Here is a 46,948-nt window from a genome sequence, read left to right on the forward strand (position 1 = left end):
GCCAGGATGTATGCGCGGTCGAACTGCAGTTCCGGGTGGAACTCGTCGCCGAACTTGTAGCCCGGGCCGCCGGCGCCGGTGCCCGTGGGGTCGCCGCCCTGGATCATGAATCCGTCGATGACGCGGTGGAAGACGGCGCCGTCGTAGAACGGTCCGGAGTCGGTGCCACCGGCGTTGGCGGTGCTGTAGTCCTTCGAACCGTCGGCCAGGCCGACGAAGTTCTCGACGGTCTTGGGCGCGTGGTTGCCGAACAGCGCGATCTTGATGTCGCCGCGGTTGGTGTGCAGCGTTGCGGTTGCGGTCTGATGAGGTGAAGTCACACCACCATGTTGCCATTGTGGGGTTCCGTGTGGTTCCGCCGCGGTGACTCGAGTACTTCGGATCGGTTCGTGCTCCCGGTTCTTGTGACAAAGTGGGGACATGACACGAGCGACGGAGTCCCTCACGAATCTGCTTCCGACCGAACGCGCCGAGACCCTGCAGGAGCAGGTGTCCGAACGAGTCGAGACCGCTCTGGCCCACGTCGAGGATTCGGCTTCCCGCGTCAAGGAATCCGAGGCTGTCGATCAGGCGCGTCGCTACGCACGCTCGGCGGCACTCGCCACGGCTCGCGGCGCCGGCCGGCTCAGTCTGTTCCTCGGCCGTCAGGGGGCCTCGCTGGCCAAGAAGGGTTACGAACGCGCCCGGACGGTGCCGGTGAAGAAGGTCGCGCAGGATGTCGTTCGTCCCTTGACCTCGGCCGTGGCACCGGTCGAGGAGAAGAAGTCGCGAAAGGGCCGTCGCATCGCGATCGTCGTCCTCGTGGGTGCCGCTGTCGCCGGGGGCGCGGTGTTCGTCAAGAGCCGCCGCCGCGAGCAGCCGCGCGTCGCGTCCGCTCCCCCGAACCTGCGCGACCTCGACAACGCGGACACGCAGCAGCCCACGCCGCCTACGGCGACGAAGCCCCTCACCGCAACCGACCCGTCACTCCCCGGCCAGTAGCGCGCGTCTCCGGCATCTGCGAATCCTTTCGTTTCACGGCTTGTACCAGGGGTATCCCGCAGGCAGATGCGCACCAGCGCGAGGATCCGTTCCGAGGAGCAGACATGACCGCCAGACGTATCGTCCACCGCATCGCCGTCGTCACGTTTCCGATCGCCGCCACGGCGGCTCTGCTGACGGCCGGCCCCGCCGGCGCCGACCCGCCGCACCCGTTCGGCGGACCGGCCCTGACCATCGGATGTCCGAACCAGGGCAGCCTGATGTCGTTGACGGCGCTCACCGGACAGTCCGGGCCGGAGGCGTCACCGCCCATCGCCGACGGCGACATCCGTTTCGAGTCGCGCCCCGCCGCGCCACCGATCCCGGCGGCCGCGCAGGTCACCGTGGCCTGGGTCAACACCGACAGCGGACGTTCGGGGATCGTGAACCTCGGCGGCGTCTACCCCTTCCTGTCCGCGACGGTGAACACCGGCGTCGGGAACGTGGTGGCGACGGCGTTCGGATCGATCAACTTCGGCAGCAGCCCGATCTGCCAGGCGAACCCGGCCATCGGCACGTTCATTGCGTGAGTTCGGCCGTGTTGCAGCCGAACCGGCGCCGATAGTCGGCGGGCGCGACGCCGACGACCCGGTTGAAGTGGTGGCGCAGAAGCGCGTCGGACCCGAATCCGCTGCGTCTCGAGATCGCCTCGAGACCGAGGTCGGTGGCCTCGAGTAGCTGCCGCGCGTAGAGGACCCGCTGCGTCGTCAGCCACTTCACCGGGGTGGTGCCCGTCTCGGCCGCGAACTTGCGGGCGAACGTGCGCGTCGACATGGACGAGCGGGCCGCGAGCTCGTCGATCGTGTGCGGCAACTCGAGGTTTTCGCTCATCCACGCCATCGTCTCGCTCAGGCTGTCCGACGTGCACGCGACCACCGGCTGCTCGATGAACTGGCGCTGCCCTCCGTCGCGCTGGGGCGGCACGACCATCCTGCGGGCGATCGTGTTGGCGACGGTGGAACCGAGCTCCCGGCGCACCACGTGCAGGCACGCGTCGATGCCTGCCGCGGTGCCCGCACTGGTGACGAGGTTGCCCTCGTCGACGAACAGGACGTCGGGGTCGACGGTCGCGGTCGGGAACCGGGTGGCCAGTTCCTCGACGTACTCCCAGTGGGTGGTGCACTTGCGCCCGTCCAGGAGCCCCGCCTCGCCGAGCAGGAAGACACCCGAGCACAGACTGAGGACGATGGCACCGGCATCCGCGGCGCCGCGCACCGCGTCGAGCACCTCCACCGGGAAGTCGGACTGCGCCCCGGGCGGCGGCACCACGACGAGATCGGCGTCGCACAGGGAATCCAGTCCGTAGTCGGCGGACAGCGTGAGTCCGGGCGTGATCGACGCGAGTGGTTCGCCGGGACGGATCCCGCAGATCCGGAAGTCGAACGGCGGAACCCCGTGTGCGGTGCGGTCGATTCCGAACACTTCACAGACCACCCCGAACTCGAACATCGAGACACGGTCGAGGAGGAGCGTTGCGACCTTGGAGATCATGACCCCAGTCTAAGTGGCGATATCTTGCCGGACCATGTCAAAACGGCCAATCATTCGCGGACCGGCCCGCAGATCGACACGAGCGCGCGCGCCAGCGTGGCCTGATGCAGTGGGTCGAGACGCTGTTCGGCAGCCACCGCGACCGCCGCGTCCACGAGAGCGGGCACGCAGCCCGGACCGGCGAGCACGGCCTCCTGTGCCCGCAGCTGCAGCAGAATATCCGTGTTCTGGCGGTCGATCACCGGACGGACCTGCGTCAGGTCGGGCCGGACGGTCGGCGCCGCGCCGGGTGCGACGCTCCACCAGCCGAAGAGGGCGCGCTGCACCACCTTGTTGGCCTCGATCTGGTCCCGGAAGATCTGCTGCACCCGCCCCGCACTCAGACCCTCGTCGGCCGCCTGCGTGGCCACCGCACCCAGGACCTGGGCCTCGCGCGCGGGATCGTCGATCGGCGACGGCGTGCCCCACTTGGCCGCCGCCACCGCGTCTGCCGTGGCGAGGCGCAGCGAGACCGCCCGGGCGATCGGTTCCAGGGGACGGGTCTGCGCACCCGCGGGCACGGCACCGCCTACCGCCGACATCGCGAGCATCACCGCGGCGACGACCGCGCGGCGGGCGACTGCGGGCCGGACCGTGGTCATGGTGCGAGTGTAGGGCCGGTCAGTCGTCCAGCCCGGCGACTCCGCGTTTCCAGTACCCGGTGAACAGCGAATCCATCCGGTCCCGGCTCCACGCGCGCAGAGGCTTGATGTCATTCGCCTCGCCTGCCGCGAACAGGAAGCAGCGGCCGTCGGGCAGCGCGAGCGACTGCACCGTCGACGCCAGGGCGGACTCGCTGCCGTCGCGCACGAGCCACGTCACGTCCACGTTCTCGCGCACGGCCAGCGGGTAGCCGTGCTCGACGTCGTCATCGGTTTCGATCACCACGTGCGCCGAGACGTCGGCCGGGGACTCGTCGAGCCACCGCGCGACCGCCGGTAGTGCGGTGGAATCGACCGCGAACACGTAGTGGTTGAAGTTGTGGGCGAAGGCCTTGGCGCCGGGCGGTCCGGCGATGGTCACCTCGTCGCCGATCGCGACCGTCGTCGCCCAGGAGGACGCGAGCCCGCCGTCGTGCAGCACGAAGTCCAGGTCGAGTTCGCGGGCGTCGGCGTCGTAGCGGCGGACGGTGTATTTCCGCGTGGTCGGGAGCGGTCGCGGCCAGTCGAGCATCATCGCGTCGTTCACCACGGGCACGCGGCGGGTGCCGTCCGGATCGGGGAACACGATCTTGACGTGATCGTCGGCCTGATAGGTGTGGAATCCGTCGAGTCCGGGGCCGCCGATAGTCAGACGCACCATGCGGGGTGTGACGTACTCGCGTGCACGGACCGTGACCATGCGGACTCCGATCGGGTATCCGATTCGTGCGGTTCCCTCACCGTTGCGGTGGTGGGATGCGACGCGGCTGCGCGGGTCGAGGCGTTCACGGGCTCCGGGATCGAGTGCGGTCATGAAGTAAGGGTAACCTCACCCCGCTCTGGTCCGCACAGCAGTGTGCCCCGGACTCTTCCGAATCCGGGGCACACTGTTCTGTATTCGTACTTGTGGAGCCTAGGAGATTCGAACTCCTGACATCTGCCTTGCAAAGGCAGCGCTCTACCAACTGAGCTAAGGCCCCGTTACCTCGTGCCACACCTCGTTGCCGCGGAGCAACTTGGACAGTCCGATCGCCACCAGCACTCCGGCTCCTACAAACAGGAGGACCTTCATGCGAATGACCTTTCACCGGCACCAGGAGTGGGCCTAGGAGGACTTGAACCTCCGACCTCTTCGTTATCAGCGAAGCGCTCTAACCGCCTGAGCTATAGGCCCCTGAAGTCTGGAAACTCATCTCGCGCAGTTCCCTGAACCGAGTCGGAAGATTACCCCACCGGACCGGCAACTACCAAAACCGGTCCGGCGAGACGCTCTTTTCCCAGCTCAGCCCCCGTCGTTTTCCGCGTTCAGTCCCGGTCGGCGAGCGTCACTTCGACACCCCCGACGAGGTCGGAACACAGGTTGTAGATGAAGGCGCCGATCGTCGCCAGCGCGGTGAACAGCACCATGTTCGCGAGACCGATGACGGCGGCGTATCCGAAGACCTGACCGGCCGTCACGAGCCCGTCAGAGCTCGACTCCGCGACGATATCGGTGAACGCGTTGTTCAGCCGGTCCCACACGCCCATCCCGTCCAGGACGATGTACAGCAGACCGACGGCCACCATCCACACGAAGAACAGCGACACCGAGATGACGGACGAGATCTTCAGCGTCGACCACGGATCGATCTTGCGGACCTGCACCGTCGCCCGGAGCGCCTCGCCCTCCTCGACCCGCTGCGGGGCCACGGCGATCTTCGGCTGCTGACCCGTGGCCGCCGCCCCCGGCAAGGGGTGCTTGGCCTCGGACAGGTCCGGCATGTCCTTGGGTAGCACGTCCCGGTTGATGTGCCGGGTGGGTCCGTCGATCGCGGACGCCTTCGCCTTCGCGGCCTCCCGCTGCGTCACGGCACCGGCCGCGGCTGCGCCGGATACCGCACCGACCGCTGCGGTGGCCGCGGTCGAGGACGGTGTGCGATCGGAACCCTGCTTGGGTGCGGGCTGGCCCTTCGCCGGCGCCGACGGGTTCTGTGCGGGCGCCTTCTGGGTGGGCACGGCCTGGGTGGGCGCACCCGCGTTCTGCGCGCCCTGGGGTCGCTGACCCTGCGCCTGGGGCTGCTGCGTCTTCTGCGTCGGAGCGGTCTGCGGCTTCTGGACGTCCTGGCCGCCGGGAGCCTTCGCTGCCGCGGCACCCGCCGCAGCCGCTGTGCCCGCGCCGTTGGACGCGTTCGGCTGACCCTCCGGGCGCGGAGCCTGCTTGGCACCGGACCCGCCCTGCACGGGCCGCTTCAGGTTGGTCTGCGGCTCCCGCTGCATTCCGCGCTGCCACGGCGGAGCCTGATTTCCCCGAATGGACTGCACACCCTCGGTGGGAGCACCACCCGCGGGAGCCCGGTTGCCGGGCGCCTGCTGCGGCGGGCCCTGATGCCCGGGAGCCTGCTGATTCGGAGCGTGACCCTGCTGCGGCGGCACGGACCGTCCCTGCGGGGTCTGCGTCCGCGGACCCTGATGCTGGGGCGTCGACGGAGACCGGGCCGGATCGGCCGGAGCCTGCCGATCCGGTCTCGCGTCGGGAGCGCCGCCCGGCCGGGCAGCCGGCCCCGCCTGAGCGGGACCACGACCGGCGGACGCCTGCGGCCCCTGCGGCGCGGAACCCTGCTGCGGGTTCGGTCGCGCCGACCCGTTCTCGGGAGTGCGGGAGGCCTGCTGCTCGGTTTTCGCCTGATTGGCGGAACCCGGGTTCTGCCGGTCACTGCCTGGCTGGTTGGGAGTGCTCACTAGGACTCCTTAGCTCCTTTGCCGCTGCTCTCGGCGTTGTCGTCGGGTTCGTCGGGTTCGTCGGCATTGCGCGCGATCGCGAGCAGGGTGTCGCCTTCCCCGAGGTTCATCAAACGAACGCCCTTGGTCTGCCGACCGGCCTTGCGGACCTGCTTGGCGGCGGTGCGGATGACGCCACCGCCCGACGTGATCGCGTAGAGCTCGTCGTCGTCGTTCACGATGAGCGCTCCGACCAGGGTGCCACGTTTCTTGTCGTATTGAATCGTGAGTACACCCTTTCCGCCGCGACCCTGGACCGGGTAATCCTCCATACCGGTGCGCTTCGAGTAGCCACCCGACGTCGCCACCAGCAGATAGGTGCCTTCGCGCACGACATTCAGCGACAGCAGTTCGTCGTCGCCGTTGAATCGCATGCCCTGGACACCGGACGTGGCGCGGCCCATCGGACGCAGCGCCTCGTCGGTGGCGGAGAAGCGGATCGACTGTCCCTGCGCGGAGACGAGCAGCAGGTCGTCGTCGGAGGAGCAGAGCACCGCGCCGACCAATTCGTCCTCGCCGCGCAGGTTGATGGCGACGATGCCGCCGCTGCGGTTCGAGTCGAAATCGGTGAGCTTGGACTTCTTCACCAGACCGTTGCGGGTGGCGAGAACCAGGTAGGGGGCGTCCTCGTACGTCTTGATCTGGATGACGCTCTGGATGCGCTCGTCGGGCTGGAACGCGAGCAGGTTGGCCACGTGCTGTCCGCGGGCCGTGCGGCTCGCCTCCGGCAGCTCGTACGCCTTGGCCCGGTACACGCGGCCCTTCGTGGTGAAGAACAGCAGCCAGTCGTGGGTGGAGCTGACGAAGAAGTGCGAGACGATGTCGTCCTGCTTCAGCCCGGCGCCCTGCACGCCCTTGCCGCCGCGCTTCTGCGAGCGGTACAGGTCGGTCTTGGTGCGCTTGGCGTAGCCGGTCTCGGTGATCGTGACGACGACGTCCTCGCGGGCGATCAGATCCTCGTCGGCCACGTCGCCATCGGCGGCGATGATGCGGGTGCGGCGGTCGTCGCCGTGCTTGTCGACGATCTCCTTGAGCTCGTCGCGGACGATCCGGCGCTGACGCTCGGGCTTCTCGAGGATGTCCTTGAGGTCGGCGATCTCCAGCTCGATCTCGGCGAGTTCGTCGATGATCTTCTGACGCTCGAGGGCGGCGAGGCGACGCAGCTGCATCGCGAGGATCGCGTCGGCCTGGATCTCGTCGACGGTGAGGAGCTCGATCAGCCCGGCCCGCGCGATGTCGACGGTCTGCGACGCCCGGATCAGCGCGATGACCTCGTCGAGGGCGTCGAGGGCCTTCACCAGTCCGCGCAGGATGTGAGCGCGTTCCTCGGCCTTGCGGAGCAGGTACTCGGTGCGCCTGCGGATGACCTCGACCTGGTGGGCGACGTACAGCCGGATCATCTGGTCGAGGCGCAGGGTGCGCGGCACGCCGTCGACGATGGACAGCATGTTGCAGCCGAAGCTGGTCTGCAGCTGGGTGTGCTTGTACAGGTTGTTGAGCACGACCTTCGCGACCGCGTCACGCTTGACGGTCACGACGATGCGCATACCCGCGCGGTCCGAGGACTCGTCGTGGATGTCGGAGATGCCGGCGATCTTCGCGTCGCGCACCTGCTCGGCGATCGACGTGATCAGGTTGTCCGGGTTCACCTGGTACGGCAGCTCGGTGATGACGATCGTGGTGCGCCCCTTGGCGTCCTCCTCGATCTCCACCACACCGCGCATGCGGACCGAACCGCGTCCGGTGGTGTAGGCGTCGTGGATGCCCTGGCCGCCGACGATCAGGCCGTGCGTCGGGAAGTCGGGTCCCTTGACGCGTTCCATGACCGCGGTGAGGGTGGACTCCTCGTCGGCTTCCCAGTTCTCGAGCGCCCAGTAGATGGCCTCGGCGACCTCCCGCAGGTTGTGCGGCGGGATGTTGGTGGCCATACCGACGGCGATGCCGCCGGAACCATTGATCAACAGGTTGGGGATACGGCTGGGGAGAACTGACGGTTCCTGTGTACGACCGTCGTAGTTCGGGGTGAAATCGACCGTCTCGTGGTCGATCTCACGCAGCATTTCCATGGCCAGCGGAGTGAGCCGGCACTCGGTGTATCGCATCGCGGCGGCGCCGTCGTTGCCGCGGGAACCGAAGTTGCCCTGGCCGTCGACGAGCGGGTATCGCAGCGACCACGGCTGCGCCATGCGGACGAGCGTGTCGTAGATCGAGGCGTCACCGTGGGGGTGGTAGTTACCCATCGTCTCGGCGACCGGTCGCGCAGACTTCACATAACCGCGATCGGGCCGGTAACCGTTGTCGTACATCGCGTACAGAACGCGGCGGTGCACCGGCTTGAGGCCGTCGCGCACGTCGGGCAGCGCCCGGCCCACGATCACGCTCATCGCGTAATCGATGTAGCTGCTCTGCATCTCCTGCTGAATGTCGACGGGCTCGATGCGGTCGTGCCCCGGTCCCTCCGGCGGCAACGTTGTGTCAGTCATGAGCTCCTTCTTCTACTCGGCTTGACGTCTCCTCGCGGACTCGCGGTCCTGCACGACGTCGCGCAACCACCCGAGTCTATAGGTGCAGGTCAGCTGTGAGGGTGAAGGACTCGGGTGCGCTCATGAATCGGTGCCGCAGGAGTCGTCCGTTCTACTGGAGTTCGAGCTCCCTGCCCTGGGTTTCGGCGGCGAGGGATTCGGCGGCGAGCATGTCGGCCTCGAGTTCGAGCTCGGCGGCGACGCGGTCGGGCGCCATCAGCAGGGCGGTGATCGGGATCGTGACGACGAGCATGCCCAGCACGAAGACGGGGAACAGGATCGAGAACACTTCGAGCCCGTCCGGGCGCGCCACGGACGGGTCGACGGTGACGCTCAGCCCGAACACCCCGGTGTAGTGCATGGCCACCAGTCCGGCCGCCACGATCACCGACGCCACGAGTCGCAGCGTGCGGGACTCGAGGGCCGAGATCGACCACATGATTCCGGCGCCGACGACCAGGCCGATCACGGCCGACGCCGCCGTCAGCACGATGTCGGAGTCCACCGAACCCTGGATCTCGAGGGAGGCGACGATCGCGAGGTCCATTCCGGTGAAGCCGACGCCGAGGAGTACCGCACCGCCTGCGAGGCGGCCGATCTCCACCGATGCGCTCGGCAGCCGGTGTTTCGTGGGCGGCGGGCTGATGATCAGCAACGCCACCGCGGCGGCCGCGACGGGCACCACGAACGAGACCGCGATCCACAGGACGTCGTAGCGCACCACACTGCCGTAGACCTCGAACCCGACCATCGCGATGTAGTGCGGCAGCCAGGCGCCGATGCCGCCGATGGACAGCGCACCCCACGCCAGCCAGAGGTACCGCTGCCTCGGATTCGGCGCGGTCACCGCCTTGCGGGCGCTGGCGATACCGACGAAGACGCCGATGAACGCCGTGACCGCGGCGAGGGCGACGATCCACGTGCCCATGGAGAAGTGCTGCAAGTCGTCCGACATGTTTCGAATCCTCAGTACGCGGCCGTGTGGAGCTTGGTCAGTGCGTATTCGGTGATCGCGACCAGTGCGCGTTTCGCCGATTCCCGGTCACGCGCGTCGATCGGGATGATCGGCACCTCCTCGGAGATCGCGAGGGCCGCACGGATGTCCTCGATGGGGTAGCGCGGGGCGTCGTCGAATTCGTTGATCGCGACGAGGAACGGCAGCTGCCGGGCCTCGAAGAAGTCGACGGCCGCGAAACTCTCGTCCAGCCGGCGGGTGTCGATCAGGACGATCGCCCCGATCGCACCGCGGATCAGGTCGTCCCACATGAACCAGAACCGGTGCTGACCGGGGGTTCCGAACAGGTACAGCACCAGGTCGTCGGCCAGGCTGATGCGACCGAAGTCCATGGCGACGGTGGTCGTGCCCTTCTGCGGTGTCGCAGCCAGGTTGTCGACGCCGTCGCTGGCGTTGGTCACGAGCGCCTCGGTGCGCAGCGGGACGATCTCGGAGACCGCCCCGACCAGCGTGGTCTTGCCGACGCCGAACCCGCCGGCGATCACGATCTTGGTCGAGGTCACCCGATTGCGGGGATCAGATTTCGCGAAGTCCACTGAGGACCCTTTCGATGAGTTCACGACGTTCGGAGTCGGTCGAGTCTTCCTTCAGGGTGGCCAGGATCTGCAGATGACCGGCCTCGACCAGGTCGGCGACCAGGACGCGTGCCACCCCGAGGGGGACGCCCACCCGGGCGGCGATCTCGGCCACCGAAGGCGACTGCTGACACAACGCGACGATCGCCGCGTTGACGTCGTCGAGTTCCCACTGCCGGTCCACCGACTGCGGCAGTGCCTGAATCAACGCTTCGAGCGCGAGCTCGACCGCAGGCCGGGTCCGGCCCGACGTCAGCGAGTACGGGCGCACGATGTTCGGGCCCGGCTGCTCCGAGTGGTGGTCGTTCATGGGCATGGGCTGGTCAGAGACCCTGCGGGGTGCGGGCCGTGGCCTGCACCGATGCGCCGACGCGGTCGACCAGGATCGCCATCTCGTAGCCGACCTGCCCGATGTCGCACTCGGCGTCCGTGAGGGTCGCGAGGTGCGAGCCGTCGCCGACGCTCATGAGCAGTAGGTACCCGTGCTGCATCTCGACCACCGACTGCAACACTCCGCCGCCTTCGAACAACCGGGACACACCGGCCGACAGGCTGGCCAGCCCCGAGGTGACCGCGGCCAACTGCTCGGCCCGGTCGATGGGGAGATGGGCGCTGGCTGCCATCAGGAGACCGTCCGCGGATACGAGCACGGCGTGGGAGACACCGGGCACGTCACTGGCGAAGTTCGACACCAACCAGTCGAGCGGTCGCGTGACGTCGGATCCATGAGCGGTGTTCATCGGTCTCCTTCAATGCTGTTACGTTCCGCGAGCCTCGTGGCCCTGCCGTTTCGGACGCCCTGCTGGTGACGACTGAGATTCGCGCGAATTGTCTCAGGGTCACGCACCCGGCGCAGTGTCCCCGTATTGTGCGCGCCTTCGACCGTGCCGGGCACCAGCCGGTCGCCGGGACGCCGCTTCGGCAGTCCGATCTCCGGGTCGACCTCGACGGGAGTCTCGCTGATCCGTTCCGCGGCCGACCATCCGGCGTCGCCGGCGGAATGCCAGACGCCGGGTGCGCCTTCGGCGCCGGTCGGATCGGTCAGCCAGTCGGACACCATGTCGGAGAAGATCGGGGTGCCGCCGCCGGGGCGCGGTGTGGCCTCGGACGGTGGCGGATCGATCCGCGACTGGAAGAACGACGCGGTCTTCGCCGAGTTGGTGCGGTAGCGGTGTCGCACCGGTGCCTGGTCGTCGCCGTTCGACGACGGGGGCGCCGGCTGCTCCGCGGTCCGCGCCTCGATGCGGTTCTCGCTGCGGGGTGCGTGCGGTGCGTGCTGCGGCTGCGATTGCGCCGGTGCCGTCTCCGGGGTCGTCGCCTGCGGCCGCCGCACGGGCAGCTTCGGCATCGCCCCGGATCCACGGACGTTGACGGTGTCCTGAGACTGCGCGGCCGGTGCCCCGGCCGACGATCCCGCGCCGGCCGCGATGCCACTGGCACCGGGCTGACGTCGGGGCAGGCTCGTGCCCGACGCCGTCGTCACCGCACCCGCAGGTGCCGGGCTCGGCGCGGGCGGAGGAGTGGACGGGGTGCGGGTCGGCAGTCCGTTGCGGGTTGCCGGCTGCTGTCCGTTGTCCTTGCGCGGTGCCGGGGCCGCGGGTGCCGGAATGGCGGTCCGGACCGGTGCCGCGGGGATCTTCCGTTGCGGTCCCGTGTCCTGCCGGGCGGCCTGCGACACGATCAGCGCATTCGGGATGTGAATGCTCACGGTCACGCCCGGGTTGCGGGCGGTGTCGAACGTCGACCGCAGGCGCACGGTCAGGCCGTGACGCTTCGCGAGCCGGCTCACGACGAACAGACCCATGTGGCGGGCGGTCTCGGGACCGACCTCACCACCCGATGCCAGCCGCTCGTTGACGGCGCGCATGTCGTCGGCCGGGATACCGATACCGCGGTCCGCGATCTCGAGCAGCACCCCGCCGTCCACGGCGCGAGCAAAACTGAACGTTACGACCGTGTCGGGCGGCGAAGCGCGCAGCGAGTTGTCGACGAGTTCGGCGAGCAGGTGCACGACGTCCGTGACGACGGTGCCGCTGAGCGCGCCCTCGGGGGTCGCACCCATCTGCACACGCTGGTAGTCCTCGACCTCGGAGATCGCGGCACGCAGCACGTCGCCGAGCGGGATCGGCGCCGCCTGCGAACGACGCACGCGGGTGCCGGCCAGAATCAGCAGGTTCTCACCGTTCCGACGCATACGCGCGGCCAGGTGGTCGAGCCGGAACAGGCTCTCGAGTCGCTTCGGATCCTTCTCCTCGAACTCGAGATTCTCGATCAGGCCGAGCTGCTGGTCGACGAGCGACTTGCTTCGGCGCGCGAGCGTTTCGAACATGTCGTTGATCTGCAGGCGCAGTTGTGCCTGCTCACCGGCGAGCTTGAGTGCCTGCCCGTGGATGTCGTCCACGGCGCGGGCGAGCTGGCCGATCTCCTCGGAGGAGTGCACGGCCACCGGCTCGAACGACAGTGCCCGCGGATCGTCACTGGCCTTGATCTGCTCGATCGCCTCCGGAAGGTCGCGGCGGGCGGCCTTCAGCGCGCCGTACCGCAGGCGGCGGATCGGACCGATCAGCGACCGCGACACGAGGAGCGCGAGGACGAGCGCGGCGAGCAGGGTTCCGAGGACGATCGCCGTGTCACGCAGCGCGGCGGACCGGGTCTCGGCCGCGCGGACCTGCACGGTGGACGCGATGTCCTTCGCCGCTTCGCTGGTCAGCTCCTGGTAGACGTCACGGCTCGCGATGAGCGAGGAGCGCAGCTGCAGGATGGGCAGCATCCCGCCGCGCGCCGCGTCCGCCAAACCCTGGTCGATGAGGGCGTTGCGGTCGTTGATGTTGTTTCGCAGCGTCTCGAGACGGGCATCACCCTTGGGGTAGTACCGGTCGAGGACGTCGAGGAGGCTCGATTCGGCGCCGGCGGCCGCGACGACGGCCGAGGTGGGGATGTCGCCCGTGCGGGCCTTCTCCCGTCCGTCGGGACCGGCGTAGACGTCCTTCACGATCACGAGGCCCATGGCCTGTTCGAACAGACGACGCTGCGCCTGCCACGCGTTGGTCAGCTGGTAGCCCTTGTCGACGACTTCGCTGTCTTCGATGGGACGCACGATGTCGTCCACTTCGCGGATGAAGTCCGCGGCGAACGCGCGCTGGCGTTCCGCGAGGAGGTCGGTGGCGACGCCCGGGGAATCCATCAGATTCAGGAGGGCGCGGCCGTCCGAGACGGTCTGGTTGATGGAACTCGCGACGGCGGGATCCAGTTCGGGGTTCCGAGCCTGTTCGGACACATCGTTCATCAGGGCTTCCGCGTCCTCGCGGTCCTGCTTGGTGAGGGTGCCCGAGGCGTAACCACTGGTCACGGTACCCATCGAGGCCTCGAGGGCCACGATGTCCGGGACGACGACGATCTGGTCGGCCGCCTCGGTGAAGTGGACGGCGTTACTCAGCTCGCCCTGCACACGGAGCCCGCCGAGCACCATGGCGACGGTGACGGGAACTGCGAGAACCGCGGTGACCTTCCACCGCAGGCCCCAGCCCTCGATATCCCAGAACTTTGCCCGGGGCGGCGAATCGTCGCTCATCCCACGCTTCCTTTCCAACCACTCATAGCTTGTCGCTCTGTGCTCGTGACCGCGTCTGCGGCGGGACAGTCGTACCGGTCCGGACGACACGCGTCGACAGAGGAAAGTGATCGATCAGTTGCGCTGTGCGCAGCGCTGCCCGACGCACCGATTTCCGAATGTAACGAGTTCATCACATCCCCATGGGGAACGTTCTTACCACAGAAATTCCCCGATCCTTACTTCCAAGTAACATGCGCACCACCGATCCCAGACGTTGCCGTCGCGGGTGGATCAGCGGACCAGGCTACACAGAATCGCGGTTCACAGTCGAGGACGGATTTCTGCGCGACCCGGTCCCGCAACCGGCCCAGACGGGTGCAGCCACCGGGGTCTTCCGACCGCCGGTGGCTGCATGACATCCGTAATCTCTTGTGCCGGATACCTAGACGTCGAGGAAGCGGACGTCCTTGGCGTTACGGGTGATGAAGCTTCGCCGGGCCTCGACGTCCTCACCCATGAGAACGCTGAACAGCTCGTCGGCTGCGGCTGCGTCGTCGAGCGTCACCAGACGCAGGACGCGCACCGTCGGATCCATCGTGGTCTCCCACAGTTCCTTGGCGTTCATCTCGCCGAGACCTTTGTAACGCTGGATGCCGTCGTCCTTGTTGATCTTCTTGCCGGACTCGAGGCCGGCCTTGACCAGGACGTCGCGCTCGCGGTCGGAGTACGCGAACTCCGGCTCGCTGCGCTGCCACTTCAACTTGTACAGCGGGGGCTGCGCCAGGTAGACGTGGCCGTGCTCGACGAGGGGCCGCATGAAGCGGAACAGCAGCGTGAGCAGCAGCGTTGCAATGTGCTGACCGTCGACGTCGGCGTCGGCCATCAGCACGATCTTGTGGTACCGCAGCTTCGCGATGTCGAATTCGTCGTGGATGCCCGTGCCGAACGCGGTGATGATCGACTGGACTTCCGTGTTCTTCAGCACACGGTCGATGCGTGCCTTCTCGACGTTGATGATCTTTCCGCGCAGCGGCAGGATCGCCTGGTACATCGAGTCGCGGCCGGACTTGGCCGAGCCGCCTGCGGAGTCGCCCTCCACGATGTAGATCTCGGACTTGCTCGGATCGTTGGACCGGCAGTCGGCGAGCTTGCCCGGCAGGCCGCCGAGGTCGGTGGCGCTCTTGCGGCGCACCAGTTCGCGGGCCTTGCGGGCGGCGACGCGGGCCTGTGCCGACGACACCGCCTTGTTCACGATGGTCTTCGCGTCGGCCGGGTTTGCTTCGAACCAGTGCGACAGGTGCTCGTTGCTCGCCTTCTGGACGAACGACCGGACCTCGGTGTTACCGAGCTTCGTCTTCGTCTGACCCTCGAACTGCGGTTCACCAACCTTCACGGAGATGATCGCCGCGAGACCCTCACGAATGTCGTCACCCGTGAGCTTCGGGTCCTTCTCCTTGAGGAGCTTCTTGTCGAGCGCGTACTTGTTGACCGTCGCCGTCAGAGCGGAACGGAAGCCCTCTTCGTGGGTGCCGCCCTCGTGCGTGTTGATGGTGTTCGCGAACGTGTGGACCGACTCCGAGTAGCCGGAGTTCCACTGCATCGCGATCTCGAGTTCGTGGCCGGTGCCCTTCGCGGTGAATCCGACGACGGAGTTGTGGATCGGCTGCTTCGTGCGGTTGATGTGCCGCACGTAGTCCTCGAGGCCGCCCGGGTAGTGGTAGACGCGGGTCTTCACCTTGTGCACGGCAGGCGCATGCGCCTCGGCGGACTCGTCCTCGGCGGTCTTCGGCGCGTCGGCGACCTGGCTGACGACCTCTTCGGTGACCTCGGCGTCGCTGACGCGCTCGTCGGTGAGGGTGATCGTCAGGCCCTTGTTGAGGAAGGCCATCTCCTGGAGGCGGCGCGCGACCGTCTCGAAGCTGTAGACCGTGGTCTCGAAGATGTTCGGGTCGGCCCAGAACGTGACCGTGGTGCCCGTCTCCTTGGTGGCCTCGCCCTTGACGAGTTCGCCCGGCTTCGAGTCGGTGTACGTCTGGTTCCACTGGAAGCCGTCACGCTTGATGTCGACGTCGAGCCGGGTGGACAGCGCGTTGACGACGGAGATACCGACACCGTGCAGACCGCCGGACACGGCGTAGGAGTCGGAGTCGAACTTGCCGCCGGCGTGGAGCTGGGTGAGGACGACCTCGACGGTGGGGACACCGGAGGCGTGCATCCCGACGGGGATGCCTCGACCGTCGTCGACGACCTGGACGCCACCGTCTTCGAGCAGGGTGATCTCGACCTTGGTGGCGTGGCCGGCCATGGCCTCGTCGACGGAGTTGTCGACGACTTCCCAGATCAAGTGGTGGAGACCGCGTTCACCGGTGGAACCGATGTACATACCCGGTCGCTTACGAACAGCTTCGAGTCCCTCGAGGACGGTGATGGAAGAAGCGCCGTAGTCCTTGCTGGAGGTGCTTTTGTCTGACTTCTGGGCAGCCACGGGTGGGTAGCTCTCCTTCTCCGTCCAATGCCCGACGCAGGCGCCCACCGCCCTGGTCGGGCACGCGGGAGACGAGAATCGGGAATCTTGCCGCTAGTTACCTCGGCCATCTTACTGGTACGTCAGCGCCAGGAGCGGGCTATGACACCCCTGAGCGCCCCGTAGACGAATTTTCAGGGCGTCTCGGGAGTGAAAACCTAGGCAGAAGCGCTCTCGGACGGGCCGTCGGGGAGATCCGCCCACCGCCGGTCCTCGACGTCGAGCACGAACTCCGCGGCGAGTTGCGCGATGTCCTCGGCGTGCGAGATCGGCGACCAGTGCCCGGCGTCGACCTCTCGACGCCGCAGGTCGGGCGCCCATTTCTCGGTGTCCTCGTAGCCGACGGGCCGCACCGCCTTGTCGTTCTTGTTCAGGATCAGCTGGACGGGGACGTCGGTGTGCCGCTCGCGCGGCCTCAGCAAACTCGTCCGGATGTTGGCGCGGTACAACTTGAGACCGTTCACCATGTCGTCCGCCAGCGTCGGCGCCGGACGCACCAGCGCGGGGTCGAGGCGGTCGAAGAACTTCAGGAACGCCGGCCAGTGCCGGGAGAACCACAGCCGCAGCGGCAGCGTCGCCAGGCCCGGGATCTGGAACAGCACGGTGTAGCCGGACGCGACGGCCTGCGCGAGCGGCCCGCCGAAGCTCCGGTCCGAGATGCGACGGCGCATCCACTTGCCGAGGTGATCGAGGTTGGGCCCGGAGACCGAGGTGAACGACGCGATCCGTGCGCGGGCTCCCGGTTCGCAGACCGCCTCCCACGCCTCCACCGATCCCCAGTCGTGGGCCAGCACGTGCACCGGCCGGCCCGGGCTGACGGCGTCGATCACCGCGAACAGGTCGCCGGCCAGGGCGGGCAGTCGGTAGTCCTCGACCCGGGTGGGCACGGTGCTCCGGCCTGCGCCGCGGCTGTCGTAGCTGACCACCCGGAACCGTTCCGTCAGGAACGGCACCACCCGGTTCCACAGGTCGTGGGTGTCGGGCCAGCCGTGCACCAGCACGATCGTCTCGCCGTCGGGGTTGCCCTCCTCGAACACGGCGAGTTCGACGGAACCGTTGGTGATCCGCCGGGCGGTACCGGATGTGGATGGAGTCATGGTGGGGTCCTCTGGTCGTGCGGGTTCGGGTACGGGATCGACGGTGGGAACTACAGATCGAGGACGAGACGGCCGCTGTCGGCGCGGGACACGCAGATCAGCATCTCGTTCTCCTGCTCGGCGTCGGTGAGCCGCGTCTCGCGGTGATCCGGGGTTCCGGACAGCACCTTCACCCGGCAGGTGCCGCAGAATCCCTGCTGGCACGAGTACCCCACTCCGGGCATCGTCTTCTTGATCACCGTCAGTGCGGATTCGTCGGCGGGGACGGTGAGCACCTCACCGGTGCTGAGAAGCTGCACTTCGAATTCGGTGCCGTCGAGCACCGGCGGTGCCCCGAAGCGTTCGAAATGCAATGCGGTGGCGGGGCTTCCGGGGAACGCGCGGCGTACCGACTCCAGCATCGGTGTCGGTCCGCAGCAGTAGACGGCGCCGCCCGGCGCGGCACGCTCCAGCAACTCCCCGGCGGTCGGCAGACCGAACTCGTCGTCGGGTCGGATGAAAACCCGTGACCGATCGAATGTTTCGATCTCGTCGAGGAACGGCATCGACTCCCGCGACCGGCCGGAGTACACGAACTGCCAGTCCATTCCGAGGTCGCGCGCCGCCCGGACCATCGCCAGGATCGGCGTGATACCGATTCCGCCGGCGACGAAGAGCGCACTCCCCTCGCCGACGAAGGGAAACCCGTTGCGGGGCCCGCGCACCGTCACCGGGGTGCCGGGTTCGAGCGCGTGCATCTCGAGGGATCCCCCACCGCCCTCGGGGATCCGGCGGACGGCAACACTGTAGCCCGTGCGGTCGGACGGGTCCCCGCACAGCGAGTACTGACGTCGCAGCCCGGACGGCAGGTGGAAGTCGAGGTGCGAACCCGGCTGCCACGCAGGCAGTTCCGCACCGTCCTCGGCTTCGAACCGCAACTGGACGACGTTCTCGTCCCGTGCGACGACGTCGCGTTGGGAGACAAGCAGTTTCATCGCCACGTCCGGGTTGTGACCGGCGACGCCCGGGTTGTATTCGTATGCGGTGAGAACGCGGAGGTACTTGGCGGCCACGGCCTCGGTGATCCGCATGGCGCGGTCGGGGCGCGGTCGCCCCTTGATGTCCAGGGGAGCGTCGTAGCGGGGCAGGCCCTGCCCGGTGAGCACCTCCCGCACCTGCGACAGCTTCATCGTTCGGCCGCCTGAGCCGCGGGCGAGGAGGCCAGGTACTTCACGGCCTGCGCCGTCGAACCCTCGTTGCTCGGGTGGTACGAACGCGTGAAGTACGTCGACATCCGCTTGCCGAGTTCCCGGGCCGTCGGGAGGGTGCCGCGCTTGCCTGCCGCGAAGAAATCGGTCAGGTGCGGCTTACGCCGGTGCGCCGACCACTGGGCGAGCTCCGGATCGTTGCGCATGAGGAAACGGGTGCCGCGCACCCACAGCCACACGATCACCGGGGTGACGATCACCTGGGTGCGGATCCGCCGGGACTCACGCTTGTCGAAGTACCGCATGACGTCGTATGCGACGGAGCGGTGCTCCACCTCCTCGGCGCCGTGCCAGCGCAGCAGATCGAGCATCGTCGGATGCATGCCGGAGCGGTCGAGTCCCTCGGCGTTGAGCACCCAGTCGCCGAGGAACGCGGTGATGTGCTCGATCGCGGCGATGACCGCCAGCCGCTCGATCAGGTAGTTCTTCTCGCGCAGACCGGTGAGCGGTCGCGGGCCGAGGATCTTGGAGAACGTCCATTCCATCTGCTCGGTGAAGGGTGTCGGGTCGAGACCCTTCTCCTTCAGGTGCACCAGAACGCCGGTGTGGGCGTTGGCGTGCATCGCCTCCTGGCCGATGAACCCGACGACGTCGTCGCGGAGCTGCTCGTCCTCGATCAGCGGCAGTGCCTCTTTGAACGTCTCGACGAACCACTCCTCGCCCGCGGGCAGGAGGAGGTGCAGGACGTTGAGGACGTGCGTGCTGAACGGGTCGCCCGGGATCCAGTGCATGGGGAGGTTCGACCAGTCGAACTCCACGTTCCTGGCCTGCAACAGGATGTGGTCCGGTTCGGGGATCGCGTTCCGGGGTGCAGTCGGGGCGGACATCTCGTTACTCCTTCGTGCCGGCGGCTGCGCCACGACGGAGGCCTGTGGCACAGTTCACTCGAAAACCTGGAGTAACTGTAACACCGGGTAATAGACAAAACCAGGAACCGAACGTCCGCTCCGGCCTATCCGTACGTGTCCCGGGGGCCGCGCCCCCGGATGTGCCGTTCCCCTTTTCGCCAGCTCGGAGCGGTCGGACCGGTGATCCGCAACGACTTCACGACGCCGTCGCCGACGGCCGCGGCGATCTTCGCGAGAATCTGCGACTGCATCATCCGAAGCTGCGTCGCCCAGGCCGTCGACTCCGCGGAGACGCTCAGGATCCCGTCCCGCAGCCCCGTCGGTTCGGCGTGCGCGGCGATGTCCTCACCGACCACCTGCACCCACCGACCGAGGACCGTCCCCTCGGACACCTTGGGCGACCAGCCGCGCTGTTTCGCGATCGCGTTGGTCAGTGCACCGAACGGCTGCGGATCGCGGTCGTCCGGTCCCGGACCCGACCATCCGCGTCGACGCCGGGCGCGCAGGGCCCGGACACCGGTTCCGGATCGGCGGCCCTGACCGACGGATTTTCCGCTCGCCTTCGCCGCGGCACGCGCCTCTTCGAGGGCGCGGCGGGCGAGGTCGATTCCCTTCACCTCCGGTTCGGGGGCCGCAGCCGGTGCGGTGGGTTCGAGATCATCCGTCACTGCGGTCCTCCGGCTCTTCCACGATGTGCGATATCCGTCCTCGGTCGGTGTCGCGGGCCTCCACACCGAATCGGACGGCGTCGAGTTCCTCCGGAACATCTTCCGGCACGGCGGCTGTGATCAGCACCTGTTCCGCGTCCAACGCGACCTTGGCGAGTGCGCGCCGTCGACGACGGTCGAGTTCGGCAAACACGTCGTCGAGCATGAGGACGGGATCGCTGCCGTCCGAGCGCAGCAGGACAAATCCCGCCAGCCGCAACGAGAGCGCGAACGACCACGACTCACCGTGACTCGCGAATCCCTTCGCCGGGGTGTCGCCGAGGTGCAGTTCGAGATCGTCACGATGCGGTCCGACGAGACACACACCGCGCTCGATTTCCTTGGAGCGCATCACGGACAGCTCCTGGAGGAATCGCTCCTCGAGAAACGCGATGTCACCCGCCTCGGGCACTCGAGCCGGTTCGGTGAACTCCGGTGGCAGCGAGGAGCCCAGACTCGAGCGGTAGCGGATGCTCGCGGGCCTCGATTCCGGCGCCAGCGATTGGTACGACTCGGCCAGGTGGGGAGCGAGATCGTGGACGAGGTGGAGCCGCCCGGCGAGCAGCTCTGCGCCGTGTGTGGCGAGATGACCGTCCCAGACCTCCAGCGTGGCAAGGGCACTCGCGCCGTCTTCGCTCGGCCGGCCGCTGCCGCGGGACACCCGTCGCAACGCGCCGCCCGCGGTCTTGAGCAGCGCCGACCGCTGCCGCAGCACCCGGTCGTAATCGGCGCGTACCGCCGCCATCCGCGGAATACGGGCCGTGAGGAGTTCGTCGAGGTAGCGTCGCCGATCCCCCGGGTCACCGCGGACCAGCGACAGATCCTCCGGCGCGAACAGCACCGTCTGCAGAATCCCGAGAATCTCTCGCGGCCGCCGGGTGGGTGACTGGTTGATTCGTGCCCGGTTGGACTTGCCCTCGTTCAACTCGAGATCGACGGTCAGTTCCCGGCCGGCGTTGACGACGGTCGCCCCGGCGAACGCCTGACCGGTACCCGTCCGGATCAGCGGGGCGTCCGAGCTGACCCGATGAGACGACAGGGTCGACAGGTAGCCGAGCGCCTCGAGCACGTTCGTCTTGCCGTGACCGTTGGGTCCGACGAAGACGGTGCAGCCCGGACGCAGGGTGAGACCGAGAGCGTCCCAGGAACGGAAGTCTCTGAGCGAGAGTGCGCGAACGAACACCTACGTTCCAGAACCGGCTTCTGCCTCGCCTGCCGCCGTCTTCACGGCGTGACCACCGAACTGGTTGCGCAGCGCCGAGACGGCCTTCATCGCGGGGGAATCGTCCTGACGGGACGCGAACCGCGCGAACAACGCGGCCGAGATCACCGGTGCGGGCACGGCATGGTCGATCGCCTCGAGTACGGTCCAACGACCCTCACCGGAATCTTCTGTGTAACCGGAGATCTCGGCGAAATCGGGATCCTCACCCAATGCCTTGACGAGCAGCTCCAGCAGCCACGACCGGACCACTGTGCCCTTGGTCCACGCGCGCAGCACACCGTGGACGTCCGTGACGAGGTCTTCCGCCTCGAGCAGCTCGTAACCCTCGGCGTACGCCTGCATCAGTCCGTATTCGATGCCGTTGTGGATCATCTTCGCGTAGTGGCCTGCACCGACCGGGCCGGCGTGGACGAAGCCGTCCGCGCGCTCACCCTCGGGGCGCAGAGCGTCGAAGATGGGCAGCGCCCGCTCGACGTCCGCCTCCGATCCGCCGACCATCAGGCCGTAGCCGTTCTCGAGTCCCCAGACCCCGCCGGACACACCGCAGTCGAGGTAGCCGATGCCGCGGGAACCCAGCATCTCACCGTGGACTTTGTCGTCGGTGTATCTCGAGTTGCCGCCGTCGATCACCAGGTCGCCGGTCTCGAGCACCGACGACAGCTCGGTCACCGTGTCCTGGGTGATCTTTCCCGCCGGAACCATCACCCACACGACTCGGGGAGACTCGAGTCGTGTCGCGAGTTCCGCGAGCGACGCCACATCCGTGACCTCGGGGCGGGGGTCGTAACCGACCACCTCATGCCCGTGCGCGCGCAACCGCTCGCGCATGTTGAATCCCATCTTTCCGAGCCCGACCAACCCGATCTGCATCGTGATCTCCGTCCACTCGTGAGATTTCGTTCGGCAGTGCTGGTTTCGCTTTCGCGAAACCGTCAGCCCGGGAGACGCACCGGCATCAGCAGGTACGTGTACGCGCTCTCCGGCGCCGCGAAGTTGCCGGAATCGTCGGGCTCGATCTCGTCCTCGGTGGCCGGGCGCAGCACGGCGGGGCGGCTGGGGGTCGTGAAACCGAACAGCACCTGCTCGCTGTGCAGCGAGGACAGTCCGTCGATCAGGTAGCCGGGGTTGAAGGCGATCGTGAGCGGCTCACCCTGGAAGACCGCGTTCAAGCCTTCCTCTGCGCGACCCGCATCGTCGCCACCCGCGGAGAGGAGAAGTCCCTCGGTGGAGAACTGCAGGCGGACCTGCGCGCCGCGCTCGGCGACGAGGGCAACACGCTTGATCGCCTCGACGAGCGGAGCGATTTCGACGGTGGCCAGTGCCGTGTGCTCGGACGGCAGCAGCTGCCGGAACTTCGGGAATTCGGCGTCCAGCAACCGGGTGGTGGTGCGGCGGCCGTCGTTGACGATGCCGAGGAGCCCGTCGTTGCCGACCGCGGAACCCGAACCGAGCGCCAGCTCGACCGGCGAAGTGGCATCTCCTGCAAGCGTTTTCGCCGATTCGGAGAGCGTCTTTGCGGGGATGAGGACGGCCGCGGTGGTGTCGGGGTTCGCCGGCGACCACTCGAGTTCACGGACTGCGAGACGGAACCGGTCGGTGGCGGCGAGCACGATCGCGTTGCGTTCGATCTCGACGCGGATGCCGGTGAGCATCGGCAGGGTGTCGTCCTTGCCCGCCGCGACAGCCACCTGACTGATCGCTTCGGAGAACACGTCGGCGGGAATCGAGCCGGTCTGCTGCGGCAGCTGCGGAAGCTGGGGATAGTCCTCGACCGGCATCGTGGGCAGGGAGAACTTGGCGCTTCCGCACGTGATCAGCACGCGGGTGCCTTCGAGGGTCACGTCTACCGGCTTGTTGGGAAGCGACTTCGTGATGTCGGCGAGAAGCTTGCCGGAGACGAGGACCTGACCGGCGCTTCCGACCTCGGCTGCGACCCTGACCTGGGCCGACACCTCGTAGTCGAATCCGGAAACCGTCAACCCTTGCTCGGTCGCGTCCAGGAGAACACCGCCGAGAACGGGGACAGGAGGCCGCGACGGCAGACTGCGAGCGACCCATGCCACTGAATCAGCGAATTCTTCCCGGGAGACACGAAACTTCAGGCTTCCAAGCTCCATCGCCGGGTTGTTCCTCTCGGTAGGCACGGTTGTTCGCCACGGTCGGGCCGTGACCACAGCACTGCAGTCTTTCACAGAGCGGCGATGCATAACCGTATGCCCTCGAGGACGAAGTTGAAAGCGGAACCGTCGCGTCCTCGAGTCGCCGACCGAGGCCTGTGAACCGACGCTGTCCCCAACCCTGTTTTCAAAGAGGTTTTTATAAGAATTAATGAGAAGTACTATTAGGTCCTGTGGAATCTGTGGACGAAGGCGTGTAGCCGCTGGTCCGTCCGCGTCGTCGTGTGGGGAATTCTCGAGGACAAACTCGAGGACCAATCCGGCACCCATGTGGACTACTCGAGGTTGTTCAAAGTTCTGCACGTTCTGTCCACAGAGATTCCACCTCATCCCCACACTTATCCACAGGTGTGCATGCTTTATCCCAGGTCCCGGCGTCGGCGTGTTGCATCGGCGTGTCGTGTCGGCGAGGGTTCGCGCAAGCCTCGAGTAGACCCTCGAGCGGTACCTCGAGGACCCGCTCGAGCCAACCCTCGAGGACCGGCTCGAGGAGCCCCTCGAGTTGCCCGCGAGACTGCGGTTCCCCCGAAACGACCTGTGCCCCCGGTAGGCGAGCTACCAGGGGCACAGGGGAGGCAGGTGTCGGTGACTACCTCTTGGAGCGCTGCTTGATCCGGGCGGTCAGCTCCTGGACCTGGTCGTAGACCTTCCGCCGCTCCGTCATCTCCTTGCGAATCTTCTTGTCCGCGTACATGACGGTGGTGTGGTCGCGGCCGAAAGTCTGCCCGATCTTCGGCAGGGACAGATCGGTGAGCTCGCGGCACAGGTACATGGAGATCTGGCGGGCGGACGCCAGCGGACGTGCCTTACCGGGGCCACAGAGGTCGTCGATGGACATGTTGAAGTACTCCGCGGTGACCGCCATGATCGTCGCCGCATTGATCTCGAGACTCGACGAGTCCGGCATCAGGTCGCGCAGCACCACCTCGGCGAGCGTGAGGTCCAGGGGTTGCCTGTTCAGCGACGCAAACGCCGTCACACGAATGAGGGCACCCTCGAGTTCCCGGATGTTGCGTTCGATCCGGGAGGCGATCAACTCGAGGACGTCGTCGGGCACCTCGAGCCGGTCCATCCGGGCCTTCTTGCTGAGGATCGCGATGCGGGTCTCGAGTTCAGGTGGCTGAACGTCGGTGATCAGGCCCCATTCGAACCTGGTACGCAGTCGTTCCTCGAGTGTCGCCAGCTGCTTCGGCGGCCGGTCGGACGAGACGACGATCTGCTTGTTCGCGTTGTGCAGGGTGTTGAAGGTGTGGAAGAACTCCTCCTGGATACCTTCCTTGCCCTCGATGAACTGGATGTCGTCGACCAGCAGCACGTCGGTCTCGCGGTAGCGGCGCTTGAACGCCACCTTGCGGTCGTCGCGGAGGCTGTTGATGAAGTCGTTGGTGAATTCCTCGGTGGAGACGTACTTCACCCGCATCCCCGGGAACAGCCGCTGGGCGTAGTGGCCGGCGGCGTGCAGGAGGTGCGTCTTGCCGAGGCCGGACGCACCCCACACGAACAACGGGTTGTACGCGCGTGCCGGCGCCTCGGCGATGGCGACCGCCGCGGCGTGGGCGAACCGGTTGGACGAGCCGATCACGAACGTGTCGAATGTGTACTTCGCGTTGAGGCTGTTCCCCCCGGTCGCCGACGGTGCCGGGCCGGACGGGGGCTTCGTGAAGTACGACGGCCAGGATTCGTGGACGCTGGCGAGGGCCTCGCGGTCGTCGTCGACTTCCTCGAAGTCCGTCGTGTCGGAGTAGGGCTGATCCTCTCCGGAACCGAACCGGCGCCTGCGGAACGACCCGGAACTGGTGACGGAGGGCTCGAGGTGGCGAGGCGTGTGGAGAGGTTCCGGCTCGGGCCGGTGGTCCCGGCTCGGCGGATCGGATTCGGGCTCGTCGTCGACCGGGGCCGCGATACGCACACCGAGGCCTTCGACCTGCTCACCGAGATGCCGGCCGAGGGCGTGGAGGATCGGTTCACGGAGATCCCGTTCGATCGCCTCCTGCGCGAAGGGCGACGGAACGGACAGGAGCGCGAAGCCCTGTGCGAGCGTCAGCGGTTTGACGAGCGCCAACCACGCCTTCTGTCCCCTCGTCAGCGGCGGCAGATCGCCGCCGGGCGAATCGGATGTGAGGTCTGCGACGACGTCGATCCAGATCCGTGCGAGCGCATTCGGATCGTCGTTCACGTGGTTCCTCCCCAGTGTGTTCGCGGACTCGGCGCCAGCGGTGCCGAGTCGTGTGTCGGTGCCGTCGTCGAGGTGGAATCGGTAACTTCCCCGACCTGAGGATGGACCCCGTACGGACCTACGAATATGCCATCTGAACTGTGTTTCCACACAATTATCCACAGATGTGGACAAAGTGCAGACGCCCCCTGTCGAGACGCCGTTGCATGGAGAGGAGTCCAGATCCGGCGCGCTGACCTGCGCTTATGCATGCGAAACCTGGATGAGCGGGTTCACGGACCCGGGAAGTGAAGGGTGTCAACAACCCTCGTGGCGATCCGAAGCGGCACACCATCTGTGCCCTGTGGATGAATTGTGGTGAATATGCAGATGAGAACGGTGAAGTCGAGAGCCGGGCACTCGATCAGGGTTCATCGGCGAGACCATGCATAGACGCTAGCAACAGTGTCGGCAACCTCACAGCGGTTTGGCACATTGGAAGTTGGGGTGCAAGCATTTGTCGATCCTCGGCGTGTCGGTCAACCGATTCGCGGGGGAATCGCAGGTGAGCGAGTTTGACCTGACCGTGAGTGGTAAGTACTCTCGAACAGTCACCCTGTGGTGAGGTGGCGGTTTCGTGCTGGCTCGAGTCCAGTTTCGAGGTCGTTCCATCCCCACCCTGTGGATGAACACCTGAGTTTTCGCCAATGTTAGATCCATGACGCCGGGAGGCGTCGATGAACTTCGAGGAGTGTTGACCGTGGCCAAGGGCAAGCGGACGTTCCAGCCGAACAACCGACGCCGCGCGCGCGTTCACGGCTTCCGTCTTCGTATGCGGACCCGTGCGGGTCGTGCAATCGTTTCGGCGCGTCGCCGTAAGGGCCGCGAATCTCTCACCGCCTGATCCCGACACTGGGTTCGGGAGCTCGGGGTGTTGCCTGAGCCGCACCGATTGCGTCGTCATTCAGATTTTTCGTTGACTGTGCGACGTGGTCGTCGGATGGGAAGACGCGACCTGGTTGTGCACGCATTCGACCGTGCGCAGGCAGATGAGCTGGTGAGTAGCGGCGGTCCGCGATTCGGACTGGTTGTGAGTAAGGCTGTCGGGCCGGCGGTGATTCGACATCGAGTCGCACGCCGGCTTCGTCATATCTGCATCGACCTCGTGGACGTGGTTCCACGGGGCACCGATGTGGTGATTCGGGCTCTTCCGGGAGCTGCGACTGCAAGTAGCCGGGACCTGGAGAAGCAACTTCGTGCAGGTCTCCTTCGATTGGACCTTCTTGCGCCCGTGAGTACCTCCGCATGAAAAGCGCACTCCACGAGTCGCGCGCCGACACGGCCGAGGCCACCTCCTCGGCCTCTTCCGCGTGGAAGTCGGTCCGTGCGTTACCAGCGCGCACTCTCATTTTCTTCATCGAGCTCTACCGGACGTATGTGTCGCCCCTGAGGATGCCGACCTGCCGGTTCATGCCGACCTGTAGCGAGTACGCGGTGGAATCCCTGCGTACCCACGGGGCGATCAAAGGCCTTTTTTTGACGGTGGTTCGGTTGGCGAAGTGTGCCCCCTGGCACCCTGGTGGGTGGGACCCGGTCCCTGCCCGTCGCGACCGTCATGCGGGTGGCCGTCGTTGCTGTCCGGCGAACGTGGACGAACAGAGGAGTACATAGAGCCGTGCTCGACTTCATTTACTATCCGGTGTCCGGGATCCTGTGGGTCTGGCACAAGATATTCGGTGCCATTCCCTTCCTCGGGCCGGACAGCGGTGTCACATGGGCACTTTCCGTGGTGTTCCTCGTGTTCACGCTGCGTGCCGTGCTGTACAAGCCGTTCGTGAAGCAGGTTCGCACGACGCGCCAGATGCAGGAACTTCAGCCGCAGATCAAGGCTCTGCAGAAGAAGTACTCCGGCGACCGCCAGCGTCAGGCCGTCGAGATGCAGAAGCTCCAGAAGGAGCACGGGTTCAACCCCATCATGGGCTGCCTCCCGGTTCTCGCGCAGGCTCCGGTCTTCATCGGCCTGTTTCACGTGCTTCGCTCGTTCAACCGCACCGGCACCGGATTCGGGCAGCTCGGCATGTCGGTCGAGGCGAACGCGAACACGCCGAACTACTTCTTCAGCGTCGAGGACGTGCAGTCCTTCCTGAGTGCTCGACTGTTCGGCGCTCCCATCTCGGCCTGGATCACCATGCCGAAGGAACAGCTCGACGCGTTTGCTGCCTACGGCCCGATCCCCACCGTGCTGAACATCGCCGTTGTCGCAGTTCCGCTGATGGTCATCGCCAGCATCGCGACCCACTTCAACTCGCGCGCTTCTGTGGCTCGGCAGAGCCCCGAGGCCGCCGCCAACCCGCAGTCCGCGATCATGAACAAGCTTGCGCTGTGGGTCTTCCCGCTCGGTGTGCTCGTCGGTGGTCCGTTCCTCCCCATCGCGATCCTCCTGTACTGGGTGAGTAACAACATCTGGACGTACGCGCAGCAGCACATCGTCTTCCGTCGCATCGACCAAGAAGAGGAAGAGAAGAAGCAGGCTGCCATCGCACGCCGGGCGGACAACGCTCCGAAGCCCGGTGCACGTCCCGATCTCACCAAGAAAAAGAAGAAGTCCGCGACCGCAACGGACGGTTCTTCCTCAGCGGACGAGCCGGAGATCGTCGAGGGCGTCGTCGAAGACAGCGCCTCCGATCAGGTGAGTGGTGACGGTTCGGCTGCGGGTACGTCGAAGCCGAAGCCCGGTGCCCGCCCCCAGTCCAACCGCGGAAAGTCCCCCAAGCGCAAGCGGCGCTGATTCAGAAAAGAGAACGAGCATGGCTAGTGAGCCTGACATCGCAGTGGACGGAGATGAGACAGACGTGACTGCAACGACGCAGAACCCGGACACCGAGGTGGATTCCGATTCTGACGACTACCTGATCGAGGAAGGGGAAATCGCTGGCGACTACCTGGAGCAGCTGCTCGACGTACTCGACTTCGACGGCGATATCGACCTGGACGTCGAGGGTGACCGTGCTGTTGTCAGCATCGACGGTGGAGACGATCTCACCAAGTTGGTCGGGCGCAAGGGTGAGGTGCTGGACGCACTCCAGGAACTGACTCGCCTCGCCGTGCAGCAGGCGACGGGCGAACGTAGTCGCCTGATGCTCGACATCGCCGGATGGCGTGCCGGCCGTCGCGCCGAACTGACCGAGCTGGGTTCCTCGGCTGCCCGCCGCGTACTCGAGAGCGGTGAACGCGAGGAGCTCGCTCCGATGACGCCGTTCGAGCGCAAGATCGTTCACGACGCGGTCGCGAAGGTCGATGGCGTGTCGAGCGAGAGCGAAGGCGCCGAGCCTTCACGTCGCGTGGTCGTCATCAAGGACTGATCCACAGAAGCATCACCAAGGCGGGGCTCCCGGATCCATCTCCGGGAGCCCCGCCTTTTCGCTGTCCGTATGTCGCGATCCGTCACTTTGGCTTCGTTTCGTTTCACGTGAAACACGCACCCCTCCCCTCCCCCACCGAGAGGTCGGGTGTCCGCGGCGAGATTTCGTGCGCCACCGTCGCGTGACTGCGCTGTCTCAGGACTTCGTGGACAGTGCGGGCGGGCAACTACGCCCCCGGTCCGCCGACCTTCGCCCCCGATCGTGCCGTCTACCTTCGCCTTGTTCACCGTCTGGATGAGGGTTTCCAGGATGGACCAGAGCACCCGCAGCTCGGTCTCGATCGCGGCGTGCGCGCGAGCGCTTCGACGAGATGACTCTTCCCCGTCTCGGACGTCCCGGAGGCGGCCGAGTCCACCCGGTGATGCGCCCCATCGATCAGCGGCGGGAAGCGGAAATCGCTGACGATATCCCCCGCAAGTAGGTGGGGTCGCCGGCATCGTCTGGAACTCTTTCAACAACCCTCGGCGGCCCAGGCCGAGTGGACTCGAGCCCGGGTCTTATGTGCGGGGTCAAGATTGGGATGCCGCACCTCGCTCAGTTTTGAGGGGGCCGCCCGCACGTGAATCCGTCGGGGCGCTGTGGGCGAAGCGATCGGCTTACTCTCCTGCCGCCGACGACTGCTGGGATCGTGGAGAAGGGTGCGGGGTCCATCGAAGCTCTCCTCTGCTCATCCGGCGATGGTGAGCGGAACGATCCGCAAGTGTCCGCGATGTCTCGAGACATACCACTCACGCGTCAGTGGTTCGGTGCGATGAGTTTCGATGCTTCTCGAAGTCCACATCATTGAAGCGATCGAAGCGGTGCCGTCGACTGGATGGAGTGAACGATGAGCGAGGACGAACGACAGATCCGGGATCTGATCGACCGTTGGGCTGAGGCTGTGCACAGTGGCGACATGGCCGGGGTTCTCGCGGACCACTCCGACGACATCGTGATGTTCGACGTGCCACCGCCATACGAGGGCGCTCGTGGAATCGATGCGTATCGCGAGACATGGCCGCCGTTCTTCGAATGGCAGTCGCAGGGTGCCAGGTTCGAGATGCTGTCATTGGATGTGACGGCCGGCGAGGATGTTGCGTTCGCGCATGCGCTCCTCCGCTGTGGAATGGAAGCGGAGCTCGCCGACAATCCGGAGAACCGGCTCCGCCTCACAGTGGGGTTGCGAAAGGAAGACGGTCGTTGGCTCGTCGCTCACGAGCACCACTCCTTCCCGGACACCACGGTCTGACCATCGCGTATGTGGAGTCCACGGGCCGTCCATTTCGGACGTTTTCGAAGGAATTTAGGTTGTAGTTTCACCCACCCAACCACACCCGGGAGTTTCGTCACTGTGATGATTGAAAACTCGGGCTTCGTCGGAGTGAAGCTGTCGAGAGCTAGCGTCGAGTAGGCGTGGATGGCTTCGCCTTAGTTGGGAGGTCGGCCATTCGCTGGACCTTTGCGTATGCCGAGTTGGGACGGCGGCCGGGTAATGCACGGACGGGGTCGGTTCTGTTCCACGTGAAACACAGGACAGTTGTTCCACGTGAAACTGCCCGCGCCGAATGCGATCAGACGGACCAACGTCCCGGGCGCGCACCGGCGCAGAACAATCTCGGGCCGGGACACGGCCGGCCCCAGATAGACCCCTTGCGATCCGTCGCCTGTTCCACGTGAAACATGCGCGCGTCGATCGCCCCGCTGTTGTTGATCCGCAGAACCAGATGACGCGATGTGCGCGAGATCCATCGCAGAGAGGGTTCACCGGCGAGGCGACGGCGGACCGCCGAGTCGAACGGGCGCTTCACCGACAGTGCACACCCAACCCCTCCCCGCCCCCACCGGAAGGGGGTGCGGCTCGACACTGTTCCGGCGTTGCGCGTTCGAGTTAAGGGACATAGTCGTGACGGAGGGCGGATAATAGAGAAGCTGTGTTTGTTGATTTCGCGTTATTCGCGGGAGGATGTTTCACGTGGAACCGAATGGTGGAGAGCCGGCCGAATGGGACGAACAAGCGGCGGCACGCCAGGTGTTCGGTGAACGATTCGATATCGCGGAGCGCTACTACAAGTCGCTGGCGACCGACGGTGTCGAGCGGGGGTTGATCGGGCCCCGGGAGGTTCCGCGACTCTGGGAACGCCATCTCCTCAACTGTGCCGTCGTCGGTGAACTGATCGCCGAGGGTGAGTCGGTCGTCGATGTCGGCAGTGGTGCCGGGTTGCCCGGTATCCCACTCGCGATCGCCCGACCCGATCTCCGGATCACGTTGGTGGAGCCGCTGCTGCGACGGTCGGTGTACCTCGCCGAGTTCGTCGAGTCGAACGGTCTGGACGTGCTGGTGGTCCGGGGCCGGGCCGAGGAGTCGGGTGTGGTGAAGGAAGCCGGCGGCGCAGACGTCGTGACGTCCCGCGCGGTGGCGCCGTTGGAGAAGTTGGCCAAGTGGTCGCTGCCGCTTATCCACGAGCATGGGAGAATGCTCGCATTGAAAGGTTCGAGCGCCGCCGAAGAGATTTCCCGTGATCGCGCTTCCCTGACTCGGTTGGGTGCTGGCAAGCTGGATATCGTGGAATGCGGAGTGGGCCTGCTTCCTGTCCCCACCGTTGTCGTTCGGGCAGAACGTGTACCGAAACGCCGTCAGCGTCGATGACGATGTCCACGGTGACTAGGGAGTGAATATGTCGAGTAACGAGCGATTCCCAATTGAAGGAGTAGTCAATGTCGGGTGGGCCTGAATCCGCCGTTTCACGTGAAACAGTTTCACGTGAAACCGACCATCAATCCGACCAGGCGACGAGCTCCGGGAACGGAGACGACGGATTCACGGCCCCCTACAACGGAATCTCCGTCGAGGAGACTCCGATCGGTGCCGCCGCGCACCGCGCGAGTCAGGTGCTGCACCCCCACTCGGTGAGTCTGCCGAAGCCGCCCGAACGGCGGATCCTCACGATCGCCAATCAGAAGGGCGGCGTCGGCAAGACGACGAGTGCGGTCAACCTCGCCTCCGCCCTCGCGGTTCAGGGACTCACCGTTCTGGTCATCGACCTCGACCCGCAGGGCAACGCCAGCACGGCGTTGGGCGTCGCCCACCACTCCGGTGTGCCGTCCAGCTATGAGCTTCTCCTCGGTGAGGTGACGGCTGCGGAGGCGATCCAGAAGAGTCCGCACAACGACCGGCTGTTCTGCATTCCGGCCACGATCGACCTCGCCGGCGCCGAGATCGAATTGGTCTCCATGGTCGCCCGCGAGGGACGGCTCAAGGGCGCGCTCTCGGAGAAGGCTCTCGGCGAGGTGGATGCCGACTTCATCCTGATCGACTGCCCGCCCTCGCTCGGACTGCTCACGGTGAACGCGATGGTCGCGGCCAAGGAAGTTCTGATCCCGATCCAGTGCGAGTACTACGCCCTCGAGGGTGTGGGACAGCTGCTGCGGAATATCGAACTGGTGCAGGCACATCTCAACCCGGATCTCCACGTGTCGACGGTCCTTCTCACGATGTACGACGGGCGCACCAAGTTGGCCGACCAGGTGGCCGAAGAGGTCCGCACCCACTTCGGTGACGCCGTCCTCCGTGCCGTCATTCCCCGCAGCGTGAAGGTGTCCGAAGCGCCCGGGTACGGCATGACCGTGCTCGATTACGACCCCGGCTCGCGGGGTGCCATGAGTTACCTCGACGCGGGACGTGAACTCGCAGCACGCACCGCACACATCACGAAGCAGGAGCAGCGATGAGTCAGACGCGTAAGGGTGGACTTGGCCGTGGACTGGCCGCGCTCATTCCTACGGGACCGACCACGACGGGACCGGGGCTGGGCAACGCCGCCGCGGACGTCGTGATCGGCGCGGACCGACGCACCGTACTGACCGCTCCCGCGCCGAACTCGTCGGACTCTGCGACGGACGAGAAGACCGCTCCCGCGTCCACGGGAAACAATGGAGGGAGCAACGGCGCCGACGGCGAATCCGGGAACGGTGCTCAACCCCTCCCCTCCCCCACCGGGGCGGTGTACCGGGAGATCGCCCCCGACCTGATCGAGCGGAACCCCAAGCAGCCGCGTCAGGTGTTCGACGACGACGCTCTCGCCGAACTCGTCCACTCGATCCGTGAGTTCGGGTTGATGCAGCCGATCGTGGTGCGTCCGCTCGACGACGGCAAGTTCCAGCTCGTCATGGGCGAGCGTCGGTGGCGTGCCAGCCAGGAAGCCGAGCTGGAGACGATCCCGGCGATCGTTCGCGAGACCGGCGACGACGCCATGCTTCGCGACGCGCTCCTGGAGAACATCCACCGCGTGCAGCTGAACCCGCTCGAAGAGGCCGCGGCGTACCAGCAGTTGCTCGAAGAGTTCGAGGTGACCCACGAGGAACTGGCGGCGAAGATCGGTCGCTCGCGTCCCGTGGTGACGAACATGATCCGACTGTTGAAATTGCCGATTCCCGTGCAGCGCCGCGTCGCGGCGGGTGTGCTGTCGGCCGGGCACGCTCGCGCCCTGTTGTCGCTCGAGGCCGGAGCCGACGCGCAGGAGGTGATGGCGGCACGCATCGTCGCGGAGGGCATGTCTGTTCGCGCGACGGAGGAGGCGGTGACGCTCGCCAACCGCAGCGACGACCAGGCGGCGCAGCCCGCCCAGCGCCGCAAGCCGATCCAGATGCCGGGCCTGCAGGACGTCGCCGAGCGGCTGTCGGATTCGTTCGACACGAGGGTCACGGTCAGCCTCGGCAAGCGCAAGGGCAAGATTGTGGTCGAGTTCGGTTCGGTGGACGATCTTCAGAGGATCGTTGGGATGATGGAGGCACAGAAGGCCGATTCATGAGCGCCTGAGAGAGGTAGAAGTACCCGCGGGTGATCCGTCACTGTGACAGTGGCCGCTGACGGACCGACTCCAGCAGAACTATCGGGGGCGAAAAACGTTGAATACCAGAGGATGTCGAATGATCTGCGGTAGTGACATATGGAGGCTGAGCTAGCCAGTGTCGACTCACGTCACATCGCTCACTCTCGACGGCTTGGACAAGCTCTCCGCCCACGCTCGTCGCTGTGTCTTCTGGGAAATGGATCCCGCGGCGATCCACAGTTCGCGCGGATTCTGCGATCAGGAGTTCGAGAAGGAAGCCTGGCTCTCCATGGTCATGCTCGAATGGGGATCGTGCGGACAGGTGGCCGTCATGGACGGCAAGCCGGTCGGCAGCGCCCTCTACGCTCCCCCGCGGACCGTGCCGCGCGCGCAGCTTCTCCCGACCGCTCCGGTCGGTGCCGACGCCGTCCTCCTCACCAGCCTTCGGCTCGAGCCGGCCGGTGAAGAACAGAATCTGGGAACCACGTTGATCCAAGCCGTGGTGGCCGATCTGGTGCGCCGCGGTGTTCGCGCGCTCGAGGCGTTCGGTATCCGCAACACCGACGGAACCGGGCCGATCGACACACACGGGATGGCGTCAGCCACAGCGGCCCGCGAGTGCTCCCCCGAGGAGTGCATGATCCCCGCCGAATTCCTCGAGGACAACGGCTTCGAAATCGTCGCGCCCCATCATCGGTTCCCGCGCCTACGGCTCGAGCTGAATCGGGATCACGGGTGGAAGGAAGACGTCGAGGCTGCCCTGGAGCGTCTCATCCACACCGCGACGGTGAGCATGGTCGACATCGGGGAGCGCACACCCGTCGGTGCGCACTGAGCGTTCGGGAACGAGACGTCAGGAACGTTCGGAGGAAGACAGCTCTTCGGCGAGCAACTCGGCGAACGTGAACGTTCCGGTCGGCTGATCGTCCTGACCGAGCAGGTACAGACGCTTCACGGAGATGAGGATCGCTTCGGCGATGGCGTCGCGCGCCCGCGGGTTGGAGAGCACCGCGGCGTCGAGGTCGTTGGTGAGGTACCCGAGGTCGATCTGCACGGTCGGCATGTTCGTCAGGCGCAGCAGGTCCCAGGTGCGACCGTGGGTCCGGCAGTCCTGCAACGGCGTGCGCGCCACGATCTCCCGCTGAATGAATCCGGTGAGAACCTGACCGATCATCGACGTAGAACCGTGCGAGTTACCGAAGTGGAAGCTCGCGACACCGTTGGCGGACGGGCTGGTGTTGCCATCGCAGCGCAGCGAGATCATCAGGTCGGCATCGAAGGCGTTCGACGTGGATGCGCGTTCGATGTCCGTGGGATTGGCGTGGTGCGGGCGGGACAGGAACGTCTCCATGCCCGTGGCGGCCATGCGGCCCTCGAGGCGGCTGGCGAGGTCCCACAGGATGTCGGACTCCGAGATCGTGCCATACGCGGACCGGACGATGGTGCCGTAGGTGTCGCCGCCGAGGCCCGGATCGATGACGATCCGCTTGCCGCTCAGCTGGGGTCCCGAGCTGCGAACCATTTCCTCTTCGCTCATCGCGTGCGGTGAACCACCGGTGACGCGGGTGCCGAGCAACTCGAGCGACCGCAGGGTTGCCGGACCGCAGATGCCGTCGGCGGCGATCCCGATCTCCCGCTGGAACGAGGACAGCGAATCGTGGGTCTGCGGTCCGAAGAAGCCGTCGACGCGTCCGACGTAGAAGCCGAGATCCTGCAGGCGGGTCTGCAGGGTGGCGACATCGTCGCCGTAGAGCGGTGCGGACAGCTGGTAGATCAGCGTGCGCGCGCCCAGGCGGTACGACGCCTCTTTCATGGACCGGTAGGTGGCAGGACCCACGATTCCGTCGACGAGAAGCCCACGCTGCTGCTGGAAGGCCCGTACGGCGCTGTCCAGGTGATGATCGAACACGGCGTCGGGGGCGATCCAGTGCGAACCGTTGGTGCCTTCGCGCCGGGTGTCCGCGATGCCGTTGTGCAGGAAACCGAGACCGGCCAGAGTGCCCCGAATCTCAGCAACGGCCGGACCATGGTCGCCGTGACGGAGTCGGTGCATGTTTCAGGGCCTCTCAGTCCGAATCAACGAGTACATACGAGTCTCGGTACAAACAAAACGATCGATGTGTTCCGGTCGGTCTAGCTGATGCGACTGGAGCACATCGATCGATTGTCTCAGAGATTCCCACAAAATCGGGAATCGTGCCGGGTGTTCGGGTGTCGATCAGAGAACGTCGGCGAGCTCTTTCAGCAGCGCAGCCTTGCCCTTGGTGCCGACGATCGTGTTGATCGGCTTTCCGTCCTTGAACAGGATCAGCGTGGGAATCGACATGACCTGGAAGTCGCGGGCAGCGCCCGGGTTCGCGTCGATGTCGAGCTTCGCGATGGTCAGCTTGTCGCTGTGCTCACCGGCGATCTCCTCCAGGACGGGGGCGATCATCTTGCACGGGCCGCACCAGGTGGCCCAGAAGTCGACGAGGACAGGCTTGTCACTGGAAATGACGTCTTGCTGGAACGAATCATCGGTGATGGTGACGGTATTCGACACGGGGATTTCCCTTACTCGAGGTGGGTGTGTGTGGGTGAGGTCAGGCGTCGACCGGCGAGCCGGCGGCGGCGACAGTGTTGGCAGTGATGTCGCCGCGCTCTGCCAGCCAGCGCTCGGCATCCATCGCCGCGGAGCAACCGGTGCCGGCGGCGGTGACCGCCTGCTGGTAGATGTGATCGACCAGGTCGCCGGCGGCGAAGACACCGTCCACGGAGGTGGCGGTGGTCGGCGTCTTGACGATCACGTAGCCGGCGTCGTCGAGGTCGACCTGTCCCTTGACGAGCTCGCTGCGCGGGTCGTGACCGATGGCGACGAACATGCCGGTGACGTCCAGCGTGGAGGTCTCACCGGTGACGGTGTCGCGGATCACGAGGCCGGTGACGCTGTTCTCGCCCAGCACCTCGACGGGCGCCGCGTTGGTCACGAACCGGATCTTCGCGTTCGCCTTGGCGCGCTCGAGCATGATGCGGGACGCACGGAACTCCTCGCGTCGGTGCACCACGGTGACGCTGCGGGCGAAGCGGGTGAGGAAGGTGGCCTCCTCCATGGCGGAGTCGCCGCCGCCGACCACGACGATGTCCTGATCCTTGAAGAAGAATCCGTCGCACGTGGCGCAGGCGCTGACGCCGCGGCCGAGCAACTTCTCTTCACCCGGAATCCCCAGGTAACGGGCTGCGGCGCCCATTGCCAGCACCACCGCGTGCGCCTGGTAGGTCTCGCCGTTGACGACGACCTTCTTGATCGGGCCCGTGAGGTCGAGTTCCTCGACGTCCTCGGTGCGGATGTCGGTGCCGAAGCGCTTGGCCTGCTCCCGCATCTGATCCATCAGGTCGGGTCCCATGATTCCCTCACGGAATCCGGGGAAGTTCTCGACCTCGGTGGTGGTCATGAGGGCGCCACCGAACTGGGTCCCCTCGAACTGCAGCGGTTCGAGTTCCGCGCGCGCCGCGTAGACGGCAGCGGTGTATCCGGCAGGTCCCGAACCAACGATGATGAGTTCATGAACCGTCGATGGAGTGGTCATGCGGGCCTTCCAGTAGTGAGGGGTGCTCAGTCGTATGGATCAACACAAGACTAAAGGGTGTTGTTCCCCGACTGCAGGTGATACCGGTCGCTCCCCCCGCAGGCGCCCTGATCAGCGCAGAGTCTCCCGGATGACGCAGCGGGTGCCCGTGTAGATGGTGGGCATGCATTTGTTGCAGTGGATGCAGAGTCCCTCGGCCACGTGCCGGTCGCGGAACTTGTTGACGAGGTCCGGGTCGCGGAGCAGGGCGCGCGCCATCGCGACGAACTCGAACCCGTCGCCGAGTGCGTTCTCGATGGTGTCGAGCCTGTTGATGCCGCCGAGGAGGATCAGCGGCATCGACAGGGCCTCGCGGAACTGCCGGGCCATCGGGAGGAAGAACGCTTCCTCGAACGGGTACGTCGGAAAGATGCGCGGCCCGTAGACCTTCAGACCCCAGCCCACCAGCTTGGGCTGTGAGGCAACGAATTCCGCCATCGGGACTTCGCCGCGGAAGAAGTACATCCCGTTGAGCAACGAGCTGCCCCCGGTGAGCTGCAGTGCGTCGAGATGCCCGTCGGCTTCGAGGAGCTGCGCGATGCGGAGACTGTCGTCGAGCCACAGCCCTTTCGGGACACCGTCCGTCATATTGAATTTGGCCGTGACGGCCACCGAGTCGCCGACGGCGTGGCGCACCCGCTCGACCACCCGTCGGGGGAACGCCGCCCGCCGCTCCAGGCTGCCCCCGTACTCGTCGGTCCGCTTGTTGAGGTTGGGGCTCATGAACGAGCTGAGAAGGTAGTTGTGCCCGAGGTGGACCTCGATCGCGTCGAATCCGGCCTCGACGGCATTCCGGGCCGCGTCCTCGAAGTCGCGGGTGACCTGGTCGAGTTCTTCTCGGGTGGCACCCTTCACCAGACCCATGGCGGGCGGGCTGAGGCGGGTGGACGGCGCGAGGGTCTTGGTGCGGTTGGACAGTGTGTTCGCGACCAGACCGGCATGACCGATCTGCGCCGCGACCAACCCGCCTTCGGCGTGAACGGCGTCGGTGAGTCGGCGTAGGTCGGGGACGCGGGCGCGGTCGAGAACGAGGGTGTTCGCGTGGACGCGTCCGCCGGGTGAGACGGCGCAGTACGCGACGGTCGTCAGGGCGGCGCCACCGCGAGCAACCTCGGCGTGGAAGTCGACGAGCTGGTCGGTGACCCGGCCGCGGGGCATGACGCCCTCGAACGTGGCTGCCTTCACGATGCGGTTGCGCAACGTCAGGGGACCCAGGCGGGCCGGCTCCCAGATCCCGGGCCGGGGTGGTGGAACGGTCATGGTGGTCTGCCTTCGAGGGTGGTGGTGGGAGGGCGTTTCAGGCGAAGGTCGCGGCCAGCGCCGCGCGGGCAGGCCGCCAGGTGAGCCCGAGCTCGTCGCGGGTTCGCGAGTCGTCGGTCGGGGTCGCCGAGGTGAGCAGCCACGCTGCCTCGTAGCTGAGCCCCGCGCTGAGGGGCGTGAACCTGCCGACCACGTCGGCGATCCGTCCGAGCGCGCGAAAGGTGCTGCCCGACAACGGGATGCGCCGGAGGCGACGGCCCGAGGAATGTTCGAGGACGTCGATGAGGTGGTTGAACTCGACGAGTTCGCCGCCGCAGACGTATCGCCGGGGTCCGCGGCCGGGGTGCATCGCGGCGGTGTGGACCGCGGCCACGTCGCGCACGTCGATCATCTGCATGCCGCCGTCGAATCGGGGCGCCACCCCGCCGCTGACGATCGCGCCCCATCCCTGTTCGGTGACGCCCTTGGTGGATCCGAGCCCGGGACCGACGACGCTCGTCGGGTAAGTGATGACCACGGGGGCGCCCGCGTCCTGGAGTGCGCGGGCGATGCGGTCGGCGGCCGCTTTGGTGCGGCCGTACGCGCTACGGCCAGACGCCGTCGGACTGTCCGGTCCGATGACGGCGTCGGGTGACGGAAACAGGGCACTGAAACTCGCGACGTGGATGATCGGGTCGAGTCCGAGGAAGGCCGCCCGGGTGAGGATCGCGGCGGTGGCCTGCGTGTTGATCTCCCACATCAGCTGTTCGCGACGATCGTCGGTGCCCACTACCCCGGCGGCGTGGAGTAGCGCTTCGCAGCCGTCGAGGAGGCGTGCGACCACTTGGGCGTCGCGGATGTCGCCGACCACCTGCTCGATCCGCGCGGCGTCGTCCCCGGCTGCCACGAGCAGGGTGTCGGGAGATTCGGCGGGCGGCACCAGCAGTCGAACCGTGTGGCCGGCGGCGAGGAGCGCCAGCGTGGTGTGGGCGCCGACGTATCCGGTGCCGCCGGTGACCGCGATCTTCATGTGTTCGTCCGTTTCAATTACGGTGCCACTGGACTCGTAATAGGTACGATATAGCGCGGAAGGCACTTCTGTCCCACAATTCGAACCAATGAATGCAACTGGAACCGGCCGCCCCCGCGACCCGCGGATCGACACCGACGTCCTCGCGGTCACCCGGGCGATGCTCGTGGAATCGGGCTGGGATCAACTGAGCATGCGGGCCATCGCGACGCGGTCCGGGGTGAGCAGGGCCTCCATCACCCGACGATGGCCATCGAAGGCGCATCTGGTTCTCGACGCCATCCTCGGTGCGACACCCGACCTGACACCGTTCGAGGGCACCGACCGCGAAGGCTGGATCCGCTGGGTGGTGACCGGCAGTGCCGAATTGTTCTCGCGACCGGAGGTGCGAGCGGCCACGCCGGGTCTGCTGGCAGCGATCCGCGACCACGACGACCTCCGTACCGCGCTGTGGCGGGGATTCAGCGGGCCGAGTACTCAGCTGTTCGAGAGCGAGGTGGACCCGGCCGGGTCGAGCACCGCGACGGCCGTGCTGGTGCTCGCTGCCGGCGCCGCGCTGTTCACCAGCCTGATCGCCGTCGAGGACGACACTCCGGAACTGCGTGGGAAGATCCTCGAGCTACTCCTGCCGGTCGCCCGTTCGGAGCGGGAACGATCGTGAGGATCAACCGATCTCGGTGACGGCGATCGTCGCCGGATCTCCCGCGCCGCACTCACCGCCGACCACCAGGGCCGTGATCTGCGGCGGACGCGGCGCGGCCACCAGCAGTAGTACCCCGGGAACACCGTCGAGGCGAACCTCGCCGGAACCGAGCAGGGGGCGGGACGGTTCGATACCGTTGGCGCGCAGGCATTCCGACAGTTGTGCGGGATCCTCGAGTGGTCCGAGCTGCCGCGAACCGATCACGGTGAGGAGGCGTCCTGAGTCGAGACCGGTGCCCAGATCGAGAACGGCTGGTGCCGGCGAGGTTTCGGAACTGGGCAGGGCGACGACCGGGGTCTCGGGTTCCTGCCTGTCCGGCGTGACGACCGCGACTGCCACCACGACCGCTGCCGCCGCCGCGAACGTCCCCGCGGCCGCGGCAGCCCACTTCCGTCGCCGGGTGAGTGGGACCACGGTGGCCTCGGCAGGTGTGTCCCGCTCCGCGGCGAGAGCACGGTTGATGCGGTCGGCGACGTCGGCGGGAATCGGGGTCGAGACGGAATGATCGCGTCCGAGCGCGCCCAACTGATCAGTGACCCGGTCGAGGGCGTCGATCACGGCCATCGCCTGCGGGTCGTTCCGGACGAGCGGCCACAGGCGATCGCTCACCGAGTCCGGCAGCACCCCGGCGTGCAGATCGGCCAGTAGGTCCTCGGAGTACGGCGGTGCGGGCAGCGCGGCATCGGACGGATCGGGTTCACGGTCGGCCATGGCACCTCCTCACCGAGTCGTTGTGGTCCGGGACGACAGGACAGTTCCCCGCTCCTACTACGTTTTGACGCCCCGGAGTCATGATCGGTTCCCCTCCACCCGAAAATATTCGAGAGAGGCGGCCAGCTTCTTCCGGCCGCGGGCGCAGCGGCTCTTCACGGTGCCTTCCGGAACCCCGAGAAGCGCGGCCGCCTCACTCGTCGAACGGCCCTCGAGGTCGACGGCCACGATCGCGGTCCGCTGATCCGGTGGGAGCTGCGCCAGTGCGCGCTCGACCACCATGCTGAGCTCCACCTCGGAAACGTAGTCGCGGGTATCGCTCGGTTCGTCGTCCTCGTCCGCGGACAGGGACACCGCCGGACGAGCCTTGTTCCGGCGGATGCGGTCGAGGCAGGCGTTGACCACGATCGTATGCAGCCAGCTCCGGACCGCGGCGTCCCGGCGGAACGAGCCCGCGTTGCGATGCGCGGACAGCAGCGCCTCCTGCAGGGCGTCCGCCGCATCCTCGGTGGTGTAGCTGGTGCGTTTGGCGACGTGCCACAGGTGGTCGTAGTGCCGCGAGAGCAGTGTCTCGAAGGCGTGCCGATCGCCGGCGACGTGCGCAGCCAACAGGTCGACGTCCGAGGGCTCACCCTCGGAATCCCCCCGGAAGATTCGCACCGGCGGATGTTAGCTCAGGTCGCCGATCCGCGAGCACCGGGCGCCGACTACGTCGCGGCGTTGAAACCGACGTCGGCGATGGACGATTGGTTCTTGCCACCGGAATTAGTCAGGCCGGTGATCCACACCAGGACGTTCTTGGTGGGTCCCTCCGACTTCACCGGGATCTCGGTGACACCGTTGCCGAGGACCTTCGAACCGAGCACCTGCGTCTGGTCGAGGGTCGGGTTCTCCGACGGGGCGCTGCGAATCTCGACGTTGGTGCCCGGTGTCGGCGAGTTGATCCACACGCTCGACAGTGTCGCCGGATCGTCCAGCGTGACCATCAGGCCCACACCGTTCTTCAGCGCGGGGAACGGCTGGAAGTACGAGTCGGTGCTCCACACGGTGGACGTGTTGCCGTCGACGGCCAGCCGGGCGTTCGCGGCCGAGTCGGGGGTGCCCTGCGGCGAGAACACCGTCGCCCCCGAGGGGCTGACCGGCGCGACGTTCGCCGCCGGGGCGGGCGCGGGGGCGGGGGACTCGGGGTTGGGCGGGGCCTCGGCCGACGTGGTGAGCCCGAAGTCCTGTTCGGTGAGCGGCGCGTCGGAACTACTGCCCGTGAGGAACGTCGCGAGCCAGAAGCCCAGGAGCGCCAGCACGATGATCGTGACGACCGCGAGGCCCACGAGCGCCGCGATCATCCGGTTGGACTTCTTCTTCTCCGCCTCCAGTGCTTCCGGGTCGGCGAGAGCGTGACCGGTCGTGCCGGGGGCCCGCTGCCCGAGCCGCAGCACGGGGATGAATTCGGTCTTGTCGTTGACGACGGACGCCTGGTCGAGAATGTGCTGCACGGTGGCCGCCGTGCGGATTCCCCCGTTCGGCTCGAGTGAGCGCAGCGCCACCGCGGAAATCTCGAACGGGACCTCCGGGCGGATCACCCGCGGTCCGATGGGCTGCCCGCTCGAGTCGCGGTCGGCCAGTCGCATACCGCCGACGCTGCCCGGACGGTGCGAACCCGACGGGTCACCCGCGGGAGCGGACGGGTCGCCCAGCGGCCAGCGGGCGGTGATGAGGGCGTAGAGCATGGCGCCCAGTCCGCGCACGTCGGTACTCGAGTCGGAGTCGGCGAGCGTGGCCGGGAACGCCAGCACGGCATCGCCGTTGATGCTGATACGGACGCGGTCGGGGTGGTCGATGGACAGTGCCCCACCGGCCCGGTGCGCGGTCTCGGCGGCCGCGGCGAGTGCGCGGATGGCACTGGCGGCGCCGATCGGAGACGGCTTGGTGTCGGCCATCTCCCGCAGCGAGCGTCCCGGGGTCCACTCGGCGACGACGATGCCGCCGGAGCTACCGCGGACCACGTCCAGCACGCGGGCGAGACCGGGCGAGTTGATCCGGCCCAGTCGCAGGGTGCGCGACAGAATGGCTTGCGGGCCTTCGGGACCGGCCGAGGTGGAGCGCTGTTCGGCGTCCACGAACGTCAGCGCCACCTCGCGGTCGAGCTTGACGTCGAGTGCCTGCCAGAACTGCAGTCCCCGCGAACCGCCGTGCGGTGTCAGCAGGCGGTACCGACCGCCCGCGACGGACGCGCCGGGAATGAGCTTGGGGCCACGGGGAGTACGACGCGGGCCTGCGCCGGGCTCACGTCCGGGTGCGGGGGTGATCGGGATCACTCCGGTGTCGTAACTGAGATCCCGTGCGGGGGCCGCGCCCATGTGACGTGTGTCTCCGCGCGATTCGCCGGAGTCTTTGGTGGGAGTCTTCGGCGCAGCCTTCGTCTGCGCATCCGCAGGATCTCCGGTCTCCTTGCTCTGCCCCGTTTTCGGAGTGTCTGCGGAGCCCGCGGACGTGTCTGCATCCTTCTTCTGCGGTGCGGCGGCGCCGGCCTGCTTGCCGGACTTCGCGGAGTCGGTGGAGGCCGACTCGGACGAGATCCGGGTGGTCGGGGCGTCGACGCCGTTGGGGGCGGCGGCCGAATCGCGTTCGGACGCTTGCACCGTAGAACCTCCGGCTCTCTTGCTGCCGGCCACGTCGTCGTCGCTCACCCTCACTCCTTCATTCTCGAATGCCCAACTCCGACCAGTACCGGGCGGCGATCCGACCCGCTCGTGTCCAGGGTACGGGAGTCCACCGGGTCGTTCGATACCACGCGGCTGTCCCCCGAAGTCGTGCGGTGTGGCGCGGACCACGGGAATCAGTTCTGTTTCGGCCTCTGCGAGCGGGTCGACCTCCGGTTCCGGTGCGGCGCCGCGACCGCGCAACGCGCGAACCTTGCGGGCGACGGCGACGGTGATGGACACGATTTCGGGGATCTTCGCGAACCAGAGGATCACGAAGGTGACGACGAGCATCAGGACACCGCTGATCATGACCCGGACCATCGAGCCCGGACCGCCGAACAAACTGGTGAGCCGGTCGAGCCCGAGGAGGCGGTCGGCGCCGAGCATGACGAGCGCACCCGCCATCGACGCGAGCACCACCACCCACACCGTCTTGCCGACGTTCGCCATCTGCAGGTTGCCGAGACTGCGGTGCAGCAGCCAGCCCCCGACGAGCGCGCCGGTGATGTAGCCGAGGCCGTTGGCCACGCCGAGCAGGATGACCACCTGGTCGTCGCTGGAGGCGATCATCGGGGTGAGCGCCGACAGCGCGATCTTCACCGCGGTGATGCCCAGGACGATCCACGTCGGGGTCCAGGCCTGCTCGCGGGCGTAGAACACGCGGAGCTGGATCAGCACCAGGGAATAGGGAATGAGCGTGAACGCGGACCAGCTGACGGCCTGGCCGAGGCGTTCGGCGTCACCGGTCCCGAAGTTGCCGTACCCGTAGAGCGCCTGGCCGATCTCGGGGCCGGCGAACGTGAGGAACGTGATGATCGGGATGAGGGAGATCATCGTCAGGCGGGTGGCGACGGACAGGTCGTCGACCACGGCGGGGGTGTCGTCGGCGGCGGCGTTGCGGCTGAGTCGCGGCATGATCGCCGTCAGCACCGTCACGCCGAGCACGCCGTACGGCAGCTGCAGCAGGAGCCACGCGTTGTTGTAGATCGCGGGACCCGACGCGTCCGCGTGTGACGAGATGCGGGTGGCGACGATCATGCCCGCCTGGCTGATCAGCACGTACAGGATGATCGCGACGGCCATCCCGCCGAACTGCTTGAGCCGGTCGTCGAGGCCCCACAGCGGTTTCAGCGAGATGCCCTCGCGCCGGATCGCGGGCACCAGGCTCATCGCCTGCACCACGACACCCAGCGTGACGCCCACACCGAGGACCAGCAGTTTCGGGTCGCTCATCCGCACCGGATCGAGGGTGATCTCCCCCGGTGTCGCGTAGTAGATCACCAGCACGGTGAGCATCACGACGTTGTTCAGCACCGGAGCCCAGGCACCGGGTTTGAACACCTGCCGGGTGTTGAGGATGGCCGTGAGCAGCGCTGACAGTCCGTAGAACAGGATCGCGGGCAGGAGGAGATAGGACAGAGCTGTGGTGAGGGACGTGTTCACCTTGCCGTCGGCCGACAGGAAGACGTGGGTGGTGAGTACGGGTGCGGCGGCGGTCGCCAGCAACGCCGCTGTGCCGAGCAGCACACACGTGGCGGTGAACAGGCGTCGCACGAACGCCGCACCCTGATCCGGGTCCTCACGTTCGGCGCGCACCAGGACGGGCACCACGATCGCGGTGAGCACCGCTCCCAGCACGAGCTCGGAGATCATGTTCGGGATCTGGCTGGCGACCGTGAACGAGCTGGCCACCGACCCACCCAGCAGCGTCAGGACGAGGAGCTGCTTGGCGAATCCGGTGATGCGGCTGACGAGCGTCGCCACCGCGATCGAACCGGTGGACGCCAGCAGTCGCGAGTTGCTCTGCTTCTGCGGCGCGGTCGAGGGCCCGGAATCCCGGACCGGAGGCGGCGAGGGGTCGACACGGATGGCCGCGAACTGCACCGTCGGTGCCTCGTCCGGCCGGATTTCCCGAGCCCAGTGGTCCCGCTCCCACGGGGCGACCCGGGGATGGGAGCGATCGGGAAGCCTCTGGCCCCTACTGGGCAAGTTCCCGGTCATGAACGTTCGTACCCTTCGTCAGCTGGATCCGGCTGGCCGCGGAATCGATGCCACAGCCGACGGCCGGCGAGGAACAGCAGCAGAGCACCCGCGCATGCTGTCAGTATCGCCAACGCCTGCCCGTACGCGTTGGACCGTACCGTCACGCTGGTCGGCTCTCCCAGTTGCTGTCCATCGGCGGTGGTCAGAGAGAATTGGACGACGAGCTTGCGGGAGTCGTTGGCCTCGGTGGGAACGGTGAGGGTGCGACTGCCCCGCGGGGGCAGCGTGGTGGGGCCGATGTCGGTGATGGTCATCCCCGACGGCGCATCCACCTGGAGACGGACGGTGATCCCGACCGGCAGGTCGTTCCTGGCCACCAGCAGCAGCGGGCTCTGTTCCGACGCCAGCGTGTAGACGCCGCCCGGCGACACGACGGTGACTGCCCCGAACAGGTCGTCCATGGTTTCGGCCACCTCGTCGGCGCGCACGTCGGACGCCTCTTCCGCGGACCGCCGTTCGTCGTCGCGGCGATGCGCGAGGCTCATCGAGCGCAGCAGGTCCTCGCGCAGCGGTGCGGTGAAGCGTTCCGGGGTGAGCGGGGCCTGCGGGTCGTCGACCAGCGCGGCGTTCAGTGCCTCGATGCGGGGTGTCTGCGTGCCGGCGGCGTCGCGGATATGGGCGGGGACGCCGTCCTCGGCGGCCTGATCCGGGTACTCCAGGGTCGCGACCTCGGGTGATCCGGGCTGTCGTCCCAGCATCGCGGGCAGCGGCCGGGGCGTCGCCAGGCCCGAGCGCATCAGCGAGGAGACCGTGGACAGCAGTGTCTTCGCGTCCTCGGCGCCCGCCGTCCAGAGCTGCGGCGGCACCACCATCAGCGAACGCGGGGTGCCGGCAGCCCGTGCGGCCTCGGGTTCGAGGGCAGACCACGACACCGCACCGAGCGCGTCCTGCAGCCGGGCGGTCTGCGAATCGTCCGAGAGGTCGTACCGCGCGCGCTGCGGGGTGTACGAGGGGGTCTGCGGTGTCGTCCCCATGGCCGCGAGCGCCGTGCCGACCGAGGGATCGAACAGCAGCGCGTCGACGCTTCCGGTGGCCGCGGGCGTCTCGGTGGCCGCCGGGGTCGTCTCCCCGTTCGCGGGAACGGGCGCGGGG

At 66.9% G+C, this 46,948-nt stretch carries 42 protein-coding genes and 2 tRNA genes; 13 read left to right on the forward strand and 31 right to left on the reverse strand.

The window, feature by feature from the left end; genetic code table 11:
* On the reverse strand, positions 1 to 320 hold a 320-nt coding region (locus tag QM693_RS34605), incomplete at its 3' end, for a peptidylprolyl isomerase (RefSeq protein WP_283354568.1).
* Between the two features lie 100 nt (positions 321 to 420).
* Here QM693_RS34605 and QM693_RS34610 point away from each other — a divergent pair.
* The gene (locus QM693_RS34610; RefSeq protein WP_283354569.1) at positions 421 to 981 is read left to right on the forward strand and encodes a hypothetical protein; all 561 of its coding nucleotides are present in this window, start codon (positions 421 to 423) and stop codon (positions 979 to 981) included.
* 104 nt (positions 982 to 1,085) lie between these two features.
* Entirely contained in the window at positions 1,086 to 1,550 is a 465-nt protein-coding gene (locus tag QM693_RS34615) for a hypothetical protein (protein ID WP_283334698.1), read from the forward strand.
* On the opposite strand, the gene QM693_RS34620 is transcribed toward QM693_RS34615, so the two are convergent.
* From QM693_RS34620 to dnaA, 21 genes are all read right to left on the reverse strand, one after another.
* Positions 1,540 to 2,511, reverse strand: a complete 972-nt coding sequence (locus QM693_RS34620) for a helix-turn-helix domain-containing protein (protein WP_283354570.1) — start codon at positions 2,509 to 2,511, stop codon at positions 1,540 to 1,542. The two genes, QM693_RS34615 and QM693_RS34620, sit on opposite strands and share 11 nt — an antisense overlap.
* Positions 2,512 to 2,561: 50 nt before the next feature.
* On the reverse strand, positions 2,562 to 3,152 hold the full coding sequence (locus tag QM693_RS34625) for a chorismate mutase (RefSeq protein ID WP_280783088.1): 591 nt from the start codon (positions 3,150 to 3,152) through the stop codon (positions 2,562 to 2,564).
* 19 nt (positions 3,153 to 3,171) lie between these two features.
* The gene (locus QM693_RS34630) at positions 3,172 to 4,005 is read right to left on the reverse strand and encodes a siderophore-interacting protein (protein ID WP_283354571.1); all 834 of its coding nucleotides are present in this window, start codon (positions 4,003 to 4,005) and stop codon (positions 3,172 to 3,174) included.
* Between the two features lie 93 nt (positions 4,006 to 4,098).
* Positions 4,099 to 4,171: transfer RNA gene (locus QM693_RS34635), tRNA-Ala, on the reverse strand.
* A 120-nt stretch (positions 4,172 to 4,291) separates the two neighbouring features.
* Positions 4,292 to 4,365, reverse strand: a tRNA-Ile gene (locus QM693_RS34640).
* A 131-nt stretch (positions 4,366 to 4,496) separates the two neighbouring features.
* Positions 4,497 to 5,909 (reverse strand): DUF3566 domain-containing protein, encoded by a 1,413-nt coding sequence (locus tag QM693_RS34645; RefSeq protein ID WP_283354572.1) that lies wholly within the window; start codon positions 5,907 to 5,909, stop codon positions 4,497 to 4,499.
* A complete protein-coding gene (gene gyrA, locus QM693_RS34650; RefSeq protein WP_280783070.1) occupies positions 5,909 to 8,431 on the reverse strand; it encodes a DNA gyrase subunit A in 2,523 nt (840 codons plus the stop codon). Before gyrA ends, QM693_RS34645 begins: the two co-directional genes overlap by 1 nt.
* Before the next feature lie 151 nt (positions 8,432 to 8,582).
* Entirely contained in the window at positions 8,583 to 9,425 is an 843-nt protein-coding gene (locus QM693_RS34655; protein ID WP_009476756.1) for an MHYT domain-containing protein, read from the reverse strand.
* A gap of 11 nt (positions 9,426 to 9,436) precedes the next feature.
* The gene (locus tag QM693_RS34660; protein WP_283354573.1) at positions 9,437 to 9,988 is read right to left on the reverse strand and encodes a GTP-binding protein; all 552 of its coding nucleotides are present in this window, start codon (positions 9,986 to 9,988) and stop codon (positions 9,437 to 9,439) included.
* Between the two features lie 13 nt (positions 9,989 to 10,001).
* Entirely contained in the window at positions 10,002 to 10,376 is a 375-nt protein-coding gene (locus QM693_RS34665; RefSeq protein WP_005249095.1) for a DUF742 domain-containing protein, read from the reverse strand.
* A 7-nt stretch (positions 10,377 to 10,383) separates the two neighbouring features.
* Positions 10,384 to 10,800 (reverse strand): roadblock/LC7 domain-containing protein, encoded by a 417-nt coding sequence (locus tag QM693_RS34670; RefSeq protein WP_005249096.1) that lies wholly within the window; start codon positions 10,798 to 10,800, stop codon positions 10,384 to 10,386.
* On the reverse strand, positions 10,797 to 13,631 hold the full coding sequence (locus tag QM693_RS34675; RefSeq protein WP_283354574.1) for a sensor histidine kinase: 2,835 nt from the start codon (positions 13,629 to 13,631) through the stop codon (positions 10,797 to 10,799). Before QM693_RS34675 ends, QM693_RS34670 begins: the two co-directional genes overlap by 4 nt.
* A 424-nt stretch (positions 13,632 to 14,055) precedes the next feature.
* Positions 14,056 to 16,098, reverse strand: coding sequence for a DNA topoisomerase (ATP-hydrolyzing) subunit B (gyrB, locus tag QM693_RS34680; protein ID WP_283354575.1), 2,043 nt, complete (start codon positions 16,096 to 16,098; stop codon positions 14,056 to 14,058).
* A gap of 197 nt (positions 16,099 to 16,295) precedes the next feature.
* Positions 16,296 to 17,234, reverse strand: a complete 939-nt coding sequence (locus QM693_RS34685; RefSeq protein ID WP_283354576.1) for an alpha/beta fold hydrolase — start codon at positions 17,232 to 17,234, stop codon at positions 16,296 to 16,298.
* A 50-nt stretch (positions 17,235 to 17,284) separates the two neighbouring features.
* A complete protein-coding gene (locus tag QM693_RS34690) occupies positions 17,285 to 18,403 on the reverse strand; it encodes a PDR/VanB family oxidoreductase (RefSeq protein WP_283354577.1) in 1,119 nt (372 codons plus the stop codon).
* Positions 18,400 to 19,308 carry a metal-dependent hydrolase gene (locus QM693_RS34695; protein ID WP_283334689.1) on the reverse strand — a complete coding sequence of 303 codons (909 nt, stop codon included), beginning with the start codon at positions 19,306 to 19,308 and terminating at the stop codon, positions 18,400 to 18,402. Before QM693_RS34695 ends, QM693_RS34690 begins: the two co-directional genes overlap by 4 nt.
* A gap of 125 nt (positions 19,309 to 19,433) precedes the next feature.
* The gene (locus QM693_RS34700) at positions 19,434 to 19,997 is read right to left on the reverse strand and encodes a DUF721 family protein (protein ID WP_005249104.1); all 564 of its coding nucleotides are present in this window, start codon (positions 19,995 to 19,997) and stop codon (positions 19,434 to 19,436) included.
* The gene (recF, locus tag QM693_RS34705; RefSeq protein WP_283354578.1) at positions 19,987 to 21,219 is read right to left on the reverse strand and encodes a DNA replication/repair protein RecF; all 1,233 of its coding nucleotides are present in this window, start codon (positions 21,217 to 21,219) and stop codon (positions 19,987 to 19,989) included. The genes QM693_RS34700 and recF overlap by 11 nt, the downstream gene beginning before the upstream one ends.
* On the reverse strand, positions 21,220 to 22,131 hold the full coding sequence (gnd, locus tag QM693_RS34710) for a phosphogluconate dehydrogenase (NAD(+)-dependent, decarboxylating) (protein WP_283354579.1): 912 nt from the start codon (positions 22,129 to 22,131) through the stop codon (positions 21,220 to 21,222).
* Between the two features lie 62 nt (positions 22,132 to 22,193).
* Complete coding sequence (gene dnaN / locus QM693_RS34715) at positions 22,194 to 23,378, reverse strand: DNA polymerase III subunit beta (protein ID WP_005249107.1); 1,185 nt, start codon at positions 23,376 to 23,378, stop codon at positions 22,194 to 22,196.
* A gap of 649 nt (positions 23,379 to 24,027) precedes the next feature.
* Entirely contained in the window at positions 24,028 to 25,614 is a 1,587-nt protein-coding gene (gene dnaA, locus QM693_RS34720) for a chromosomal replication initiator protein DnaA (protein WP_011596259.1), read from the reverse strand.
* 739 nt (positions 25,615 to 26,353) lie between these two features.
* On the opposite strand from dnaA, the gene rpmH reads away from it, so the two are divergent.
* The 10 genes from rpmH (at position 26,354) to QM693_RS34770 (ending at position 34,658) form a co-directional block, all read left to right on the forward strand.
* Positions 26,354 to 26,497: a 50S ribosomal protein L34 gene (gene rpmH, locus QM693_RS34725; protein ID WP_005263481.1), complete on the forward strand. Its 144-nt coding sequence runs from the start codon at positions 26,354 to 26,356 to the stop codon at positions 26,495 to 26,497.
* Between the two features lie 27 nt (positions 26,498 to 26,524).
* Positions 26,525 to 26,902: a ribonuclease P protein component gene (gene rnpA / locus QM693_RS34730; RefSeq protein WP_280783060.1), complete on the forward strand. Its 378-nt coding sequence runs from the start codon at positions 26,525 to 26,527 to the stop codon at positions 26,900 to 26,902.
* Positions 26,899 to 27,264: a membrane protein insertion efficiency factor YidD gene (gene yidD, locus QM693_RS34735; protein ID WP_280783059.1), complete on the forward strand. Its 366-nt coding sequence runs from the start codon at positions 26,899 to 26,901 to the stop codon at positions 27,262 to 27,264. The genes rnpA and yidD overlap by 4 nt, the downstream gene beginning before the upstream one ends.
* Before the next feature lie 4 nt (positions 27,265 to 27,268).
* Positions 27,269 to 28,381 (forward strand): membrane protein insertase YidC, encoded by a 1,113-nt coding sequence (gene yidC, locus QM693_RS34740; RefSeq protein WP_280783058.1) that lies wholly within the window; start codon positions 27,269 to 27,271, stop codon positions 28,379 to 28,381.
* Positions 28,382 to 28,400: 19 nt separating this feature from the next.
* Positions 28,401 to 28,955 (forward strand): Jag family protein, encoded by a 555-nt coding sequence (locus QM693_RS34745; protein WP_005249113.1) that lies wholly within the window; start codon positions 28,401 to 28,403, stop codon positions 28,953 to 28,955.
* 886 nt (positions 28,956 to 29,841) lie between these two features.
* A complete protein-coding gene (locus tag QM693_RS34750; RefSeq protein ID WP_283354580.1) occupies positions 29,842 to 30,243 on the forward strand; it encodes a nuclear transport factor 2 family protein in 402 nt (133 codons plus the stop codon).
* Between the two features lie 714 nt (positions 30,244 to 30,957).
* Positions 30,958 to 31,641, forward strand: coding sequence for a 16S rRNA (guanine(527)-N(7))-methyltransferase RsmG (gene rsmG, locus QM693_RS34755; RefSeq protein WP_005249117.1), 684 nt, complete (start codon positions 30,958 to 30,960; stop codon positions 31,639 to 31,641).
* Positions 31,642 to 31,709: 68 nt separating this feature from the next.
* The gene (locus QM693_RS34760) at positions 31,710 to 32,723 is read left to right on the forward strand and encodes a ParA family protein (RefSeq protein ID WP_005560835.1); all 1,014 of its coding nucleotides are present in this window, start codon (positions 31,710 to 31,712) and stop codon (positions 32,721 to 32,723) included.
* Positions 32,720 to 33,802 (forward strand): ParB/RepB/Spo0J family partition protein, encoded by a 1,083-nt coding sequence (locus QM693_RS34765; RefSeq protein WP_105416920.1) that lies wholly within the window; start codon positions 32,720 to 32,722, stop codon positions 33,800 to 33,802. Before QM693_RS34760 ends, QM693_RS34765 begins: the two co-directional genes overlap by 4 nt.
* A 157-nt stretch (positions 33,803 to 33,959) precedes the next feature.
* On the forward strand, positions 33,960 to 34,658 hold the full coding sequence (locus QM693_RS34770; RefSeq protein WP_280783056.1) for a GNAT family N-acetyltransferase: 699 nt from the start codon (positions 33,960 to 33,962) through the stop codon (positions 34,656 to 34,658).
* Between the two features lie 18 nt (positions 34,659 to 34,676).
* Here the strand turns inward: QM693_RS34770 and QM693_RS34775 are convergent, their stop codons facing one another.
* The 5 genes from QM693_RS34775 to QM693_RS34795 all read right to left on the reverse strand — a co-directional run bounded on the left by QM693_RS34775 (position 34,677) and on the right by QM693_RS34795 (position 39,697).
* Positions 34,677 to 35,876: an N-acetylmuramoyl-L-alanine amidase gene (locus QM693_RS34775; RefSeq protein WP_005560831.1), complete on the reverse strand. Its 1,200-nt coding sequence runs from the start codon at positions 35,874 to 35,876 to the stop codon at positions 34,677 to 34,679.
* 165 nt (positions 35,877 to 36,041) lie between these two features.
* Entirely contained in the window at positions 36,042 to 36,365 is a 324-nt protein-coding gene (gene trxA / locus QM693_RS34780) for a thioredoxin (RefSeq protein ID WP_005249122.1), read from the reverse strand.
* 40 nt (positions 36,366 to 36,405) lie between these two features.
* Positions 36,406 to 37,389: a thioredoxin-disulfide reductase gene (trxB, locus tag QM693_RS34785; RefSeq protein ID WP_280783055.1), complete on the reverse strand. Its 984-nt coding sequence runs from the start codon at positions 37,387 to 37,389 to the stop codon at positions 36,406 to 36,408.
* Between the two features lie 111 nt (positions 37,390 to 37,500).
* Positions 37,501 to 38,688 (reverse strand): 4,4'-dithiodibutanoate disulfide reductase, encoded by a 1,188-nt coding sequence (gene nox / locus QM693_RS34790; protein ID WP_280783054.1) that lies wholly within the window; start codon positions 38,686 to 38,688, stop codon positions 37,501 to 37,503.
* Between the two features lie 37 nt (positions 38,689 to 38,725).
* Positions 38,726 to 39,697, reverse strand: a complete 972-nt coding sequence (locus QM693_RS34795; RefSeq protein ID WP_283354581.1) for an NAD-dependent epimerase/dehydratase family protein — start codon at positions 39,695 to 39,697, stop codon at positions 38,726 to 38,728.
* An 88-nt stretch (positions 39,698 to 39,785) separates the two neighbouring features.
* Between QM693_RS34795 and QM693_RS34800 the strand changes: the two genes are divergently transcribed.
* Positions 39,786 to 40,358: a TetR/AcrR family transcriptional regulator gene (locus QM693_RS34800; RefSeq protein WP_280783052.1), complete on the forward strand. Its 573-nt coding sequence runs from the start codon at positions 39,786 to 39,788 to the stop codon at positions 40,356 to 40,358.
* A 3-nt stretch (positions 40,359 to 40,361) separates the two neighbouring features.
* Here QM693_RS34800 and QM693_RS34805 read toward each other — a convergent pair whose 3' ends face one another.
* From QM693_RS34805 to QM693_RS34820, 4 genes are all read right to left on the reverse strand, one after another.
* A complete protein-coding gene (locus tag QM693_RS34805; RefSeq protein ID WP_280783051.1) occupies positions 40,362 to 41,111 on the reverse strand; it encodes an RsmA family anti-sigma factor in 750 nt (249 codons plus the stop codon).
* A gap of 78 nt (positions 41,112 to 41,189) precedes the next feature.
* Entirely contained in the window at positions 41,190 to 41,771 is a 582-nt protein-coding gene (sigM, locus tag QM693_RS34810; protein ID WP_283334684.1) for an RNA polymerase sigma factor SigM, read from the reverse strand.
* A gap of 47 nt (positions 41,772 to 41,818) precedes the next feature.
* On the reverse strand, positions 41,819 to 45,697 hold the full coding sequence (gene murJ / locus QM693_RS34815; protein ID WP_283354583.1) for a murein biosynthesis integral membrane protein MurJ: 3,879 nt from the start codon (positions 45,695 to 45,697) through the stop codon (positions 41,819 to 41,821).
* 113 nt (positions 45,698 to 45,810) lie between these two features.
* On the reverse strand, positions 45,811 to 46,948 hold a 1,138-nt coding region (locus QM693_RS34820; protein WP_283354582.1), incomplete at its 5' end, for a DUF6049 family protein.

The organism is Rhodococcus sp. IEGM 1305, from assembly GCF_030058635.1.
GTDB lineage: Bacteria > Actinomycetota > Actinomycetes > Mycobacteriales > Mycobacteriaceae > Rhodococcus_F > Rhodococcus_F opacus_D.

Coding starts and splice junctions, on each gene's coding strand:
- QM693_RS34795 (WP_283354581.1), bottom strand. CDS start 39,697: ATGAAGATCGCGGTCACCGGCGGCACCGGATACGTCGGCGCCCACACC.
- QM693_RS34685 (WP_283354576.1), bottom strand. CDS start 17,234: ATGACTCCATCCACATCCGGTACCGCCCGGCGGATCACCAACGGTTCC.
- QM693_RS34670 (WP_005249096.1), bottom strand. CDS start 10,800: ATGAACACCGCTCATGGATCCGACGTCACGCGACCGCTCGACTGGTTG.
- QM693_RS34760 (WP_005560835.1), top strand. CDS start 31,710: ATGTCGGGTGGGCCTGAATCCGCCGTTTCACGTGAAACAGTTTCACGT.
- gyrA (WP_280783070.1), bottom strand. CDS start 8,431: ATGACTGACACAACGTTGCCGCCGGAGGGACCGGGGCACGACCGCATC.
- QM693_RS34665 (WP_005249095.1), bottom strand. CDS start 10,376: ATGCCCATGAACGACCACCACTCGGAGCAGCCGGGCCCGAACATCGTG.
- QM693_RS34745 (WP_005249113.1), top strand. CDS start 28,401: ATGGCTAGTGAGCCTGACATCGCAGTGGACGGAGATGAGACAGACGTG.
- trxB (WP_280783055.1), bottom strand. CDS start 37,389: ATGACCACTCCATCGACGGTTCATGAACTCATCATCGTTGGTTCGGGA.
- QM693_RS34800 (WP_280783052.1), top strand. CDS start 39,786: ATGAATGCAACTGGAACCGGCCGCCCCCGCGACCCGCGGATCGACACC.
- QM693_RS34775 (WP_005560831.1), bottom strand. CDS start 35,876: ATGCACCGACTCCGTCACGGCGACCATGGTCCGGCCGTTGCTGAGATT.
- nox (WP_280783054.1), bottom strand. CDS start 38,688: ATGACCGTTCCACCACCCCGGCCCGGGATCTGGGAGCCGGCCCGCCTG.
- QM693_RS34695 (WP_283334689.1), bottom strand. CDS start 19,308: ATGTCCGCCCCGACTGCACCCCGGAACGCGATCCCCGAACCGGACCAC.
- QM693_RS34620 (WP_283354570.1), bottom strand. CDS start 2,511: ATGATCTCCAAGGTCGCAACGCTCCTCCTCGACCGTGTCTCGATGTTC.
- QM693_RS34750 (WP_283354580.1), top strand. CDS start 29,842: ATGAGCGAGGACGAACGACAGATCCGGGATCTGATCGACCGTTGGGCT.
- QM693_RS34765 (WP_105416920.1), top strand. CDS start 32,720: ATGAGTCAGACGCGTAAGGGTGGACTTGGCCGTGGACTGGCCGCGCTC.
- QM693_RS34675 (WP_283354574.1), bottom strand. CDS start 13,631: ATGAGCGACGATTCGCCGCCCCGGGCAAAGTTCTGGGATATCGAGGGC.
- QM693_RS34610 (WP_283354569.1), top strand. CDS start 421: ATGACACGAGCGACGGAGTCCCTCACGAATCTGCTTCCGACCGAACGC.
- dnaN (WP_005249107.1), bottom strand. CDS start 23,378: ATGGAGCTTGGAAGCCTGAAGTTTCGTGTCTCCCGGGAAGAATTCGCT.
- QM693_RS34690 (WP_283354577.1), bottom strand. CDS start 18,403: ATGAAGCTGTCGCAGGTGCGGGAGGTGCTCACCGGGCAGGGCCTGCCC.
- QM693_RS34615 (WP_283334698.1), top strand. CDS start 1,086: ATGACCGCCAGACGTATCGTCCACCGCATCGCCGTCGTCACGTTTCCG.
- QM693_RS34655 (WP_009476756.1), bottom strand. CDS start 9,425: ATGTCGGACGACTTGCAGCACTTCTCCATGGGCACGTGGATCGTCGCC.
- QM693_RS34805 (WP_280783051.1), bottom strand. CDS start 41,111: ATGGCCGACCGTGAACCCGATCCGTCCGATGCCGCGCTGCCCGCACCG.
- yidD (WP_280783059.1), top strand. CDS start 26,899: ATGAAAAGCGCACTCCACGAGTCGCGCGCCGACACGGCCGAGGCCACC.
- rsmG (WP_005249117.1), top strand. CDS start 30,958: ATGTTTCACGTGGAACCGAATGGTGGAGAGCCGGCCGAATGGGACGAA.
- gnd (WP_283354579.1), bottom strand. CDS start 22,131: ATGCAGATCGGGTTGGTCGGGCTCGGAAAGATGGGATTCAACATGCGC.
- QM693_RS34625 (WP_280783088.1), bottom strand. CDS start 3,152: ATGACCACGGTCCGGCCCGCAGTCGCCCGCCGCGCGGTCGTCGCCGCG.
- QM693_RS34630 (WP_283354571.1), bottom strand. CDS start 4,005: ATGACCGCACTCGATCCCGGAGCCCGTGAACGCCTCGACCCGCGCAGC.